Origin of the sequence: Gluconobacter sp. R75690, assembly GCF_015244525.1 — a bacterium.
GTDB classification, from domain to species: Bacteria; Pseudomonadota; Alphaproteobacteria; order Acetobacterales; family Acetobacteraceae; genus Gluconobacter; species Gluconobacter potus.
This window is the reverse complement of the sequence record NZ_JABCQB010000013.1, coordinates 57,672-111,796: the sequence shown is the minus strand read 5'-3', so window position 1 is coordinate 111,796 and position 54,125 is coordinate 57,672. Positions and strand designations below refer to the sequence as shown.

38 protein-coding genes and 2 pseudogenes (1 of these 40 only partly in view) are annotated in these 54,125 nt (G+C 59.7%); 23 read left to right on the top strand and 17 right to left on the bottom strand.

Features of this window, described 5'->3' with window-relative positions:
• Nucleotides 1-146, top strand: a pseudogene (locus HKD27_RS16525) (IS5/IS1182 family transposase); the annotation flags it as partial.
• A gap of 293 nt (nucleotides 147-439) precedes the next feature.
• Here HKD27_RS16525 and HKD27_RS14080 read toward each other — a convergent pair.
• Complete coding sequence (locus HKD27_RS14080; RefSeq protein WP_194689873.1) at nucleotides 440-574, bottom strand: type II toxin-antitoxin system prevent-host-death family antitoxin; 135 nt, start codon at nucleotides 572-574, stop codon at nucleotides 440-442.
• Between the two features lie 90 nt (nucleotides 575-664).
• On the opposite strand from HKD27_RS14080, the gene HKD27_RS14075 reads away from it, so the two are divergent.
• Nucleotides 665-904, top strand: a complete 240-nt coding sequence (locus HKD27_RS14075; protein WP_194689872.1) for a hypothetical protein — start codon at nucleotides 665-667, stop codon at nucleotides 902-904.
• A gap of 354 nt (nucleotides 905-1,258) precedes the next feature.
• Here HKD27_RS14075 and HKD27_RS14070 read toward each other — a convergent pair whose 3' ends face one another.
• Entirely contained in the window at nucleotides 1,259-3,553 is a 2,295-nt protein-coding gene (locus tag HKD27_RS14070) for a TonB-dependent siderophore receptor (protein WP_194689871.1), read from the bottom strand.
• A gap of 340 nt (nucleotides 3,554-3,893) precedes the next feature.
• Here HKD27_RS14070 and HKD27_RS14065 point away from each other — a divergent pair, with 340 nt between their 5' ends.
• The 5 genes from HKD27_RS14065 to HKD27_RS14045 all read left to right on the top strand — a co-directional run bounded on the left by HKD27_RS14065 (nucleotide 3,894) and on the right by HKD27_RS14045 (nucleotide 11,792).
• Entirely contained in the window at nucleotides 3,894-4,982 is a 1,089-nt protein-coding gene (locus HKD27_RS14065) for a DUF3500 domain-containing protein (RefSeq protein ID WP_228518536.1), read from the top strand.
• Nucleotides 4,979-5,524 (top strand): hypothetical protein, encoded by a 546-nt coding sequence (locus tag HKD27_RS14060; protein ID WP_194689870.1) that lies wholly within the window; start codon nucleotides 4,979-4,981, stop codon nucleotides 5,522-5,524. The genes HKD27_RS14065 and HKD27_RS14060 overlap by 4 nt, the downstream gene beginning before the upstream one ends.
• Before the next feature lie 276 nt (nucleotides 5,525-5,800).
• The gene (locus HKD27_RS14055; protein ID WP_194689869.1) at nucleotides 5,801-8,998 is read left to right on the top strand and encodes an efflux RND transporter permease subunit; all 3,198 of its coding nucleotides are present in this window, start codon (nucleotides 5,801-5,803) and stop codon (nucleotides 8,996-8,998) included.
• Nucleotides 8,998-10,209 carry an efflux RND transporter periplasmic adaptor subunit gene (locus HKD27_RS14050; protein ID WP_194263716.1) on the top strand — a complete coding sequence of 404 codons (1,212 nt, stop codon included), beginning with the start codon at nucleotides 8,998-9,000 and terminating at the stop codon, nucleotides 10,207-10,209. The genes HKD27_RS14055 and HKD27_RS14050 overlap by 1 nt, the downstream gene beginning before the upstream one ends.
• Complete coding sequence (locus tag HKD27_RS14045; RefSeq protein WP_194689882.1) at nucleotides 10,209-11,792, top strand: efflux transporter outer membrane subunit; 1,584 nt, start codon at nucleotides 10,209-10,211, stop codon at nucleotides 11,790-11,792. The genes HKD27_RS14050 and HKD27_RS14045 overlap by 1 nt, the downstream gene beginning before the upstream one ends.
• A 174-nt stretch (nucleotides 11,793-11,966) precedes the next feature.
• Here the strand turns inward: HKD27_RS14045 and HKD27_RS14040 are convergent, their stop codons facing one another.
• The 5 genes from HKD27_RS14040 to HKD27_RS14020 all read right to left on the bottom strand — a co-directional run bounded on the left by HKD27_RS14040 (nucleotide 11,967) and on the right by HKD27_RS14020 (nucleotide 19,778).
• Nucleotides 11,967-13,640, bottom strand: coding sequence for an amidohydrolase (locus HKD27_RS14040; RefSeq protein WP_194689868.1), 1,674 nt, complete (start codon nucleotides 13,638-13,640; stop codon nucleotides 11,967-11,969).
• A gap of 76 nt (nucleotides 13,641-13,716) precedes the next feature.
• A complete protein-coding gene (locus HKD27_RS14035) occupies nucleotides 13,717-16,026 on the bottom strand; it encodes a TonB-dependent receptor (protein WP_194689867.1) in 2,310 nt (769 codons plus the stop codon).
• A 92-nt stretch (nucleotides 16,027-16,118) separates the two neighbouring features.
• Entirely contained in the window at nucleotides 16,119-18,044 is a 1,926-nt protein-coding gene (locus HKD27_RS14030; RefSeq protein ID WP_194689866.1) for a S9 family peptidase, read from the bottom strand.
• A gap of 252 nt (nucleotides 18,045-18,296) precedes the next feature.
• Nucleotides 18,297-19,205: a PLP-dependent aminotransferase family protein gene (locus HKD27_RS14025; RefSeq protein WP_197436622.1), complete on the bottom strand. Its 909-nt coding sequence runs from the start codon at nucleotides 19,203-19,205 to the stop codon at nucleotides 18,297-18,299.
• A gap of 12 nt (nucleotides 19,206-19,217) precedes the next feature.
• A complete protein-coding gene (locus HKD27_RS14020) occupies nucleotides 19,218-19,778 on the bottom strand; it encodes a GntR family transcriptional regulator (RefSeq protein ID WP_197436621.1) in 561 nt (186 codons plus the stop codon).
• 222 nt (nucleotides 19,779-20,000) lie between these two features.
• Here HKD27_RS14020 and HKD27_RS14015 point away from each other — a divergent pair, with 222 nt between their 5' ends.
• Nucleotides 20,001-20,612, top strand: a complete 612-nt coding sequence (locus HKD27_RS14015) for an FMN-binding negative transcriptional regulator (RefSeq protein ID WP_194689865.1) — start codon at nucleotides 20,001-20,003, stop codon at nucleotides 20,610-20,612.
• Nucleotides 20,613-20,783: 171 nt separating this feature from the next.
• Nucleotides 20,784-26,804, top strand: a complete 6,021-nt coding sequence (locus HKD27_RS14010) for a DUF4011 domain-containing protein (protein ID WP_194689864.1) — start codon at nucleotides 20,784-20,786, stop codon at nucleotides 26,802-26,804.
• Nucleotides 26,805-26,837: 33 nt separating this feature from the next.
• On the opposite strand, the gene HKD27_RS14005 is transcribed toward HKD27_RS14010, so the two are convergent.
• The 7 genes from HKD27_RS14005 to HKD27_RS13975 all read right to left on the bottom strand — a co-directional run bounded on the left by HKD27_RS14005 (nucleotide 26,838) and on the right by HKD27_RS13975 (nucleotide 37,651).
• The gene (locus HKD27_RS14005; RefSeq protein WP_194689863.1) at nucleotides 26,838-29,006 is read right to left on the bottom strand and encodes a TonB-dependent siderophore receptor; all 2,169 of its coding nucleotides are present in this window, start codon (nucleotides 29,004-29,006) and stop codon (nucleotides 26,838-26,840) included.
• 326 nt (nucleotides 29,007-29,332) lie between these two features.
• Nucleotides 29,333-31,540 (bottom strand): TonB-dependent siderophore receptor, encoded by a 2,208-nt coding sequence (locus HKD27_RS14000; RefSeq protein WP_194689862.1) that lies wholly within the window; start codon nucleotides 31,538-31,540, stop codon nucleotides 29,333-29,335.
• A gap of 538 nt (nucleotides 31,541-32,078) precedes the next feature.
• Complete coding sequence (locus HKD27_RS13995; protein WP_194263725.1) at nucleotides 32,079-32,621, bottom strand: cytochrome b; 543 nt, start codon at nucleotides 32,619-32,621, stop codon at nucleotides 32,079-32,081.
• An 86-nt stretch (nucleotides 32,622-32,707) separates the two neighbouring features.
• Entirely contained in the window at nucleotides 32,708-34,315 is a 1,608-nt protein-coding gene (locus tag HKD27_RS13990; protein WP_194689861.1) for an ABC transporter ATP-binding protein, read from the bottom strand.
• The gene (locus tag HKD27_RS13985) at nucleotides 34,312-35,124 is read right to left on the bottom strand and encodes an ABC transporter permease (protein ID WP_194689860.1); all 813 of its coding nucleotides are present in this window, start codon (nucleotides 35,122-35,124) and stop codon (nucleotides 34,312-34,314) included. Before HKD27_RS13985 ends, HKD27_RS13990 begins: the two co-directional genes overlap by 4 nt.
• Entirely contained in the window at nucleotides 35,121-36,062 is a 942-nt protein-coding gene (locus HKD27_RS13980) for an ABC transporter permease (protein ID WP_194689859.1), read from the bottom strand. The genes HKD27_RS13985 and HKD27_RS13980 overlap by 4 nt, the downstream gene beginning before the upstream one ends.
• Nucleotides 36,062-37,651 carry an ABC transporter substrate-binding protein gene (locus HKD27_RS13975; protein WP_197436620.1) on the bottom strand — a complete coding sequence of 530 codons (1,590 nt, stop codon included), beginning with the start codon at nucleotides 37,649-37,651 and terminating at the stop codon, nucleotides 36,062-36,064. Before HKD27_RS13975 ends, HKD27_RS13980 begins: the two co-directional genes overlap by 1 nt.
• Before the next feature lie 182 nt (nucleotides 37,652-37,833).
• Here HKD27_RS13975 and HKD27_RS13970 point away from each other — a divergent pair, with 182 nt between their 5' ends.
• The 4 genes from HKD27_RS13970 to HKD27_RS13955 all read left to right on the top strand — a co-directional run bounded on the left by HKD27_RS13970 (nucleotide 37,834) and on the right by HKD27_RS13955 (nucleotide 42,825).
• Nucleotides 37,834-38,769 carry a GntR family transcriptional regulator gene (locus HKD27_RS13970; RefSeq protein WP_194689858.1) on the top strand — a complete coding sequence of 312 codons (936 nt, stop codon included), beginning with the start codon at nucleotides 37,834-37,836 and terminating at the stop codon, nucleotides 38,767-38,769.
• 131 nt (nucleotides 38,770-38,900) lie between these two features.
• Entirely contained in the window at nucleotides 38,901-40,337 is a 1,437-nt protein-coding gene (locus HKD27_RS13965; protein WP_194689857.1) for a M20/M25/M40 family metallo-hydrolase, read from the top strand.
• 71 nt (nucleotides 40,338-40,408) lie between these two features.
• A complete protein-coding gene (locus HKD27_RS13960) occupies nucleotides 40,409-41,191 on the top strand; it encodes a GDSL-type esterase/lipase family protein (RefSeq protein WP_194689856.1) in 783 nt (260 codons plus the stop codon).
• Between the two features lie 155 nt (nucleotides 41,192-41,346).
• The gene (locus HKD27_RS13955; RefSeq protein WP_197436619.1) at nucleotides 41,347-42,825 is read left to right on the top strand and encodes a serine hydrolase; all 1,479 of its coding nucleotides are present in this window, start codon (nucleotides 41,347-41,349) and stop codon (nucleotides 42,823-42,825) included.
• 11 nt (nucleotides 42,826-42,836) lie between these two features.
• On the opposite strand, the gene ctlX is transcribed toward HKD27_RS13955, so the two are convergent.
• Nucleotides 42,837-43,778, bottom strand: a complete 942-nt coding sequence (ctlX, locus tag HKD27_RS13950) for a citrulline utilization hydrolase CtlX (RefSeq protein WP_194689855.1) — start codon at nucleotides 43,776-43,778, stop codon at nucleotides 42,837-42,839.
• Complete coding sequence (locus HKD27_RS13945; protein ID WP_194689854.1) at nucleotides 43,775-44,824, bottom strand: ornithine cyclodeaminase; 1,050 nt, start codon at nucleotides 44,822-44,824, stop codon at nucleotides 43,775-43,777. The genes ctlX and HKD27_RS13945 overlap by 4 nt, the downstream gene beginning before the upstream one ends.
• 110 nt (nucleotides 44,825-44,934) lie before the next feature.
• Here HKD27_RS13945 and HKD27_RS13940 point away from each other — a divergent pair, with 110 nt between their 5' ends.
• Nucleotides 44,935-45,369, top strand: coding sequence for an Lrp/AsnC family transcriptional regulator (locus tag HKD27_RS13940; RefSeq protein WP_228518534.1), 435 nt, complete (start codon nucleotides 44,935-44,937; stop codon nucleotides 45,367-45,369).
• A 311-nt stretch (nucleotides 45,370-45,680) separates the two neighbouring features.
• On the opposite strand, the gene HKD27_RS13935 is transcribed toward HKD27_RS13940, so the two are convergent.
• Nucleotides 45,681-46,550 carry a LysR family transcriptional regulator gene (locus tag HKD27_RS13935; protein WP_194263735.1) on the bottom strand — a complete coding sequence of 290 codons (870 nt, stop codon included), beginning with the start codon at nucleotides 46,548-46,550 and terminating at the stop codon, nucleotides 45,681-45,683.
• Nucleotides 46,551-46,670: 120 nt separating this feature from the next.
• Here HKD27_RS13935 and HKD27_RS13930 point away from each other — a divergent pair, with 120 nt between their 5' ends.
• The 9 genes and pseudogenes from HKD27_RS13930 to HKD27_RS13890 form a co-directional block, all read left to right on the top strand.
• Nucleotides 46,671-47,537 carry a transporter substrate-binding domain-containing protein gene (locus tag HKD27_RS13930; protein ID WP_194689853.1) on the top strand — a complete coding sequence of 289 codons (867 nt, stop codon included), beginning with the start codon at nucleotides 46,671-46,673 and terminating at the stop codon, nucleotides 47,535-47,537.
• Nucleotides 47,530-47,910 (top strand): (2Fe-2S)-binding protein, encoded by a 381-nt coding sequence (locus HKD27_RS13925; protein ID WP_370544279.1) that lies wholly within the window; start codon nucleotides 47,530-47,532, stop codon nucleotides 47,908-47,910. Before HKD27_RS13930 ends, HKD27_RS13925 begins: the two co-directional genes overlap by 8 nt.
• Nucleotides 47,907-49,304 (top strand): annotated as a pseudogene (locus tag HKD27_RS13920) (FAD-dependent oxidoreductase); the annotation flags it as partial. The gene HKD27_RS13925 and the pseudogene HKD27_RS13920, both read left to right, overlap by 4 nt.
• A 94-nt stretch (nucleotides 49,305-49,398) precedes the next feature.
• Nucleotides 49,399-50,544, top strand: a complete 1,146-nt coding sequence (locus tag HKD27_RS13915; RefSeq protein ID WP_194689851.1) for an FAD-binding oxidoreductase — start codon at nucleotides 49,399-49,401, stop codon at nucleotides 50,542-50,544.
• Nucleotides 50,541-51,254 carry an ABC transporter permease subunit gene (locus tag HKD27_RS13910; RefSeq protein ID WP_194689850.1) on the top strand — a complete coding sequence of 238 codons (714 nt, stop codon included), beginning with the start codon at nucleotides 50,541-50,543 and terminating at the stop codon, nucleotides 51,252-51,254. Before HKD27_RS13915 ends, HKD27_RS13910 begins: the two co-directional genes overlap by 4 nt.
• A gap of 1 nt (nucleotide 51,255) precedes the next feature.
• Nucleotides 51,256-51,939 carry an ABC transporter permease gene (locus tag HKD27_RS13905; protein ID WP_194689849.1) on the top strand — a complete coding sequence of 228 codons (684 nt, stop codon included), beginning with the start codon at nucleotides 51,256-51,258 and terminating at the stop codon, nucleotides 51,937-51,939.
• 31 nt (nucleotides 51,940-51,970) lie between these two features.
• Complete coding sequence (locus HKD27_RS13900) at nucleotides 51,971-52,777, top strand: amino acid ABC transporter ATP-binding protein (protein WP_194689848.1); 807 nt, start codon at nucleotides 51,971-51,973, stop codon at nucleotides 52,775-52,777.
• Between the two features lie 33 nt (nucleotides 52,778-52,810).
• Nucleotides 52,811-53,734, top strand: coding sequence for an arginase (gene rocF, locus HKD27_RS13895; protein ID WP_062457333.1), 924 nt, complete (start codon nucleotides 52,811-52,813; stop codon nucleotides 53,732-53,734).
• A 1-nt stretch (nucleotide 53,735) separates the two neighbouring features.
• A protein-coding gene (locus tag HKD27_RS13890) for an ornithine cyclodeaminase (protein WP_194689847.1) crosses the window boundary here: on the top strand, nucleotides 53,736-54,125 show its 5' portion. Its footprint extends 681 nt past the window's final position; the window shows 390 of its 1,071 coding nt (coding positions 1-390); its start codon is at nucleotides 53,736-53,738; its stop codon lies off the right edge, out of view.

The window sequence follows — 54,125 nt, the reverse complement described above, 5'->3', positions numbered from 1 at the left end:
ATGTCTTTGCCGATCAGAAAGCACAGACGGGACTGTTTGTCCGGACAGTGGGTATCACCCATGCCACCATGAGGATCGGGCTGGCAAATATCGTCTACAACATGCGCCGCTTTCTGTTCCTGGAGTGGATCAGTACGACCGCATAGCAATCCAGAACTCATCCCTCGTTCTACCCCAGTCGCAGAGTGAAAGTGACCATCCAGGATCATCAATTCCTGCTCGTTGAGCCCAAAATCAGCACACAAGAACTTCAATTGACGGTTCTTCGCCTCCCCCCCATTTTTTGTCAACGCGACCTAAGCAGATGCGCCGCATTGCAACCCGCTATGACAAGACCGCCTTGTCCTTCATGAGTTTCCTCAACCTCGCCGCGGCAAGGCTCTGGATCAGGTCTTTTGTCAACGTGACCTAAGGGAGCACTCATCAGCAAACGGCCAAATTAGGGCACGCGGGAAAGTCTCTCCCACTCCGCATAATTCAGGATAACAGCCGTTGGTTTACCGTGCCGCGTAATGATGGCCGGCTTCGGCAAAGCGACGGCCCAGAGTACATAATGTCGCGCCCTGATCCGCACAGACCGTCAGATGAAAGGCATCTCCGGCATGGGGCCAGCCACACGCGGGTTCGGCAGTTGGAAGAGCAATCCAGGGAAAGCTGCCTGAAGATGACTGACCTGCGGCGGGTACTGCTACATGGTATTCTTGAAGCCGGAAAAGGCACAACGGCTGACGAAATCTGGAAAATTCTGAATAGGATGCTGGGCGGTCATACACCCAGTCATGGTTCAATCCAGCGTAATCTCAACCTGCTGGTCAAACATGGCGTATTGCGTCGCGATGTCGGGTCAAACCGGGTGTGGCGTTACGACATTGCCTCGGCATACAAGGAAACGTCTCCAGCATGATGTTTGTCAATGCCGAGACAGGCGCCACATTCCTCTCCGCTCCCTCAAGATCACCGCCCTGTTATATCGCGTTGCAGCCGAATACGGCCTGGTCCTCAAAAGCGGAGCCATCACAGTTGCACCCAGCAACGACGAGCGGGACTGTCAGGCTCCTTCCCCATCGATTTGAGTAGAAAAAAAACCACTTCAGGCTCTGTGAGAGGCAATGAAAAAAAAGTCTTTCAGGACACGATACACTTCGTCGAAGAGCTGGCGTCACGTAAACATCGTCGTCCCCTTCAGTGTCCGTTTTCATGGCCGAAGCGGTAGCGGGCTCTGCGCGGTCAGTTCCCTGAGCGATACTCACCAAAGATTTCAGAACGTGCTGCGCAGTGTGGCCATGAAATTCCGGGGTTCTCCATAATAATTGTAGTAATAGATATTTCCGAGGCGCTGATAGTATCGTGTGTTGGAAATGTTGTTGATATTGACGGCGACATCCAGTCTGGGATTGAACTGGTAGCCGATCTGGGCATTGGCGACCACGTAGGTGCCCTGTCTGACGGTGCGTGTCGTGCCGAAGGTACTGCTCTGTGCGGTCAGGCCGCCGCCCACGCTCCAGACGTTTCTGGTCTGCTCGGGGGCTGCGAAGCGGTAGTGGCTCCAGAGTTTGAAGAGATGTCGGGGGGAGTTGGAGGCATAGGGCTGGCCTTCTAGGGAAGCCGTGCTGTCTTTCAGGATGACATTGTCATTATAGGTATAGCTGGCGTTGATATCCCAGCCCGGCAGGATACGGCCGATCATCTCCGCTTCCGCGCCCTGGCTGCGCACCTTGCCGGCTGCACGGTAGCAGTCGCCGGTTCCGCTGCGGCCGCAGGTGGGGGCGAGATCGCCATCGATCATGGCCTTGTTGCGTTCGATCACGCGGTAGCCGGCCAGCGTGACGTTCAGGTTATGATGGAAGAAGTCGCCTTTCAGCCCTCCCTCGATCTGCTGGCCGAGATCCGGTTTCAGGCGGCCGGTCGGGGTGTAGCCGGACTGGGGGGTAAAGGTGTCGGTGAAGCTGACATAGGCGGAGATCCCGGATGTCACGTTCCAGACCAATCCCAGATATGGTGTCGGGACGGCGTTGTTCTTCAGGCTGGTGACATAGGGGCTATTGGTGGAGATGTTTCTGTATTTGTATTCGTAAAAGCTGATCCGGCCGCCCATGAGCAGATGCAGTGATCTGAGCAGTTCGATCCGCAGGGACCCGTAGACGCCTTCCTGACGGGTAGGTTCGCGGTACATCGTGGTGATGTCGGGCTGGATTGTGCTTGAAATGACGGGCGAGAAGATGTCGAGGCCTGCGAGGCCCGTATTGACGCGCGAACTCTGCGTGGCGCCGCCGTCTGTCATCACGTCGGAATCATAATTCCCGCCGATCACCAGGTCATGCTTGCGGTTGAAGGCATGGATGGGGCCTGTGACATACAGGTCCACGCCATCGTACTGGTCATGGATCAGGGAGTTCGCGACGACGAAATTGGCGGTTTTCTGAGCTGTGGCGGCACTGTTGAGGTAGGTGTAGTGCAGGCTTGTATCGGTCACGCGGTGCCGGCCGGTCAGACGCGCGCGCCATCCGCCACCGAAACGGTGCTCCAGTTCGCCGCCGAGTTCATACATGGGGGACGTCGTATGGCCCCAGTCGGCGCCGACGAAGCTGTTGCGGCTCAAGTGCAGGTCGCTGCCGTCGGCCGCGCGGGGGAGGCCCATGAAGCGGGTGGTGTCATTTTTCTGTCCGGTTGCGCTCATGGACAGGGTCGTATGGTCGGTGATGTGCACATCGACATCGGCATAGGCCGTCCAGCGGCGGTCATGCGCGTGCTGATAGAAGTAGCCGCGGTCGGTTCCGGCGATCACGAAACGGCCTGTCACCCGTTTGGACGGGCTTAAGGGCCCGGTGAGATCGGCATCGGCATGGTAATTGCCCCAGGAGCCGCCGCTGAACGATCCCTGAGCCCTGAACTGGTCCAGGGGGCGTTTGCGGACGAAGTTCACGCTCCCGCCCGGGGGAGCGGAGCCCTGAAACGTGCCGTTGGGGCCACGGAGCACTTCGAGCCGGTCGTAAATGGCGAGATCGAACTGCTGCGCCATCTGCAGGCCGCCCGTTGAGGGCACGCCGTCGAACTGGGGCGTGAGCGCATAGCCGCGGGCTGTCATGCCGGCGGTGCCGTCCCCGTAGAGATTGACGTTCACGCCGGACACCTGTTTGAGCGCATCGTCGACGCTGTTGAGGTTCTGGTCGTGCATCTGCTGGCTGCTGAGCACGGAGACGGATTGCGGGATTTCGTTCAGTCGCAGGAGCATCTTGCCCATGGACACCGCCTTGACGACGTAGCTCCCCGTCCCGTCGGTGGTCGCGTTTTTCCGTCCCTCCCCCCAGACAACCAGACTTTCCACGCTGGAGGGCATCTCGTTTGTTGCGGAGGACTGCTGGGCCTGCGGAGGTTTTGCCGGGCCTTTCTTCTGGGCGTTGCCCGTGGCGTAGGGAGAGGTGGCTTTTTTGTCCTCCCTGTCCGGGATATCGGCGGCGTTGGCCATTGTGACCGGAAATCCGGCGCTGACCGTCCACAGGAGAACGCCGTAGCGGTACAGGTTCTGTATCGTGCTGCTGGTTTTCCCGTGCATGTCCACCTGACCGCTCCGCCGTGATTTCTGCAAATGAAATTCGCAAATGAGAATTAGTTTCATATAACGGAGATGTGATGTTTGTAAATTTTCTTACTTTTGCTGGCGCGTGGCTGGACGGTCTGCGGCCCGGACGGGCGGGTCTTGATCGCTTCATCGGGGGCATGCAGTCTTGCGCGTCCGCCTGATGGAACAGGATGCGGGCGGCAGGAAAAACCAGCGGGGTCAGGGCAGCGTGAAGAACAGATTCTGGGTGTTGGGCGGACTGTTTCTGGCGGTTTCTCCAGTTGTGGGAGCCGGATTTTCCCAAGCCCGGGCAGCCTCGCCGTCAGGAGAGACCATGCCTGCGAACCAGACCCATGATGCCGTCATTGCGGCCCGTGCATTTCTCGCCAGCTTCGATTCACAGGGGCGGACGAAGGTGCAGTTTCCATTTGTTGCACAAAAATCCGGCACGCTTGTCCGCTTCCGCAGGAGTGCTCCGGGGCAGCCCGTTGTGCCCGTGACGGGCGATCAGACGGCGGCTCCGGCCGCGCGCGGCCCGGGCATGGGACCACCGGGGGGATTTGTCGGGGAGCGTTACGGCACGGCCGTGTGGTCCAATTTTCCGGTCAGTGACGTGCTGCGGCCCGGACTTCAGATGGGGCAGCTGACGCCGACCCAGCGGGCAGCGGCATTTCACCTTCTGCAGACGCTTCTGAGCGCACGGGGCTATCAGAAGGTTCAGGACATCATGGACGGGGATCAGGCACTGGCGGATGCCGGGACCGATTTTGCGTCCGGCAGGGCCGTCTACACCATTGGCATTGTCGGGGAGCCTTCGGAAACGGCGCCCTGGATGGTGCAGTTTGGCGGGCATCATCTGGGACTGAACCTTGTGATCGATGGTCCGCATGGCGTGATGACCCCGACCCTGACCGGGGCCCAGCCTGCGATCTACAAGCGGGGCGGCAGGACGGTGCGTGTTCTGGCCGGGGAGAACGACAGGGCCTTTGCGCTGCTGGATGCGCTGGATGCGCAGCAGCGCAAGCAGGCGATCCTGCCCTATGCCGTGGATGATCTCGTGGCAGGGCCCGGGCATGATGGCGAAACCATTGTGCCCGAAGGCATCAAGGGGTCTGCGCTGAATGCGGCGCAGAAAGAGATGCTGATGGACATCATTGGCGAATGGGCCGGGATCATCAACGACACCTATGCCGCGCCGCGCCTGAAAGAAATCCGCGAGGGGCTGGACGAGACATGGTTTGCCTGGAGCGGTCCGACCACTCATGAGCCTGACCGCAACGGCTCGTCCTATTATCGTATCCAGGGTCCGCATCTGCTGATCGAGTTTTCCCCGCAGGGCGTCGGCGGCGATCCGACGCTGCATGTCCATACGGTTTACCGGGACCCGACCAACAGTTACGGTAGCCGGTTTACAGCGCCATGAGCAGGATACGGAGCATGGTGGTGGCGGGTGTGGCCCTGCTGCTGCCCGTGACGGCATCGGCGCATCGGCTGGACGAGTATCTTCAGGCCACGACGATCGCTCCGGCGCGTGATCACATCGCCCTGCATCTGCGGCTTGTGCCGGGTGTGGACGTGGCCGGGGCTGTGATCGGGCAGATCGATACCGATCATGACGGTCGGCTGTCTCCCGCGGAACAGCAGGCCTATGTTGCGCGGGTTGCGCACGGCCTGTCCGTCTCCCTGAACGGGGAGCCTCTGGCACTGGTGCCGGAGGAGGCGACCTTTCCGTCACTGGAGGCCATGCGCGGGGGGACAGGGGTTCTGGATTTCCGCTTCCGGGTGCGTGCCGTGCTGAAGACCGGGGCCAATCATCTGGCGTATCGCAATACCGGGGCCGGCCCCGAGACGGTGTGGCTCGTGAACTGTCTGGTCCCGCAGGATCCGGGGCTGCATGTGTTGCAGCAGACGAGATCTCAGGACCAGTCGGATTATCAGCTGGATCTCATGGCCGATCCGGCCTGATCGGCGGACGGTCCTGCGGGGTAAGGTTTCAGCGGGGCTGGCGCGCGGTCAGGATGGCGCGCCGCCTGTGCTATTTTATGAAATTAATGGTTTTTTATTTAAACAGATCCATCAGAAATTTTACATAAAGCTCATACCAAAAGTAAAAAATAATTTTTACTTTGATGGAATAGTAAAAAAAATTCCATAAATCACGATTTAAAAGACGTAGTATTTCAGGCCCCCTATCGTCCCGGTTTCCCTTCCTTGCTGTAACCCTGTCGGGAACCGAGCTGAATGAATGCCATTGTCATCACCGCGCTGAGGCGACCGCTCACCTTTGTCGTCCTGTCGATCATGATCGTGATGCTTGGCGTCATGTCCATTTTCAAGACACCAACGGACGTCTTTCCAAACATCAACATCCCCGTCGTCTCGGTCGTCTGGACCTATGGCGGGATGCTGCCCGAGCAGTTCGCCGGGCGTATCATCTACAATTACGAACTCAATGTGACCTCGACCGTCGAAGGCATCGAGCACATGGAATCCAACTCCTATTACGGACGTGGGATCGTCAACATCTACTTCCAGCCGGGGACCGATATCGGCCCGGCGGAGGCGGATGTCGTCGCCATTTCGCAGACCGTGATCCAGCAGTTGCCGACGCATATTCCCGCGCCCATGGTCATGCGGCTTGAGGCGTCGTCCGTACCTGTCATTTCGCTTCAGATCACATCCGACAAGCAGACGCCGTCGGACCTGTTCAAGCTGGGCGTTATTTCCGTGCGGCCGCTTCTGGTCACGGTTCCCGGGTCTGTGGTCGCCCATCCCTATGGCGGGATGGACAGCTTCGTGATGATTGCGCTCAACCAGGCGCAGCTCCGGGCGCATCATCTGTCCGCCATGGATGTTCAGGCCGCCATGCGGGACCAGAACATCGTTCTGCCGGCCGGTGACCAGAAGATCGATGCGACCGACTGGATGGTGCAGACCAACGCCACCCCCACCAGCATGAAAGCCATCGGCGACATTCCGGTGAAGCGGGTGGGCAATGCGGTCATCTACATCCATGACGTGGCGGACGTGTATCGCGGCGGCCATCCGCAGACGAACGTGGTTCTCGTCAAGGGGCGTCAGGGTGTGGAAATCGTCGTCATGAAGGGCGGCGGGGCCTCGACGCTGGATGTCGTCAACGGCGTGAAGAACCTTCTGCCGCGCCTGCGCCGCATCCTGCCGCCAGACGTGCATGTCTCGGTCCTGACGGATGCGTCGACCTTCGTGAAGGATTCCATCAAGGACGTGGTGCGTGAAATGGTCACGGCCGCGTTCCTGACGGGGCTCGTGGTGCTGCTGTTCCTGGGGTCGTGGCGCTCGACGATCATTATTGCGACGTCGATCCCGCTGGCCATCCTGTGCTCCATCATCGGGCTGGGCTGGGCCGGGCAGTCCATCAATGTCATGACGCTTGGCGGTCTGGCGCTTGCGGTTGGTATTCTCGTGGATGACGCGACCGTCATGATCGAGAACATCGACACCCATCTTGAAATGGGCAAGGGCCTTGAGGACGCCATTATCGATGCAGCCAACCAGATCGTGGTGGCGACCTTCGTTTCCACGACCTGCATCTGCATCGTATGGCTGCCGCTGTTCGAGCTGGACGGCGTAGCGGGCTTCCTGTTCCGGCCGATGGCCATGGCCATCATGTTCGCCATGATCGCCTCCTTCATCCTGTCGCGGACGCTGGTTCCGACGATGGCGAAATATCTGCTGACGGATCATGTTCACAGCGGTCTGCATGGTCAGGAGCATGAGGCCCTTCACATGGACCAGACGGTTGCCGGTGGGCCGCGCAAGGGGTTCCTTGGCCGCTTTCAGCAGGGTTTCGAGCGGGGTTTCACCCGCTTTCGCGAGGGCTATAACCGCGTCCTGACCCGTTGCGTCGAGCGTCGTATCGCCTTCGTGGGCGTGTTCCTCGGCGTTTCAGTGCTTTCGCTTGGGCTTTATGCCACGGCGGGGCGGGACTTCTTCCCCGAGACGAAATCCGGCCTTCTGCAGATGCACATGCGTGCGCCTCTGGGCATGCGGATTGAGGTTGCGGGGCGGATTGCGGCACTCGTGGATGACCGTATCCACAAGATCCTGCCCGGCAAGGTCGAGGACATCATCAGCAATTGCGGCCTGCCGGAAGGTCCGCACAACCAGGCTTTCATTCCGACGCCCAGCATTGGAACGCAGGACTGCGACCTGACGATTACGCTCAAGAACGAGGCCTCGCCGGTCTGGGATTATCGCCGCCTGCTGCGCAAGGATCTCTCGGCACAGTTCCCTGGCACGGTCTTTACGTTCCAGCCGGCTGATCTGACGGCCAAGATCCTGAATTTCGGGGCACCGTCTCCGATCGACATTCAGGTTTCGGGTCCGGATATCCGCCAGAACTACGCCTATGCACGCTCCATCCTCGGGCCGCTGCGGCATATTCCGGGGGCGGCGGATGTCGTGATCCAGCAGACCATGAAGACGCCGACCCTTATGGTTCAGGGCAACCGGACTTTCAGCCAGGCGACCGGCCTGACCGAGGCGGATCTTGCGAACAACGAACTGATGGCGCTGTCGGGAAGCTCCACGGTTGATCCGCAATACTGGCTGGATCCGAACGACAACGTGACCTTCCCGCTCAATGTCTATGTCTCGCAGGACCAGTTGACCCACCTGACGGATCTGATGACGATCCCCGTGGACAAGGGCGACGGCGACCCGAGCGGAACCCAGACCCAGCTCCTTGGCGCCATCAGTGCGATCAAGGCGACGGGGACGCCAGGTGAGGTCTCGCACTACAACTCCATGCCGGACATCGACATCTATGTCTCGGCGGAAGGCACTGATCTGGGCTCCGTTCTTGATGGAGTGCACAAGGTCCTGAACGACACGGCAAAGACTGTTCCGGTGTCTGCACAGGTGGATGTCCGCGGTCAGGCCACGACCATGCACGGGGCTTACAACCAGCTCGTGCTTGGCCTCGCCGTCTCGGTGGTGCTGATCTATCTGCTGATCGTGGTGAACTTCCAGTCCTGGCTGGATCCGTTCATCATCATCACGGCCCTGCCCGGCGCGCTGGCCGGGATCGCCTGGGCGCTGTTCCTCACCCATACGCGCCTCTCCGTCCCTGCGCTGACGGGGGCTATCATGTGCATGGGCACCGCGACCGCGAACTCGATCCTTGTCGTGTCCTTCGCCCGCGAGCGGATCGAGGAGCATGGCGATGCCCTGCGCGCCGCCGTGGAAGCCGGTTACGGGCGTATCCGTCCCGTCATCATGACTGCTCTGGCCATGGTGGTCGGCATGGTGCCGATGGCGATTTCCAACTCCACCAATGCTCCGCTCGGCAAGGCCGTGATTGGTGGGCTGATCGTCGCCACCATCTCGACCCTGCTGTTCGTCCCCTGCGTCTACGCAATCCTCCATAACCGTCCCGCGCGCCACAAGGAGACAGTCTGATGGCCTCCCTTTCCCGTAAGTTCATTCTTGGCGCGGGAGCCTGCGCCGTGGGCCTCTACGTCGCATTTCTCGTCGTCGACCGCGTCCATGCCGTCAGCACTTTGCGTGCCGAAACCAATGCCGGCGCCATTCCTGATGTGTCGGTCGTCTCGCCGCACCGGACCAGCCCGAAAGTGTCCCTGACGCTGCCTGGCAATATTGATGCCTGGTATCAGGCGCCGATCTATCCGCAGGTCTCTGGTTATGTGAAAATGTGGTACAAGGACTATGGCGCGCATGTGAAACAGGGCGACGTTCTGGCGGAAATCAACGCGCCGGCGCTTGATGCCGAATATGCGCAGGCCAAGGCCAGTCTTGCGTCCGTCATGGCGAAATACAATCTGGCGTCCGTCACGGCGAGCCGCTGGCGTGCGATGGGCAAGTCCCAGTCGGTTTCCGGCCAGTCGGTTTCGGTCGCCAATGCGAACGAACAGTCCGCCAATGCCGAAGTGCAGGCCGCACAGCGCAATGTGGATCATTTCGAGGCGCTCGAACGCTTCAAGCAGCTCGTGGCCCCATTTGACGGGATCGTCACGGCCCGTTCGGTCAATGTTGGCGACTACGTCAATAATGGCGGCGGCGGTCTGAATGCGACGGGGAGTGCCTCCGAGCTCTTTACCGTGGCCGATACGGACAAGCTGCGTCTCTTCGTTTCCGTGCCGGAAGTCTTTTCCTACGTCCTGCAGGACGGCATGACCGCGCAGGTTACGGTGCCGCAATATGCGGGCAAGACCTTTACGGCGAAGTACCTGACGACGTCCAAGGGCTATGACCCCAACACGCGTACGGCCATTGCGGAATTCGTGCTCGACAATCCGGGCAATCTGCTCTGGCCCGGCACGTTCGCCTCGGTTGCCCTGACGGCGAAGAACACGGATGCCAATCTGTATGAAATCCCGAGCGGCAGTCTCGTTTTTGAGGAAAAGGGCATGCAGGTCGCGGTCGTGGATGCCACCAGCCACGTCCATTACGTCAATGTTCAGGTGGGGCGCATGGCGGACAGCTCCACGGAGATCCTGAGCGGCCTCAAGCCGACGGATCGCATCATCAACAATCCGCCTGCCGATCTGCTGGAAGGCGATGTGGTGCATGTCGTGACCCCGGCGCGGGGCTATAATGAAAGCGGCTTCGAGACTGACAATGACTCCTCCGACAATGACGGGGACGAATGATGATCCTAGCCACCTTCCGACGCCTCGCACTCACCGGTGGATCAGCCCTCGCGCTGATCAGCCTGTCGGCCTGCGATCTGGCCCCGACTTACAGAACCCCGAACTTTGTCGTTCCCTCAAGCTGGCAGGGGCAGGCGCCCTTTGCCGTGGCAACCCCCGCGGATATGGTGCTGCCCGCCAACTGGTGGACCATGTTTCAGGACCCGCTGCTGAACGATCTTGAAGCGCGGGCCACGGCCGATAACGGCGATATCCAGGCGGCGGCCGAGCGCTTCATTCAGGCACGCTCGCTGGTTGTGGCGGCACGGTCCGAACTGCTGCCCCATGCCAGTCTGGATGCGGGGGCTTCGGACAACAAGCAGTCCGCCGACCGGCTGTTCCGCAATGGCGCCACCCTGACGCAGACCAGTGAGGATTATGGGGGGCTGGTGTCGTGGGAGCCTGATTTCTGGTCGTCCATCCGCAACCGCGTGCGGGCACAGAAGCAGTTCGCCCAGCAGCGGGCCGCCGATTTCGCCATGGCGCGCCTGAGCACGCAGGCCGAACTGGCACGCGACTACATCCAGTTACGCGGATATGACGCGCAGGATGCGATTTATGAGCAGTCCATCGGATACTATGAGCGGGCCGTTCGCATTACGGAAAACCAGGTCCAGAACCAGGCGGCCCCGCGCCTCGATCTGGCGCGGGCACAGGCTCAGCTCTACACCACGCAGGCGGCCCGGCTGGACATTCAGGCAGCGCGGCAGGTCATGGAACATGCGATCGCGGTGCTGACCAATACGTCGCCGTCGAGCTTCCATATTCCGGCCAGCCCGGAGTTCCATTTCATCCAGCCGACGATCCCGACGGATGTTCCTTCGACCCTGCTTCAGCGCCGCCCGGACATTGCGGCGTCCGAGCGTGAAATGGCGCAGGCCAACCGGGAGATCGGCATTGCGCGTGCGGCGTTCTATCCGCATATCGCGTTGAATCTGAATGGCGGGTTTGAGGCCAACGGCTTTGATCTGGCCAATCTTGCCAACTCGCTGTGGACCTATGGGGCGAGCCTGCACATGCCGCTGTTCGATGGCGGGCTGCGCCGGGCGGAGCTTCAGAGAACATGGTCGGCCTATCGCGAGACCCGTGATACGTATCGGATGAAGGTCCTGTCAGCGTTCCGCGAAGTGGAGGACGGTCTGTCCCTCACCGAGCGTCTGACGAAGGAAAACGCGGCGCTGGAACAGGCGGTGAAGGCCAATCTCGCGACGCAGAACATGACCATGACGCTCTATCAGGGCGGTGTTGGCACCTATCTTGAAGCCATCGTCAGCCAGGAAAACACGCTGGAAAGCCGCATCCATCAGGTTGAGGTTGCGACCCGGCTGTATCATGCGGATGTGGATCTGATCCGCAGCCTCGGGGGTGGCTGGACCGTGAAGGATCTGCCGACCATGGACCAGACCCTCTCGATCGCTCCGCTGCAATACGACAACCTGCACCACCCGAAACCGGTTGGAGACGTCAATGCGTCCCAGCATCCGGAACAGTTCGAAGACCTGACTGCACCGGATGCGGCATCCCGTATTCCGACCCACAAATAGCTTTTCATAAATGTTCGACCGGTTCGAGGAGAGCTACCCTTGTGATGCCCCAGGAAAATACGTTTACTGAGCATTACACCGGAAAGTTCATCATCCACGACTACGTCACGGCGAAGCCGTGACGTAGTCGTGGACCTCATAAGCTCAGCTCCCGGGCAAGAGCAGAGCGGGGTATTACGCCGTATAACGCGCTTTCCCGCCCACAATCGTGGACAGTGTGGACATGCTGTTAATCTGCTCGAATGGAATGGTAAAAATATTTTTGTCCAGAACAACAAAATCAGCCAGAAATCCTGGCAGGATCCGCCCCATCCTGTTCTCGGAAAAACCCGCATAAGCGGCTCCGATCGTATATCCGCTCAGCGCCTGAAGCAAAGTCAGCTTCTGCTCTGGCATCCACCCACCGGGATTTTTTCCGTCCAGCGTCTGACGCAGGACAGCAGCCTGAATCCCTGTGAAAGGATCAAGAGGCGCCACAGGCCAGTCAGACCCGCAACAGAACCGCGCGCCCTGATCAACAATCGAACGATAGGCGAAAGTTCCCTTCAGACGCTCGGGACCAACACGCCGAACAGCCCAGCGACCGTCATCAATCGCATGATAGGGCTGGATCGAGGCGATGACATTTTCCTTTTTGAAGCGCCCGATATCCGCAAGCTGAAGGCTCTGGGCATGCTCCATGCGAAAGCGCCGGTCCCGTGGACCATTCCGGTCACTGACGGTCTGGAAAATATCGAGTACGTCATGCGTGGCCTGATCACCAATCGCATGAATCGCCACCTGAAAATTGTGCCGATCAGCAATCAAGGTCCATTCCAGCAGATCCCTGACCGGATGGACGCGCACACCGCGCGTGGAACGGTCATCATTGTAAGGCTGCTGGAACAGAGCACTCCGTGATCCCAAAGACCCGTCGGCCAGCGCCTTCAGACCACCCCATCTGACCCAGTCGTCCCCCCAGCCCTGTTCCTGCACCTGACGCAACAGGCGTTCCCAGTCCGGCAGGGGCACCATGGAATAGAAGCGCAGATTGGTCTCACCCTGCGCCCGCAGACGCATCAGGCTCTCATGGGTCCGCCAGTCAATTTCGGGACAATGGACCCTGGTGACGCCCTTGCTCAGCCCCAGCGCGATACCCCGTCGCATGGCATCGTCAATTTCGAGAGGCGAATAGGCCGGGATCACGGCTTCAACCAGTGTCTTGGCCGTGTCTTTCAACAGCCCGGTCGGTTCACCATTCCTGTCGCGAACAATGACACCCCCGGCAATATCCGGCGTATCCCGGTTGATCCCCGCAAGCCGCAGGGCAGCGGAATTCAGCAACAGCATGTGCAAATCATAGCGGGACACTGAAACCGGAACATCGCCCGTCACCTTGTCGAGCCAGCTCCTGTCCGGAAGCGCCCCACCCCACTGGTCCGCATCCCACCCGGTTCCCAGAACCCAGTGCCCTTTCGCAACAGTCCGCGCCCTGGCGGCGATCTGATCGACCATCATCTGCGGAGTTTTCGCCCCCCGCAGATCAACCTCCGTCAACGCCAGTGACGCCAGGGAAAAATGCGTATGGCAATCCATCAGACCGGGCATGACAAACGCACCCTGCAGATCCACCACCCGTGTGCGCTTCGAAATCCGGGCTTTGACTGCCTCCGCGCCCACACACGAAACATGCTCTCCCGTGACACCAATCGCACTCATCGAGGGGGCAGCAGAATAGCCATCCCAGAGCATTGCGTTGATATAGGCCGTCTCGACACCTTCGCGCGAAGATGCCGCGATCGCAGGGAAACCCAGCACCGGAAGCGCACAGCCAACACCGGCACTCAGAAAGTCACGTCTCTTGAGCATGCGCCCTTTTCCTCCCGGGAGGGCCGCACCGTGCCCTCGAAGTCTGATATTTCAGGTTTTGTGAGTGTTTCAGATCTTAGAGATGCCAGTTCAGAGTAAAACCGACCAAACGTGGCGGAAGCAGGTAATACTGGTTCACAAGAGCGCTCCCGTTATCGTACCCCATGGTAATCCCATGGGAATTCCCCACGTTATTGACGTACAGACTGACACCGAACTGCCCCTGCTGGGTGTGGAAAGTTCCGGAAACGCGCAGATCAACCGTATTGTAATTTCCGGTCATCAGACTGTTCCCCAGCAACCCGGGCGCAGAGCCACGGTAGTGATGAATGACCGCAAATGTAGGCTCCATTGCAACATTCGGCACAGTATAACTCATGATCTCGCTGAACTGCCATTTCGGGCTGGACGCCAGTTGCGAACCTCCTGCAATGACACCACTGGATGTCGTAATCGACTGGTTTGTGTGGGCATCGTCATAAGTACCGTTGACCTTCAGGGTCAGACCGTCGATCGGGGTAATCCATGTAGCACTGAGTTCCGCCCCCCTGCTGACGGCCGATCCCACATTCGCACCATAAGTCAGACCATCCCCACGCAGAAGCCGGGCCTGCATGTTGCTCCAGTCGATCCAATAGAGGGTGGGCTCCAGCAGCAGGTGATGATGAAACAGATTCAGACGTGCCCCGACTTCATAGTTCATGAGACTGTCGGATTTTGTTCCCATCGGCGTCGGATAGGCCGCATTGTAAATAACGGAGTTGGGGGTTCCGAACCGGTATCCTTCCGAGAACAGGAAATAGAACATCATGGCCTTGTTGGGCTCATATCGGAGTGCGACTTTTGGCAATGCACTGGTCTGGGACGTCGAGGACGCGGCACGATGAAGCGATGTGCCGTAATCGGCATAGGCAATATAGCCTGGTGTTTCGGTCGAAGCCGTTTCAGCCGCATTGAACACGCGTGCCCCGCCCGTCAGCGTCAGACCTTTCAGCAGTGTGTAGGAAAACTCCCCGAAAATCGATTTTTCGGTTCCATCATAATTGGCCGTTCCCCAATACCAGCTATCAGATCCCTGCGTCAGGGAAGAAGCAACCGATGATCCGTACAGACCACTGAGATAGGAACTGACTCCCGCAGTCGAAACATTGTCTTCAATCCGCTTCCATGTCTCGTAATAGGCCGCGCCCAGCAACCAGCTGAAACGACTGTGTCCCCGCGATGCAAGCCGTACTTCGTAATACATGGATTTACTATCGCCCGTTTCATTGAGCGTCGTGTTGCCTCCCCCCATGGAGGTTCCGTAATAGGGTGTATAATCCGTCGTCGCATTCTTGCCTTTGCGCAGGAAGGCGCCCATCGCGCTCAACGTGGCAAAAGAGAAATCATGATCGTATCTCAACTCGTGCATCTGGACCTGGGTCCGCAGTGGCTCCTCGATCTGACGAGACTTCTGATAGTCAGGCATGGCTATCAGTGAATACGGATCATCCGAAATATCGGAACTCTGGGCCAGATATGTATAGGCCAGCTTGTCCACATCCGTAGGTGTCCACACCACGCTGACACGGGCATTGCGCGTATAGCTGGTGTTCGTATTCGTGCCGATACCCCGATTGGTAATGTATCCCGGGTCCTGCCGGTAATCCAGCACACCACGCACGGCCAGTTTCCCCTTGATGATGGGAATATTGAACATGCCTTTTTCAGCATAGCCCACTTCATGCCCCGGCATCCCGACGATCGATGATTGCGCCGCCGCATCGATCTTGCTGGAATCAGCCTGATTGGGAATATAATCGATGGCCCCACCCAGGGTCGCCGAACCGAACAGCGTACTCTGTGGTCCCCGAAGCGCCTCGACACGGGCAACGTCGAACGTATCGATATCGGGCACAGCAATCGCAAAACCCGGCTCGGCAAGAGGAATATCATTCAGGAAATAGCCGGTTGTCCCCTGCCCCTGATCCAGACCGGCCGTCGTTGCAATACCGCGGAAGGTAATGGTCGAAAGACCGGGAAGGGACTGGTTGAAAGTCGCGCCCGGAACCTGTGAAATATAATCCGCGTAAGACTGCGCACCGATCTTCTGCAGGAACTGCCCCGAAAGAACCGTCACGGAGTTCGCAACGTCATGGGTGGACTGACGCCGGCGTTCCGCCGATACCGTAATCGTTTCAAGACCTCCCTGTACATCCGCGGGATCGGTTGCAGGCCGGTGAGGCACCAGAACCGTTGCTGGATGGCCGGACGCTTTGGACGGCGTTTTCGAACCATGCGCTACGGGCGGAAGATCCTGCGCCAGCACAGAGACCGGAGGCGCGAACACCGCCGTCATAAGAGCCAGACGCAGGGCGCTCATGCGCCCGGAACAGAGACTGGTCACCCGAACATTTCTAAGCTCATGTACACGCATTTCTGGGAACCCTGAACCTGAGTTGAAGATGTTTGACGATTTTTATTTCGAGCAACGAACAATCAGAGATAACGCTGCAGCCAGGAAAGAACCTGTTGCTGGACATCAATCTCGGTATCCATCCCGACACTGCCCCCGAACCAGTGAGGCGCAGCAGGATAGTGAACAAGGCGCACCGGCTTCCCCTGTTCATGCAGTGCGGCATAGAACAGGCGGCTCTGGACAGGAGGAACACGGGCATCTGCATTGCCGTGCAGCAGAAGAACGGGAACATTGACCGCACTGGCAAAGGACAGGGGCGAATGAGCCGCATAATCCACCCGGTGCGTCAGCGGATCACCAAAATAAGGAGAAATGAAACTGAAACCGACATCCGTTGCCACGGCCATCGTTTCAAGATCCGAAATTCCGGCACCTGCAATAATAGCCCTGAAACGATCATTATGACCGGCCGCCCACATTCCCATGAAGCCGCCATAGCTCCATCCTCCCAGAGCCAGATGCCCGGGATCGGCGACCCCCTCATGCTCAAGCATGTCTACGCCTGCAAGGATGTCCTGATAATCCTGCCCACCCCAGTCTCCGCGGTTCGCCACGGTAAAGGCTGTATCCCCGCCTTCGGACCCACGGGGGTTCGGCATGAAGACCGCAATGCCATGAGACGCCAGCATCCGGGCCCAGTTATGCCACGATCCCAGCCAGCCATCATACCAGGCTTCCAGCGGGCCGCCGTGAACCTGAACGAACAACGGAAGAGGCTTGCGAGGCGACACATGAGGCGGCAGGACAAGGATCCCCTGAAGATCCAAGCCGTCCCGTCCTTTCCAGCGAACCACCCGCTCTTCACCCAGATCCCAGTGAGCCACCTCCGGATTGGTATCCGTCAGAACATGCCCGTCAGCCCCATGATAGAGCCAGACCTCCCCCGGCTTCTGCCGGGTTGACGCCACGACCGCAATATTGCCGGCCCGGTCCTGTGAAAAGCTGAAGATTTCACCCTGCAGGGTCGCAAACGGCTCAACGCGGTCATCTGCCGTCGCGACATGCGCCAGAGACGTGTCCAGCCCCCGGAACCCCAGCACCGTCAGTCCCCTGCCATCCTGATCCCAGACTGCCCGCAGGATGGCGCCGCCCCAGTCGGCTCCTACAGGATGCCGTACACCACTCGCGAGATCATAACGCGCGACATGGCCGCCGATCCCGTTATCCGCGAAATAACCATACAGGAGTTGCTGGCCATCCGGAGAAAAGGACGGATGCACAGCCGTGGCCCGCCCCGGCAATGTCTGAAGATGCTCGCCATCCACGGCCATGACCGAGACGACGGAACGGTACCAGAAATAATCGAGCCCACCTTCCTGTCCCGTCCGAAGAACCAGACGCCGGTCATCAGGCGCCCAGTCCACATCGAAGATGAATGGCGCAGACACCGGAACTTCCCGCGCCGTCATATGCGCCAGATCCACGATGAACAGATGGGACGCACCACTGGCACCTTCCACCTGACTTCCATTCTCCTGCGGAACAGGCTTTTCCCTGGTAATAACCGCAATGAACCGCCCGTCAGGCGCCCAGCGATATGTAACCGGACTGCCCTTCATGCCTCCCACAGGGATTGCAGTCGCATTCCAGGGCCTTGCGAGAACCAGCTCCGCTTCTCCGGATGCCTTTGCCTTTCGCAACAGGGCCAGGCTCTTCCCGTCCGGAGACCAGCGGGCTTCATGATCGCCAGCCAGGCTTCCGGGCAGCTTCATGGCAGGACGATGCCCGTCGGTCGCCACCTCCCACAGAACCGGAGGGGTTGGCCCCTCTTTCCTTGCGGGATCGACACGCATGTAAACAACCATGCTGCCATCCGGCGAAATCTCGGCATCCGTTACACTACGCAGCGACGCGATGTCCCGGGGCGTGATTTCTTGGGGTGTAATCCCTCCGGACGTCACCTCCCCGCCCGTTCCGGCCTTGCCAAAGGCGGAAGGAAGCGTCATGGCAGTCACCAGCAATCCGCAGACACCGGCTCGGCTCAGAACGCGCTGCAGATTTCTCCGTGCAGAGACGGATGTCCTGTTCGACAGGCCGTTGGCAGTCGTCATAAGCAAGGCAAACCAGCTCCCGGGTTAATGCACCGACCCTGTCAGAATGACCCCGGTCATTGGTTTACCAGAACATCCAGTTTTTACTTTTCAAAGGGTCCATTGCGACATCGTGATGTTCTGCACGGGACCAGCCGGTATTATTTTTCAGGAAATACCGCTGGCTTTGCCCATCCGGAGAAGAGCCTGCCGCGCCTCGGCCTCCGTCATGCTCGCAAAACCCACACGCAGCCCCGTTACGGCCTTCCCCGCAGCAGCATAAGACTCCGAAGGCGCGAAGCGCAGGTTCATGGATGCCGCGTTCTCTTCCATCCGCTTGAGACAGGCCGGATCCACAAACCGTATCCAGAACGCCAGTCCCCCCTGAGGCTTTGCAAACGTGACATGATGACCGAATATCTCATGCAGCATCACAGCAAAGGTATCCCGCCGACGGGCATAGATCCGGCCGGCCTTGCGCGCGTGGCGACGCAGCTCGCCCTCCTGGATCAGTGTGGAAACCGCTGTCTCGGTAATGACATTCCCCATCCCGTCCAGCAACGAGACATGATGAGCCAGCGCCTCGATCATCGGCGCAGGCGCCACAACATAACCCAGCCGGAGAACAGGAAGAGCGAGCTTCGAGAGCGATCCCACATAAACGACATTTTCCGGCGCGTAACTCGCCATCGGAAGCAGCGGCTGGGAATGGAAATGGAATTCGTGGTCGTAATCATCTTCAAGGATGGCAAACCGGTGATGCCGAGCCAGCTCAATCAGGCGCAGCCTGCGTTCCGGACGCAAAGACACCGTCGTCGGAAACTGATGATGAGGCGTCAGGAAAACGAGAGACACGCGTTCGCGTTCACAGAGCCGGGCCAGTGCGTCCACATCCGCGCCATCCTCATCCAGCCCGATACTGACCACCCGCGCGCCAATGGCGCGGAAAACCATGACGGCCGGCTCATAGGTCAGATCCTCGACCACAACCGTATCGCCTGGCCGCAGAATGGTCAGCGCTGCCAGAAAGATCCCATGCTGGCTGCCGCGGGTCAGACAGACATTCTCAACACCGATCGAAAGCCCCCGCTACGTCTTGAGCATTGCCGCGATGACTTCCCGCAGTTCCAGTGAACCACGCGGATCTCCATAAGACAGGGTATTACTCCGCGACAGGCGTGTCATCGCGGTGCGGTAAGCACGCGCCAGAACATCCGGCGGAAACAGCCGTCCGTCCGGAGACCCCTCATCAATCTTGTACGCATTCCTTTCCTTCGGAACGGCCAGTGGCCGCCCGGGAGGAGCCTTGAAGTCATAGAGCGGCGTATTGGCATCCGGAACCGGCCCCTCACCGGAGCCGACGTCCGGAACCGGCGGACGCAGCCCCAGAGCATCAGAGACTTTCGTGCCGCTCGTCCCGGCACTCTCGATCCAGCCCTGGGCGATCAGTTCGTCATAGGCAAGTACGATCGTCTTGCGATTGACCGAAAGCAGTTGTGCCATTGCACGCGTACTCGGAAGAAACTCTCCGGAAACCAGCCGCCCGCGCTCAATATCATGCACGATCGCGTTGGCGATCTGGATATAGATCGGCAGCGGTGACTCATGATCGAGCCGAACATCCAGATGCATCCGCCATGGACGAAGCATATCCGGTCTCCTCCCTGATGGAACAACATCCGGAACAGTCCTATCATCGGCCAGTTTTCTTCCCAAGAGGGATTGAATGGTCCCGTATTAATATGAAAACTGGCTCTTGCATGACATTGTCGAAGCGACAAACCTGATATCGCGCCTGTCACCTCATGGTTTTCATGACCTGAGCCCGTGGCACAAGCCAGACAATTACAATGAATCAGACGGCTAGTATTGATGATCAATCCCGCTCTACAGCTTGTGCATGACTATCCACTGGCCGCGATCACAGGAGTTTCCGTTCATCCGGGCCAGCCGATCCACGTGCCGCTGGTTGCGCAGACGGAAGGATGTCCGGAACGGATGGTTTCGCTCATTGGCCACATGGCAAAACGCAACATCTCTCCCCGGGCACTTCAGGAACCACAGGACGTCGGTGTCCTGTTCTGCGGACCCGACAGTTACATCACTCCCAACCTCCTGACGGATCGTTCCTGGATTCCGACCTGGAACTACGCCCGTCTCTTCGTTTCAGGCCGGATCACCTTCTCTCCTGAACTGACACAGCAAAGCCTGGAAATCCTCATCGCGGAAATGGAGCGCAACCAGCCCGCGCCCTGGAGCATGAAAGAAGCCGGTAGCCGGACCGAATGCATGAAAGAACACATCATCGGCTTCTCCATCGAAAACCTGACCCTTCACCCCACCTTCAAACTTGGACAGGACGAACAGGACCCCGTCTTCGCGCAGATCGTTCAGAAGCATGAGGACAGGGTCCTCGTGGAATGGATGAAAAGGATGCGGACAGGCGGCAGTGAACCGCGCCAGGATCAGGACAGACCTGCCTGATCGCCTCACGGCAATGAATATCTGCCTGTTTTCCCGCCCTACCGGCACGGAACACACCAAGGCCCTTGAATTTTCACTCCCAATCCATGAGGATTCTTTGTAACGAAACATGGATGGTTTCTTCATGACCCGATTGACAGCAATGTCATCAAGCTCGTGAACATACCGGGCATGGAGGAATTTTCGGTGGACGCAGCACAGGACCCTATCGTTGACGACGCTGACACCGCGCCGCCTGTGAAAATGCCGCTCCTGCAGGTCGCCATGCAGGAAGCCGTCAACGCAAGCCTGTGGGAAAACAGCGTTCCCATCCTTGAGGAACTCGCTTTCGACAACCAGACCGATCACGATTATCCGGTCGTTGAAATTGCCATCAGCAGCGAACCCCCATTTCTCATGCCCCGGTCCTGGATGTTGCAGCAGGTCGGCGCCGGGGAGTTGCGTGTCCTGAGCGATCGCGATCTCACGCTCGACGGCCCCCTGCTCTCTGCCCAGACCGAAGCCTCGAAAGCCGTCGTCACCCTGGTCGCCCGCGCCGGGGAGCAGGAACTGGCGAGAACGACCCGCGATATCCGGATACTCGCCCGCAACGAATGGGGTGGCCTGTCCGGCATTCCCGATATTCTTGCCGCCTTCGTCCTGCCGAATGACCCGGCCATCGCCCGCATCCTGCGCAATGCCTCCGACATCATGCGCCAGGCCGGGCAGTCCCCCTCCCTTGAAGGCTACCAGGGAGACAAGACACGGGTTTGGGCGCAGGCACAGGCCATCTGGTGTGCGATCTGCAGCCTTGACATCACCTATATCAACCCGCCCGCGTCGTTCATCGAACACGGTCAGCGCATCCGCCTCCCAACGCAGGTTCTCGATGAACGTCTGGCCACCTGTCTCGACACCACCGTCCTGTTTGCCGCCTGTCTTGAAGCCATCGGTCTGAGACCATTGATCGTCCTGACACGAGGACACGCATTCGCCGGCCTGTGGCTTTCCCAGCAGGATGCAGGATCATCGGTCGTCCAGGATCTGCCGGGCATCCGCAATCGCCTGAAACTCGATGACCTGCGTGTCTTCGAGACAACGCTGGCAACCGCGGCCCGCAAGCCCGGCTTCACTGCCGCCTGCGAACACGGAGAGGCCAGACTTCGGGATATCAGCGACGATGACGAGGAAGAATTCCGTGAAGTCATCGATATCCACCGGGCGCGCCTGCGCCGCATCTTCCCCCTTTCCACGCCCCCAACGCCTTCGGACAGCAGTGAAGAGACCGCTACGCCGGAGACCTCCGAACTGCCGTTGTTCGAGGCTCCTCCCGTCCTGCGGGAAGATCGGGAAGAAGAACGCCTCCCGGATCGCCCGGCCGACCGCGTACAGCGCTGGTGCAACCGCCTGCTCGACATGTCGGCACGCAACCGCCTGCTGAATCTGCCCAGATCGGACCGCCAGCTGATCGAACTCGACTGCCCGGACCCGGCGGCCCTTGAAGACATGGTTGCCGAGATGCGGGCTGGCGGCACCGCCAGGCCGCTCCGTTTCGTCTCCGCACCCGGTCTCATGGACGACGACGATCCCCGCAACAGGGCGCTCCATCAGGGCCGCCACCATGAAGACGCTTCCCGCGCCTATGCGCGGGAAGCCCTCGCACGCCGCGAAATCGTCGTCCAGCGCAAGGAAGACAAACTCCAGACCGCACTGACCGAAATTTACCGTCACGCCCGAAGCGCCGAGCAGGAAGGCGGCACGAACGTCCTCTTCCTGACCATCGGCGCCGTGGCATGGACGCCCGAAAACAAGGCCAGACCCTATCTCGCGCCCCTGATCCTCGTTCCCGTCATCCTTCAGCGAGCCAGCATCAGATCGCCGTTTACCCTTCGCGCGCACGGCGATGAAACCCGGATCAACACGACGCTGCTCGAAATGCTGCGTGCGGAATACGATATCCGCATCCCCTTGCTCGAAGGAGACGCCCTCCCGGAAGACGATTCCGGGCTGGACGTCCCGAAAATCATCGAAGCGTTCCGTCTGCATCTCCGTCACATCCCGGGCTGGGAAATCCGCGAACATGTCAGTCTGACCACACTCAGCTTCGCGAAGTTCCTGATGTGGAAAGACCTGCTCGAACGACGGAACCAGCTTGCCACCAATGATGTCGCAAGCCGCCTCCTGAATGGCGTCAGGGACGCTGAAGAGAACGGTGTGTCCCGGTCCCCGGGTTTCGACGCGTCCAAGGACCTCGACGATGCCCTGGCAAAAGCCGATCTCGTATGCCCGATGGAGGCAGACTCCTCGCAGCTCAAGGCGGTGGCCCGCGCAGCCGCAGGTGAGAACTTCGTCCTGATCGGCCCTCCCGGTACCGGCAAGAGCCAGACCATCGGCAACATCATCGCCAACACCCTGGCACAGGGCCGCACCGTCCTGTTCGTAGCCGAAAAACGGACAGCTCTCGAAGTCGTCCGGGCCCGTCTGGCAAAACTGGGCATCGCGGAATTCTGTCTGGACCTGTTTTCACCCAAGGCCAGCAAGATGGCGGTCCTGCAACAGTTCCAGACCGCCCAGGCTGCTCTCGAAGACTTTCAGCCCGACGAATATACCCGCACGAAACAGATCCTCGACAGCCTTCGCACCGAACTCAACGCCTATGTCCGTGACCTTCATACGGTGCGACGCAACGGCTGGACACCCTATCGCGGGATCGGTGTTACCCTCCGTGCCCAGGAGGCTTCCATCGTCCGCATCCCCCTCGAATGGGCCAATGCGGACACCCATTCGAAAACCGATTACGACAGCCTCGTCCAGGCTGCTGAAGACCTCGCCACACTTTACGCCCGGATCGGTGACGTGGTGGTCTCTCCCCGTCTGGCAGGCCTCGAACAGACGGACTGGTCCCCCCTCTGGGAAGCCAGACTGCTCGACGCGGTCAATGCGACACGCGCCGCCCTTGCGGCCCTGCGGGATGCCACTCAGGAGGTCATGAAAGCTCTCGCCCTCAGACCGGACGACCAGTCGTTCCTGCGGCTCACGCAGATCGACGCCCTCTGCGCCCATCTGTTACAGCCCCATGCCACAGCCTGGGCCTTCGGCGAAACCGCACAGGACATTCGGGACGCCGTGCTGGAAGAACAGAGTCCGATTGCCCGCCACCGCGCGCTGAGCGAGGATCTGTCCGCCCGGTGGAAGGACAGCATCCGGACGCTCCCGCTTCCCGACATCCTGTCTGAATGGCGCACGACGAAGGAAAAATGGCTGCTCACGCGCTCCATGGGCCACAAGGCGATCCGCAAACGGCTCGCCCCCCATGCCATCACCCTGCCCGAAGACTGCGAAAACGATCTCGCCGCGCTGGCCGAGCGTGAGGCCATCGTCGGGAAGCTGGAAAATGCGCCCCACAAGGCCAGCATTGGCCCGATGTGGTATGGTCTGGAAACCGATTTCGATCAGATCAACGCGGCCTTCGAATGGGGACAGCAGGCCAGAAGCCGCCTTGCCGGCTGTACGGCTGATACGGCCGAGCTTCTCTCGGCGAGGGCCCATCTCAGGACATTGCTGGCGGAAGGCCAGGATCTTCTGGCGCCCGGCGGAACCGTTCATGCTGCCGTAACCCGCTACAGAACCACATTCGCAGCGCTCGAAGCCGCCATGGCAACGCTGGGCACATGTAGCGCCAGCGACATCGGCACGCTGGCTGATCCCAGGGCCCCGAACTGGCCGGAACAGACAGATGAAAGACTGCACGGCTGGAAGGACGCCACGCGCGAACTGCGGGACTGGTGCTCCTGGCGACGTGCCTGCCATCACGCCGCACAACTCGGTCTGACCCCCTTGGTCAATGCGATCGAACACGGCATGGTCGCGCGCGACGACGTGCTGCCCGTTTTCGAAGCAAATTACGCACGCTGGTGGACCATGCACGCCGTCAGCGATTCTACCTTGCTGAGCGGTTTCGTGGCTGCAACCCACGAAGGACGCATTATCCGGTTCCGGGAACTCGACGAAAAACTCAAAACCCTCGCCACACGCCTGATCCGTGCCCGCCTCGCAGGACGCATCCCCGGAGAAGCCGCCCGTCAGCATGATCCTGAATACAAGGTCCTGACCCGCGAAATCGCCAAAAAATCCCGACACCTGCCCGTGCGCCAGCTGGCCGAAAAGATGCCCGGCGCATTGCGGACACTGACGCCATGCCTCATGATGAGCCCACTGTCGGTTGCGCAATACCTGCCAGCCGATGCCGCTCCTTTCGACCTCGTCATTTTTGACGAGGCTTCCCAGATCGCGACATGGGACGCGATCGGTGCGATCGGCCGGGGCAGACAGGTTATCGTCGTCGGTGACCCGAAACAGCTGCCACCCACGGATTTCTTCGCCTCCGGCAAGGCGTCCGACGACGCTGCCCCATCCGACGACATGACGGATCTTGATTCGATCCTCGACGAATGTCTCGGGGCTGGCGTTCCGGCCATCAGTCTGGAATGGCATTACCGCAGCCGTCATGAAAGCCTGATTGCCTTCTCCAATCAGGCCTATTACGGCGGCGATCTCGTCACCTTCCCCTCTCCCGTCACATCCGATCAGGCCGTTTCGTTCCGCTTCGTGCCGAAAGGCATTTACGAACCCGGCCGGAATGGATCACACACCAACCCCATGGAAGCCCGCATGGTGGTCGCCGAGGCCCTGCGGATCATGCGCGACGGACGTGACCGCTCGGTCGGCGTGGTCACTTTCAACGGTGAACAGCAGAAACTGATCATTGATCTTCTTGACGCGGAAGTCCGGAAAGACCCGTCCCTCGAAAGATTCACCGGCGAACAGGCCCCCGAACCCCTTCTCGTCAAGAACCTGGAAAACGTACAGGGTGAAGAGCGCGACGTGATGCTGTTCTCCCTCACCTACGGGCCAGACATCACGGGCAGGATTTCCATGAATTTCGGCCCTCTGAACCGCGATGGCGGCGAACGTCGCCTCAACGTGGCCATCACCCGCGCCCGTGAGCAGTTGATCGTGTTCGGCTCCCTCCGTGGAGACCAGATCGCGATCGAGCGGACACGCGCCACTGGTGTCCGCGACCTCCGCCGCTTCCTCCTGTTCGCAGAACGCGGCGCCACGGCGCTGGCTGGTGCCCATGAAGGATCCGTCGGCGGTTACGACAGCATCTTCGAAATCGAGGTCGCAGCCATGCTTCGGGCAAAGGGCTGGGACGTGACAACCCAGGTCGGCGTCTCCGGTTTCCGCGTGGATCTCGGTATCGTCGACCCCGATCTGACCAGTACCTTCCTCGCCGGCGTCGAATGTGACGGTGCAACCTATCACCGCAGTGCCACAGCCCGCGATCGCGACCGCCTGAGACAGGCCGTGCTCGAAAATCTCGGCTGGAACATCCTGCGCATCTGGTCCACGGACTGGTGGACCAACGCCCCCCGCGAAGTCGAGCGGATCGATCGTGCGCTGAACGTCTTTCTCGAAGACGCCCGTCAAAAACGCGCTGAACAGGCTGAACGCGACCTGGCTGTCGCCGAAGCCGCCCTGCCTCCCGAAACCCCTCTGGAAACAGACCAGCAGGACCGTCCCCCCGCCGGGGAGCCCTCTTCCCCCGAGGCCGCGGCATCAGAACTCTCGCCTGCCCCTGTGAGAACGGCCGAACCCCTGTATGCCAGAGCACCAGACGCAGTCACCGCTCCCACAGACCATGATCCGGCCCTGACAGCCGACCCATCACGCTTCACCCAGGAAGATTATCTCCCGACCCTGACGCAGCTGATCGCCCGTGCGGTCGATAGGGCGGGGGTCCTGCGTGAAGATCTTCTCATCCAGACCATTTCACGGGAGCACGGTTTTGCCCGTGCAGGCCGTGAAATCCGCGAACGCATCCAGCGCGCCATCCCGACCGCACTGGGGCGCACCGAAGAAAATGTTGGCACATTCCTGTGGTCAATGCGGCTTCCGGTCGCCGCACGTCTTCCCCTCACGGCACTGACTTCCGAGAGGACCATTGATCCAGCCCTGGTCCCTCTCCCGGCCCTCGTGGACCTCGCCTGTCGCGCCATCGCCATCGACTGTCCCGACGAAGACGCGATCACCCGCATGCGTGATGCCTGCGGCATGAGCCGCATGGGCCAGACAACCCGCACCCGCTTCGCCGAAGCCCTGAGGGAAGCACGTCTCGTGAACGGCGGAAGCCCCGACAGACCTTCCGCATGACCACAGGCGATCCCATGCCGTACTGAAAATCGTTCAGAAAGAAAAACTGGCCGAGAAATTGGCCGTCGCACCAGACCCGACAAACAGCACCGTATCGGCATTGGACCAATACCGGGTATTGGTAACGTTATTGCCATTTGCCCGGAAAGTTACAGTCTGCCCCGATGGAAGCTGCAAACGGTAATTGGCACCAAGGCTGAGCGTTACATAATCCGGCACATAGGCACGCCCCAGACTGTCCGCGGAACGTCTGCCCACATAATAGACACCTGCATTCAGGCCCAGATCAGGCAGAAAATCCGGTCTGTATTCCGCAAAAGCAGACAGGGCATAATCCGGCACACCGATCACCGATTTCCCGTTCTGCGCGGCATTCCCGGTCTGCGCCTGCACGGCATGCGTCCATGTTCCTGAAACGGAAATGGAGAGTTCATGCGTGACACTCCCCTGTACGGACAATTCCACGCCCTTATGAATGGCCCAGCCGTTGACAACATAGACATTGTCCTGATTGGCATAGGCAAGCCCACGATCAATATGGAAATAGGCCAGGGAAATCAGGGCCTCCTTGATCTTGTACCGCGCACCGAACTCATACTGGCTGCTCGTCACCGGCGACAGGATGGTCCCTGCGTTGACTGCGCTGTCAGGTGCGGTTCCGGCACTTTCCAGCCCCTGGATATAACTTCCATAAAGGCTGCTCTGCTTTGTGGGCCGAATAACCAGACTCCCGATCGGCGTCACTTTCTTGACGGTATAATCACTGTTGGTGTGCGGCGTATACGTCTCATAAGTTTCGTAACGCACGCCTCCGATCAGAGTAAAATATTTCAGGAATTCGGCCCGGTCCATCATGTAATAGCCGGTATCCGTATTGGTGCTTCCATAGGTTTCGGTAGACCCCGTCGCAGACAATGCGTCAAAATCCATATCGATGGGATTATAGATATTCTGCCTGAACGATTTATAATTTGTACGGTTCTGATCATCCTGAACCTGTGCATTCCGGTTATAGCCAAAAAGCAGTTCATGCCGGATGAAACCGGTTTTGACAGACCCGGACAGTTCGGTACGAACATTCAGATTGTAATAATCCTGGTCGCCCGCATAGGTCGTCGTGTTTGTGCCCCATCCTGTCGCCAGATCAACATTGGAAACATTGGAAATGGCACGCTGACGCCGCGTCCGCGCTATTCCGCCCTCGACCCGAAACGCCCAGTCTTTCCAGATCGCGTAATCCATGCGTCCGAGAACATTCGTCGCCCAGGCATTGTACGGCGCGTCCTTGGCAGCATACCGGTTATGAATGGACGGGATCCGGGGAAGCGTAATCTGCCCGTCAACAGCAGCGGGTACCGTAATACCGCCAGGTTCATAAGTTTCTTCCTTGGAATGCTCAATATCCAGCTTGAAAGACAGTCGGTCGGTCGGGCGCCAGTCAAAAGCACCGCTCACAAGCCATCGATTGCCGGCAACACCATTAACAGTTGTGCCGACATTGCTGGCATAACCGTTGATCCGTGCGCCAAACTGCTTCCGTGTGCCAAACTCCCGCCCGAGATCAACGCCACCACCATAACTTCCCTGGCTGTCCCCCGTCAGGCTAACCACCGTAACCGGTCGGGAGCCGGCCCGTTTCGTCACGAAATTCGCAATGGCCGACGGCGTGGTAAAACCATAATACAGAGCGGAAACACCCTTGAGGACTTCAGCACGCTCCTTGTTTTCCAGCATGATCGGCGAAAGCGCGATAATCGGAAGCGTTCCATTGAGCCTGTAATTCGTGCGCGCCTGGATCTGGACACCTCTGGCCATGAAATTCGGGGCGGTAATCGGGCTCGTACTGGATGAAATAACCCCCGCAACATCACGCATCGCATCGGTAATGGTCTGGGCGCCCTGAGCATCCAGCAACGCACGGGTCAGGACCGTCACCGTCATGGGCGTGTCCATGATCGACTGGTTCCGGAAAGTACCGATCTGCACGACATCGGCATTGAATTTTCTGCTCGATCCTTTGACCTCAATGGATTCATCAAGCTGCCGTTCGGAAGCACCGGACACCGAAGGCTCACTCTTCGCCTGCACCTTGTCCTTCTTTTTATGCGCCTGATGTGAGTCGATCCTGTTTCTCTCCGAAACAGGGAGTTCTGCCGCCCGCACCTGCGAAACAGCAAATGCGCCGAAGACAATGCAACGCATAGTCCTCTGAAATTTCAGAAAAAAATCCTGGCGCACGGATGGGTGTGTCCCTTGAAGCTGATACAGTCGGGCACACATATTGATAATAATAGTGATTCGCAATAAAGCATTTTAACACAATGTCACGCTCCGCATCCCTGGGAACTGACAATTGTGCCAATAGCGGCATCAACCCCTGAACACCACGGAAGCACGGCATCCGTGGTGCCGTGATCCTGACTGCAAACTCCACTGAAAAAATTCCGGACAGGAAACAGATTCCGGTTATGGTCCAGCAGACATATCCGGGGGAAAGCCCCAATCCTTCCCCAGACAAACCGATCCCCTCAGTATTTCATGGCCACCGAGAATTTTACAACCTGAGGCGCTCCTTCAGCCAGAAGATCTGCACCCGTCGATGCCCAGTAACGTTTTCCGGTAATATTGTCGGCATTCACCCGAAACGTCATTTCATGACCGCTCACCATACGGTGGTATGACGTTCCCATGTTGAACAGGACATATCCCGGGATCCATGCCTGATTCAGGGCATCGATCGCACGGCGGCCAATATAGACGAACCCACCATTGAAGCTCAGACCCGGAATGACACGATCCATCTTGTAGTTCAGCGAAACGGATGCCGTATATTTCGGCGTATTTTCAACCCACCGCCCAACGACAGTAGGCGTATAGACACCGCTGGCCGATATGCTGCTTGGCGCTCCCGATATCTGCTTCGCATTCAGCGCCTGCCCACTGGCATAAATGGACAGGTCATCCGTCAGGTCGCCGGTAAGGCTGAATTCAAAACCCCGATAGCGCAGGCGCCCGTCCTCGACATACATATTCGCGCCGTTGACATAGGTTGACGCGCGATTGATGACAAAATACGCAACCTGAAAAAGAAGATTTTTAGTCGGCTGTATCTTGATACCTCCTTCTTCCTGCTGCGATTTCGCAGCAGGAAGCTGCTGCCCATAATTGACAGCCGTCGTCGGTGCACCCGGCGTTGATTCCAGCCCTTCGATATAAGTCCCATAGAGGCTCATCCATTTTATGGGCTTGATGATACCACCATAGGAATAGGTGATCGGCGTGGCATGGAACGTTCTGGCGCCATTGATCATTTCTTCCGTATAATCCGATTTACGGATCCCTCCCAGCAATTGCAGCCATTCACGGAACTTTATCCGGTCAAACGCATACAGGCCCTTGTCATTGATTCTGGTATTCGTGAACACGGAAGACTTGTAGGTGACTTCATCGATCGGATGAGGGTCCAGATAATCCTGGGTAAATGTCTGATTGACTGTCGAAGGGTTATACTGGTCACGCACATTGACCGACGCGCCGACCAGCAGTTCATGCACCAGAGGCCCCGTCCTGAACGTCCCGGCCACCTCAGCACGGGCGTTCCGGTTGACAGCCTCGTAATTCTGCTGATTTCCCACCGTCAGCACATTTTCTCCCACAACACCGGCCGCAGGATTTGTATTGATATTATTCGGGTCGAGATAATTGAAATGCCGGTCACGCCACAGCCAGGACTGCCCCCCACTCAGGGAGAAATTCCAGGCTTTCGTTATCTTCCAGTCCACCGTCCCCAGAAGATTGGTTTCCTGCGCCCTGTTCAGAGCCCAGTCCGGACCAAAATTGGTCCGCGGATCGATTAGAGGCGGCAGAGTAACCGACGGATAAGGGTCCGCCACCGTCGAGGTCGGCTTTTTCACGAAGCGGAAAATGCCCGGTTCATTTACCTCCTTGTAGATGTGCTCGATATCCAGCCGCATGGTCAAATTTTTGGTTGGCTTCAGATCAAATGCACCGGAAGTCAGGTAACGGCTTCCGAACGTATTATCGATACCAGAATCAACATCTGCATATAATCCATTGATCCGCGCGCCAAACATACCCCATGTCTGCCCGTAATCAATATGACCGCCACGGCCACCATTACTGTCGCCAACCCCATCAACTTCGAGATAGCGCTTCTGGGTCGGCCGTTTCATCGTCAGATTGATAATACCAGCCGGCGTCGTAAAACCATAATACAGTGCCGACGCGCCCTTTAATGCTTCAACACGATCCTTATCCTCAATGGGAATATCAATCAGGTTGATGATCGGCAGTATCCCGTCGAGACGGTAATTGCTCCTGTTGTCGACCGCAATTCCGCGAATGGCGAGGTTGCTGTAAACCGTTGGCGTGGTCTGCGACACGGTCACGCCTGCTGTATTCTGCAACACTTCCTGAAGGTTGCGGGCCTGCTGCGTTTCGATGACAGCACGCGAAATCACATTCACGGTCAGAGGCGTATCCAGCGCCTTGGCCCCCCGGAAGCTTCCTGCCTGAACGACATCGGTCCCGAAACGGTTTGCTCTCGTACCGGTAACCACAATGTTTTCCAAAACTGGCTCGGCACTGGCGGCGGTTCTGGCAGGCGGAGGCTTGACCTTGCTTGTCGGGGCGGTTGCCTGGGTAACCACCTGACCGTCATGGGCAGGCGGAATACTGGTCTGGCTCCATGCCATATCAACATAGAAGAGAGACATGCCTCCCAGGCTGGTGCTGGCAAAAGTCCTGTAAGCCCTGCTTCTAAACAGCATCGTAGATGCCCTCTCCTTCAGACCACCGGTTCATGACCCAACCGCCCGTCGGTTACGCCCTACGTCAGTGCGATTCCGATATGATATGAATGAAATGTTTTTTGTAAAGCGAAAGTGCAATTTTAGCTTTGCATCAGGGGCGATTCTTCACCAGGCAGGCCGACACTTCCTCATTCCAAAACGAAATCCCTTTTTGAGGGCATTCCCTTCGACCCACATATATTCAGTGAATTAAGTATTTATCTTGAAATAAGCTAAAAATTATTATTAAACCATAATAATTAAGGAGTTTATTTTACATACAAACGTGTATTGTTTATATATTTAATGAAATTAATTGGATATATGGAGATCAATATACTATACTTACATTACTCCAGAATCAGGAATAATCGTTTTTTCTGAAATATGATGCCCTCACAGGGAAGCAAGACCTGGGAGGGCCATCCGGAATAACGAACAGCAGATTTCACAAATATGAAGACTATCGTGGGAAACGACGAGAACCCGGCATCATTCGTCGCAGGATATGATCCTTGAGGATCAGAGAATGAAACGCCACGGCTGCCACATGTATCAGAACGATGATCATGATGACATTGGCTACCGTACCGTGCCAGCCAGCAATAAAATGCTGTACCGGCCTGTCCCACAGACGCGGAAACCGCCAGATACCAAATAAAGGAAAGCCATGTCCGAAAACATTCGCAATCCCCAACCCCACCACGGCAATCAGCAATACATACAGCAGACCATGAACGAACACTGCCGCCATATGCGACACGCCCCGTTCCGCAGGGGGCAGACGGCGGCCGCCCGTCACACGCCACGCGATTCGCACCAGAAGAAGCAAAGCCAGCAGAAAGCCAGTCAGAACATGGACCGACCAGATGGACAATCGCAGTGGCCCTTTGGGCAGGAGTTCCGCCCCTTCTGCCATCACCCACAAAAGCACGACACAGAAGCCCACGGCCCAGTGCAGGACAATTGTGTATCGGTCATAACGAAGTATGTCAGTCTCGTTCATATACACCCTGAAAAATGCATTTCTTTGCCTGTCATTTCACAAAATCGAAAAGAAATACGATAAAATATTCGCAAAGAACGAATTTATCAGCGCTCCGGATCACGGATCAGCTTCGGCGTCGCACAGAGTAACTGGCGTGTATAGGAATGCTGTGGGTTCGCAAAAACCCCGGCCACAGATCCCTCCTCAACGATCACCCCGTTTTCCATCACGACCACCCGGTCAGCAATCTGTTCCACAACCGACAGATCATGCGTGATGAAAAGACAGGCAAACCCCTGCTCACGCTGCAATGTCTGAAGCAGGGTAAGAATCTGCTGCTGGACGCTCAGATCAAGAGCCGAAACAGGTTCATCCGCCACAATAATCCTCGGATTTGAAATAATAGCGCGCGCGATCGCCACACGCTGACGCTGCCCACCGGACATCTCATGTGGCAGACGCCGTGCGAAGCCTTCCAGTCCCACTGACGTCAGAACGGCCTCTACACGCGCCCGGCGCGCAGCCTCATCCAGTCCGGGAACATGGCGCAACGGAGCCGCGACAATTTCAGCAACGCACAGCCTGGGATCAAGCGAGGAAAACGGATCCTGAAACACAAGCTGAACCTGACGGCGGAAATCGCGCTGCGCTGCTCCGCCAAGCGTTGCGATGTCGGAACCGTCAAAAAGAACCGATCCCGATACAAAGGACGTCAGCCCCATGACTGTCCGGCCCAGCGTGGTTTTTCCTGATCCACTCCCCCCGACAAGGGCAACGATTTCCCCCGCCCTAACCTGCAGCGACACGGCATCGAGCACCCGGCGGGGCGGCCCGGCACGCAGCAGACCACGCTTCGTAGCGTATTCCACACAGACCTGGTCGATCGACAGCAGGACGGGCGCTTTTTCTTTCACTCCCTCCACAGACACCGCTTTCCGCCGTGGCAGGGCCCCGATCAGCTTTCTGGTATAGGGATGGGTCGGATGAGCCATCATCGCCCCGGTCGGGCCTGCCTCCACCATAACGCCCTTTTCCATGACGATCGCCCGCTCGGTATAGCGTTCGACCAGAGGCAGATCATGCGAGATCAGCAGAAGCGCTGTCCCCTGTTCCTGCGTCAGTTCAACCATGATGTCCATGACTTCACGCTGGCTGAGAACATCGAGCGCCGTGGTCGGTTCATCGGCAATCAGAAGGCGAGGCTTCAGCAGCAGTACGGAAGCCAGCATGATCCTTTGCCGCATCCCGCCCGAAAATTCATGCGGATAGGCCGCAAGACAGCGCTGGGGCTCACGGATCCGGACACGACGCAGCATATCAATGATCCGGCCACGAATAGCCGCCTGCGACAGCCCGCAATGACGTTTCAGCCCTTCAGAAAGCTGGCGGCCAATCGTCAGGGCCGGATTCAGCGACGTCATCGGCTCCTGAAAGACCATGCCGATCCCGGGGCCGCGCAGACGCTGCAGACCCGGGGAACCCAATCGGGTGATCTCCTGTCCCTGGAAGCGGATCGTCCCTCCCACGACCTGCACGGGAGGAGGCAGAAGACTGACGAGAGCCCGCGTGGCCATGGTCTTTCCCGAACCACTTTCGCCAATGATGGCCAGACGTTCTCCGGCGGCAAGGTCCAGATTGAAATCCTGAACGAGTGTAGCCCCCGCACGCGTGGCAATCCGCAGATTCCTGACCTGAAGCAGAAGATCGGTCACGTCCGTTCCCTTGGGTCGAGGCGGTCGCGAATGGCGTCACCCAGCATGTTGACGCCAAGCAGGGTCAGCATGAGGCAGATCCCCGGCGCAAGGCTCAGCCACGGAGCCGTGCTGATATAAGGCCGCGCCTCGGCCAGCATGTTCCCCCAGGTCGGTGTGGGAGGCGGCACACCAACCCCCAGAAAGCTTAGGGCACTTTCATAAAGGATCACCCATCCGAACAGGCTGGTCGCAATAATCAGGATCGGCGGCAGGGCATTCGGCAGGATATGACGGCACATCGTATAGAGCGCGCCGTCTCCGGCAACTTTCGACGCCTCGACATACTCCCGCTCGCGGATCGACAGCACACTGGACCGCACGACCCGCACGACAGCCGGGAGGTAGGATACCGCCAGCGCAATGACGATGGCACTCCGGTTGCCGCCCATCACCGCAACCAGCGTCAACGCCAGCAGCATCGCCGGAAAGGCAAGGATCGCATCCGCGACGATCATGATCAGCCTGTCCGTCCATCCCCGCAGGTAGCCCGCCAGCACCCCGACCGGCACCCCCGCGACAAGCGTCGCACAGACGGTCTGAAGCGCGATCAGCAGACTGGTCCGCGCGCCCAGCATGGCACGCGACGCAACATCCCGCCCGAAGGCATCGGTCCCAAGCCAGTGCGCCACCGTAGGCGCCTGAAGCACATGGTCCAGATCAATGGCGCGCGGATCGTAAGGCAGCCAGACAAAGCCGAGCACGACAACTCCGAGCAGCAGCCCCACAAGCACGCCCCCCACCAGACTGCCGAGATGGGATGGCTTCATGATTTCACCCGCGGATCAAAAACAGGATAGATCAGATCCACGACCAGATTGACCAGGACAAACACCAGCGCCGTCAGCAGCAGACATCCCTGGATCACGGGATAGTCGCGCGCCAGAATGGAATCCACCATCAGCCGTCCAAGCCCGGGAAGCGTAAAAACCGTTTCCACGACCGCAACGCCACCCAGCAGATGGCCCAGCGTCAGCCCGATCAGGGTCAGCGTCGGCGCAAAGGCATTGGGAAAGACATGCCGGGCCAGAACCAGACGTTCAGGAAGCCCCTTGGCACGGGCATGCGTAATGTAATCGAGCGCGAAAACATCAATCGCACTGGCCCGCATCATGCGGGTAAGGGTGCCTGTTTCAGTCAGCGTCAGCGTCGCGATCGGCAGCACCAGAAACAGCAGGGCTGCCCCCACGCTCTCTGAAAACGGAATATAGCCGACAATGGGCAGCCAGTGCAGCTTCACGCCAAACACGATCAGCAGCACCAGCCCCAGCCAGAAACCGGGCACGGCCAGCAACAGCCCGGTCGTAGCCGAAACGGCAAGATCGATGGGCTGGCCATGTTTCCAGGCGGCCATCATCCCGAAGACAACCGCAAGCACCGTGGCAAACGCGACCGCAGGCAGAACCACCGCAACCGTCAGGGCGAAATGCGACAGCACAAGCCCCCCGACCGGCTCGCCACTGACGATCGAAATGCCCAGATCCCCCCGCAGGGCATGACCCAGCCACAGGAGATACTGTGTCACCAGCGGACGATCGAGCCCCAGTTCCCGGTGCATGGCCGCCAGCGTCGCCGGATCAGCACCTTCCCCCAGCATCACCAGCGCCGGATCTCCGGGCACGAGACGGATCAGGAAGAAAACAGCGAGAGAAACCAGAAACAGTGTAGGAACAGCCAGCGACAGCCGCCCGATGATATAGCCAGACATTATGGATCGGTTCTCCGGCCGGGATCGACATCCCACAGACGCTGCAGACCGCCCGCCCATCCCTGATAGCCGGAAACGCGCGCGCGCATCGCCGCGATGCGGGATGTATTGAACAGCACCACCGCAGGCACGTCCTCACGAAACTGACTGTCCAGCGCGTCAAAAATATGCTGCCGGGCCTCACGGTCGTCCACGGACATGGACTGCTCCAGCAGGGAGATAGCCTCCGGATCGTCCCAGACCCTCCGTGGATCAGCCTTCTTGTCCCCCAGCAGGGAATCCAGGATGAGCGCCGGATCAAGGCGCGAGGAATACAGGAACACCATCGCCTGATAGTCACCATGCGCATATCGCGCGAGCTGGGTGGCCCAGTCGAGCGTCACGATCTCCATTCTGAGGCCGATCTCGCGCGCCATCGCCTGAATGATGATGGCGGAATCGAACGCCTGCGGATATCTGCGATTCGTCAGAAGTTCGACCGGCGCCCCCCGATAACCGCTTTCACGGACCAGCGCCCGGGCACGCGCCAGATCCTGCCGGATCACGGGCTGAACGGCCGCACTGAAATAGGGACTGGCGGCGGGAATGAACGAACTGTTCGGTGTTGCCGTCCCATGGGTCGCAACACGGGTCAACGCCCTGACATCCAGGCTCAGCGCAATGGCCTGCCGGATACGCGGATCGGACAGAACGGGGTCCCGGGTCTGGAACAGCAGGGCATACAGATCCATCGTGGGCGCGATGCTGAACCGGATATCCGTCCGTCCCGTCAGCCCACCCAGTTCGTTCGGCGCCAGATTGTCCAGAATATCGAGACTGTCCCGCAGAAGGGCGGCCGTGGCCGAAGACCCATCGGGAATGACTTCGAAATGCAGACGATCGACCAGCGCATGTTTGCCACCGCCATTGCCATCACGCGCACCGGGCAGGCTGCGGTAACCGGGAAAACGCAGCAGATCGATGAACTGGTTCCGCCGCCATTGTGAAAAGCGGAACGGCCCGGTACCGACGGGTGCAATCCAGTGCCCCCCGGCGTCAACCGAAGACGGATGGAGAATGCCGGTTCCCCCGCAGTCAGACCGCGCCAGTATCCTGAGGAACATGGGAGCAGGCCGGTCCAGCGTGACCGTCACACCATCCGCACCGGCAGCCTGCACCGCAAGCACACGCGCAATCCCGTGCGGACCGAATTCGGACTTGCAGCGCCAGTGACTGTCCGGCGCCAGATAACGCTGCAGCGACCAGACAACATCAGCCGGCGTCAGCGGCGCCCCGTTATGGAAACGCACCCCCTGGCGAAGCGTGAAACGATAGGTGAGCCCATCCGGCGTAACCGTCCAGCCGGACGCGAGCATCGGCGCGACGGTGCCATCCTCGCGGCTGGCCACGAGCCCCTCCACCACATGCAGCAGAACGGCATCCGTATTCTCGTCACGTTTCATACCCGGATCGGTCGAGGCGATATCCGAATTCAGGCGGCTGCGCAGCACCGTTTCAGCAGAAGCGGTCGTTACGATCGACAGCAGGGCCAGAAGCACCACCAGAATCCTGACAGTCCTCCGACGCACATTTGCCTCCCGTTCGACCATCAGCCATCCTGCCTTTCGTTGCGACCCGACATCAATAACACTGTTTTTTTGATATCGGAAAGACAAAATCAGACACTCCCGCCAAAGCCCGATTGGGATTGACGAAAAGGGTTTCTTCGTAACCATTAAAGGCATGTGTCGCTGTCCCGATCCCATCCCGTCCATGAGACATGGAGCCTAGAGTGTCCCGATCCGCTGGAGCCATCGACCCATCCGATGTCAGCGCCACCAGCCGTCTTCGCGCTGACCTCGCCAGCCGCATCCTCAACCTGCTCAAGGACCAGAAGGCCGAACCGGGGCATCGCCTCGTCGAGTGCGAACTCTGCCGCCATTTCGGCGTTTCCCGCACTCCGATTCGCGGCGCCCTGCAACTGCTGGCCAATGCTGGCACCGTCGAAGCACGCGCCAATCGCGGCTATGTCCTTCTTCACCCCGTCCGCGAAGCGCCAGAACCTCCTGCGCTGACCGAGCAGGGCGAGGAAGACCGGGAACTGCTCGTCAGAATCGCACGCGCCCGCAATAGCGGCCTGCTGCCCGACGAATGCAGCCAGCAGGAAATGGTCCGCCATCTGGACGTAACCATGGCGACACTGCTGCGGGTCCTGCGCCAGCTTGCGGATCTGGGACTGGTCGAGCGCAAACCGGGAAAAGGATGGATCTTCCTGCCGGCGATCGATTCAACACGGGCACAGGAAGAGAGCTATGCCTTCCGGCGGATTGTTGAACCGGCGGGGCTGCTTGCGCCCACTTTCGAGCTGGACTGGCATTGGCTGGAACGATCACGCGCCCAGCATCAATCCTTCAGAAAGCGCCGGTGGCGCGATACGCTCGCCGTCGAATTTTTCCAGATGAATGCCGATTTCCACGAGCAGCTCGCCCGCTGCTCCGGAAACCGTTACCTTCTGGGCGCCGTGCAGGGCCAGAACCGCCTGCGTTCGTTCCTGAATTACCACTGGGTCCACGGCGTACCGCGCGTCATCGCCTCAATCGAGGAACATCTGGCCATCATGGACGCCTTGGCGGATGGCCGGAACGATCGGGCCAGCCAGCTGATGCTCGATCATCTGGCCAGTTCCTCGCGGACATTCTCCCCGATGGCGCCCTCCCCGCAGATATAGGCCTGAGGCCCGACTGGACAGCGCCTCTGGCAACTCTCGTCCTCCTGCCATCCATCTTGTATTATCGATTTTTATGATACAATATTCCCTGCCGTAGTCTGAAGGATCTCACCGGCAGGAGCAGTCCAGACATGAAACACCCCAACAAACAGCGAACGGTCACCCGATCTCTGGTCCTCGCCCTCGGAACGTTTCTGACAGCATGGAGCACAGCCCACGCCGCGCCAGAAGACCACGACCGGGAACAGTTTCACGATCTCTACAAACAGATCCTCGAAACGGATTCCAGCGCCGCCACAGGCAGTTGCACCGCCGTCGCGGAAGAGGCCCGTGCACATCTGCTCGCAGCCGGATATCCCGCAAACAGCACGGAGATCATTCTCGCGCCCGATCTGCCCCGGGATGGAAATCTTGTCGCGAGCTTCCCCGGCACGGACGCGACGGCCCCTGCAATCCTGCTGCTCGCCCATATCGATGTCGTCAACGCGAAAGCATCGGACTGGAAACGCGATCCCTTCCGGCTGGTTGAGGAAAACGGCTATTTCTATGCCCGTGGTGCCGTTGACGATAAAGCGATGGCCGCCATTTTCGTCGACACCCTGGCCCGCTTCCGGCAGGACGGCTTTCGACCGAAACGGACGATCAAACTCGCCCTGACCTGTGGAGAGGAATCCGGGGGCCGGCTGCGCGGCATCCGCTATCTGATTGAACACCGTCCCGAAACGGTCAAAGCGGCCTTTGCGATCAATGAAGGTGGGTCGGGCTATCTCGACGCCGGGGGCAAACCCCGCCTGTTCAGCGTCGAGGCCGGACAGAAAGTCTATCAGGACTATCACCTGGCAGCGAGCGGCCCCGGAGCCCATAGTTCCCGCCCCGGCAAGGACAATGTGATCACCCGCATGTCCGCCGCCCTGGTCCGGCTGGGCGCCTATCGTTTCCCGGCCGATATCAGCCCGGTAACGCGGCGTTTCTTCGCGCGTTCGGCAACCCTGCAGACCGGAACGATCGCCACCGACATGCGCGCCCTCGGCGCAGGATCGAACGACCCCGCCATCATCAACCGGGTCGCCGACGCAGATCCCGTCTGGAACGCGATGATCCGCACAACCTGCGTCGCCACCATGATGACTGCCGGGCACGCCCGGAATGCCCTGGCCCAGTCAGCGGATGTCAACGTCAACTGCCGCATCCTGCCGGGCGAAGATCCACAGGCCATACAGGCACGCCTGACAGCGGAAATCGCCGACCCGTCGATCGTCATCACGCTCGGCTCATCCCCGGCGCCCCGCTCCATCGCGCCGCCTCTCACACCAGACATCATGACACCGATCGAACAGATCGCCGGACAACTCTGGCCGGGCGTTCCCGTCATTCCCTCGATCGCCCCCGGCGCGACGGACGGGCGGTTCCTGACTGCGGCCGGAACGCCAACCTACGGGGTCAGTGGCATTTTTCTCGATCCGGACGGGAATGGCATCCATGGGCTCGACGAACGGGTCCGCACACAGTCGCTCTATAACGGCCGGACCTTTCTCTATCGGCTGGTGAAGGATTACGCTTCCGAATAACCGGCCCCAGCGACCGGTTCCATCCGGACAAACAGGCTTCAACTTTCTCCCTGATGACAAGGAACAGCCCCATGCGTCCTGTGAACACGATTGCAGCAGGCCTCCTTGTCCTGCTCATGGCACAGCACCCCGCGACGGCCGCGCCCGTTGCAGAAGACCGCCACGGCCTGCCACAGCTTTCCGTGCATGATTTCGCCGCCAAATATCTGATGCAACAGGCCGACCTCGCCGACCTGCACGTCTACGAACAGGCAAACGCCGCCCTGAAATCCGGCACCGACCGGCGCCCGCGCATCGTCATGATCGGTGATTCCATCACGTTCCACTGGAAACCGGATGAACGTCCTTTCCCCCAGACGGTCAATGTCCTCAACCGGGGTGTCCCCGGCCAGAACACCGATCAGATGCTGCTCCGGTTCGAAGATGACGTCGTCGCGCTTGATCCCGTTGCGGTTGTCATCGCTGGTGGCGCAAACGATGCCCGCGTCTATGCCGGGCCGCCAGAAGCCGCACGCAGCGCCGTGCTCGCACGGATCGCACGCAACGTGACCGCCATGGCAGATATTGCGCAATCGCATCATATCCGGGTCATCATCGCTGCGATTACCCCCTGCAAGAGCTGCGCTGCCCTCGACCGGGACCCAGAAACCATCAAAGCCGCCAATGCCTGGTTGCGCAGTTTCGCCGCAAGCCGTCATGACGCATATGCGGATTATTTTTCCGCTCTGGCCAATGCCGAAGGAACCCTGCCCGCGGATCTGACCCTCGACGGACTGCATCTGACGCCATCCGGCTATGCCCGGATGTGGCCACAGCTGCGACAGGCCGTCAAACCAGAAACACTTCCCCGATAGAAACAGGAAGGCCGGGAGGGCATTGCTCACCACACAGGATAATTTGTATTATCTTGCTCAGTAATACAACACATTGACTTGTCGCACTTTCGCGCGTAACAGGCAAACATGTCCAGGCGGCAGACGGTTTTCCAGATTTTGTGGGTTGTAGGCTGTTGAATAAGAGTTCTCACATACCCCACCCGTATGCCGTATCGGCCTCTGCGCTTCCCCGGGCGACGCCTTCTGAAAGACATGTCGATGCCGGCGCGATTTCCGCCTGGCTCGACAGCATCGAAGCAGCCGGCCTCGAACTCCATGCCATGATGCTATGGCGAAAGGACGCCGTTGTCGCGGAAGGCTGGCGATGGCCCTACCAGCCACAGTCCCGACGCATGACCCATTCCGTCACCAAAAGCGTGACGGCCTGCGCGATCGGCCTACTTGTAAACGAAGGCCGCCTGTCGCTGGACGACCGGATCACCAGCTTCTTCCCCGAAGCAAAGGCGACCTCAGGTGAACGAACGGCAAAAATCACCGTCAAACATCTTCTGGAAATGCGGACAGGACACGCTTCGGAAGTGTCCGGCTCCATCTGGCGTGGCATCAGAACCAGTTGGACCGACGAATTCTTTCGTATCCCCGTTGTGAACGATCCCGGAACGACTTACGTGTATTCCAGCGCCGCGAGCTATATGCTTTCAGCCATTGTCACGAGAGTAACCGGCGAGACACTCCACGCTTATCTGCGGCCCCGCCTTTTCCTTCCGCTCGGAATTCATGGAGAACACTGGGATATCGGCCCTGATGGCATCAATCCCGGGGGCAACGGCCTGAGCCTGACGACCGAAGACATGCTCCGCCTCGGTATCCTGCATCTCCAGAACGGACGATGGAACGGCCGCACACTCCTGCCGGCCTCATGGGTCACGGCAGCCACACAGCCACAGGGCACGCAAACCTACGGTTATCACTGGGTTGTCGGAGACGGCTACTACGCCGCCCTTGGCGTCTTCGTTCAGGCAGTCCTTGTTTTCCCCGAGCAGGAAAGCGTACTGGTCCTCCAGGGCGCCATGGAAAACAGCGCCGCGATCCTGCCGCATATCAGGCAATATTTCCCGCATGCTCTCATCGCAGGCGGCAAGGCGTCCGAAGACGTCGCATTGCGGAACCGGCTTCTTTCCTGGAAAAAACCACCCCCGATCGCGCCGTGCGAAAACTTCCCTTCCCAGAAGGGCGAAACACGGTGGCACATGCACGACAACCCCCTGGATATCAGCGGGATCGTGCTCGACACCACGCCGGAAATGATCCGTTTCACCCTTGTGGACTCCACTGGCGCACACAGCATCCAATGTGGTCTCACAGACTGGATCCGCGGTATTTCCACGATGCCGGGTGCCTCCCTGCATCACGGCTATCTCCTGCGCGACACCCCGGTCGTCGCCGGAGCACGCTGGCTCTCCACAGATTGCCTTGAACTTGTCTGGCATTTTCCGGAAACGGCATTCCGCGACACGATAACCCTTCGGTTCTCCGGCACACGCCTGACGCTCGACCGTGAAGTGAACATCAATTCAGGCGACCGTCACTGGCCCACATTGCACGCCGACCTGTTGTCCTTTCAGGAAAAAACAGCCGGTACCCCGGCCTGATACGCCCGGTTTCAGCCCCTGCGGGCAAGGCGAGGCGTCAGATGAATGCCCGCCATCATGCAGCGAACGGAGCCGCCAGCCAGCTCAATCGTTGGCACATCCAGCGGCAAAAGCGTCGCAGAACGCTCGATCACCCGGACCTGATCCGGCCGCAGGGCCCTGAGCGCGCGGCCTGACAGCGCCAGAACACGCCCCTGCGCCCCGGACAGCTCCAGCGCATTCCCGGCAAAATCATTGATCTGCCCAAAGGTCAGCTCAACAATGTCACGACCATTCTCCGCCAGACGATCCCGCACTTCCTGCCGACGCCGCATATTGCCGATCGTTTCCAGCCCGATCATCGCAAAACTGGTCCCGACACACATCAGGACATTCGTATGATAGATAAGCCGCCCCGCCTCATCCGCCGCATCGAACACAATCGGTTCAAAATTGAAATGTGTGCAGAAACGCTCCATCGCAACTTCATTGGTCCGGTTGGACTTGGCCGCATAGGCAATCCGGCTGATATGGTCGAGCACCATCGCCCCCGTCCCTTCCAGCGACAGCCCATCCTGCTCCAGCCCTGAATAATCAATGACATCCTGCACGCGATACCGGTGCTTGAGCATCTCGATGACATCCCCCCGACGCTCCCTGCGCCGGTTGGGAGAAAACATCGGATAAATCGCGACATGCCCCCCTGCATGCGTGGAAAACCAGTTGTTGGGAAACACGGAATCCGGCGTCTCCCTGGTCTTGTCCTCGAACAGATGCACTTTCACGCCCACCTGTTCGAGCGTTTCAGCCGCCCGCGTCACTTCGGCATGGGCCTGCGCCGCGATCTCGACAGTTGTCCGCGTCCCGTCCCGGGTCTGAAAGACATTATCCCTTTCCGTCTCCGGATTGGGATGGAAATGATGCGGACGGATCATGACCACGGCTCCCGGAGCCTGAACCGAGAAAGACATCATGGAAGCGCTCCCGTAAAAACTGAATGCACTCGGTTCTGGTTGAGAAGACCAAAAAGATTCCGCGGATCTTCCGGCTCGGCCACCAGATCAATATCCGTATAGAAAGCGGTCCCATGGACCCTGTCTCTGAGGTAGCGCAGAGCAGAAAAATCTTCCGTCGCAAACCCTACGGAATCAAAGATCGTGATCTCCACTTCGGAACGACGGCCCTGGGCTTCACCGGCAATAACCTGCCACAGCTCCGTCACCGGAAAATCGTCCGGCATCTGCTGGATCTCCCCTTCAATACGGGTCTGTTCCGGATATTCCACGAAAACCCGGCCCCGGTTCAGGATCGTCGCCTGCAACTCCGTCTTGCCCGGACAGTCCCCGCCTACGGCATTGATATGCACACCCGCCCCGATCATGTTGTCGGACAGGATCGTGGCTTTCAGCTTGTCAGCCGTAATTGTCGTGATGATGTCTGCCCCCGTCACGGCATCCTGGCTGCTGCGTGCCACTGCGATCTCCAGACCACGCCCCCGCATGTTCTCACAGAATTTTTCGGTTGCGACAGGATCAACATCATAGACCTGCACCCGCGTGATCCCCAGCAGCGCCCCAAAAGCCGTTGCCTGGAATTCCGACTGCGCCCCAAGCCCAATGATCGCCAGAACCCGACTGTCCCGACGCGCCAGATATCGCGCTGCAACTGCGGAGGTGGCAGCCGTCCGAAGAGCCGTCAGAAGCGTCATTTCGGACAGCATGAGCGGATAGCCGGACTTCACATCCGCGAGAACTCCGAATGCCGTCACGGTCTGAAGTCCTTCACGGGTATTGCAGGGATGACCATTGACATATTTGAAGCTGTAAAGCGCATCATCCGCCGTTGGCATCAGTTCAATCACACCATTGGAAGAATGACTGGCCACACGGGGCGTCTTGTCGAATTCCGGCCAGCGGCGGAAGTCTTCCTCAACATATCCAGCCAATTCCGTCAGAAATGTTTCCAGCCCGACCGCGCGCACCAGCCGGACAAGATTTTCAACGCCAACATACTGAACCATAATGCCTCCTGCTCTCTGCCACAGGAGGATCGTGCCCCGACGATCTGTCAGGATGAATATGCGCTCTGTCCATAATATATGGTAATATTATCCATATTGCTGATCCATTCATGGCAGAACGCATCATGCACATTTTTGACGACATCGATCGCAGCCTGATTGCCATCCTGCGTGAAGACGGCCGCGCACCCGTTGCGAAACTGGCCTCCATCATCGGCATATCGCGCGCCACCGTGCAGGCACGGCTGGACCGGCTGCTGCAAAGCGGCGCCATCCTCGGCTTCACCGTCCGGGCACGGGAACATCACGACGATATCCGAGCCATCATGCTGATCGAAGTCGCCGGGAAATCAACGACATCCGTAATCCGCTCCCTGCGCGCCATCCCTGAACTCTACAGACTGCACACCACAAACGGCGCCTGGGATCTCATCGCAGAAATCCGCACCGATACCCTTCAGAACTTTGACCGTGTCCTTCGGGAAGTCCGCATGACCGACGGCGTCCTCAATTCAGAAACCAGCCTGATGCTGAGTTCGGTCTGACGCATGACGATGGAGGCGGCCCCCTACGCATTCCAAGCCCGCGTAAAGAAACGGGATACTTTTCCTTCGCATCCGCACCACCGGCAACAGCAGGGCTCCAGAACGACTCTCATCATCGCATCTCAAAACGGGTCGTGAGACGAGACGGCGAACGGTATGGTCTTCGACCACTTTTCCCGAAGAATGGACACCTTTCCATCAAGAAAACGACGTGTCGCCAGACGCTGCGACAGGTGTCCAATCGTCTTCTTGCGCATGTGGGTCCCATACCAGGCAAAATAGCATGCTATCTGCGAACAGAATTAAAACACCTAATTCCTGCGCAGTTCGTTGAACAATGTCCGGATGACAGGGCGAATACCGTGACCTGAAAACTGTTCGATATAATAGTTTCCAAGACCTGGAATAGCGGGAAGAGTGTTACAGACAGCAAGCCCCAATGCTTCAACGAGATTCTGGGCCGCTGGCCACGGAACAAGAGCCAGAGCCGCGCTTTCCTTGACCATCATGAGAGCCAGGGGCGTCGTATCTACAGACTCAACCATCAGCGCGGAGTCACCAGAAATACCGGAATAGCGCGACAGTAGCGTATTCCAGCCCACGGCATGCGAGCGGACGTCAAGCAGCTTGTAGTCCATGACAGCCTCTGCCGTGGTGATGCGTTCCACATCCTGCGGCTGTCCGACCACGACATGGCTGATCCCCATCAGCCAGCCCGGATGCTCCCGCGTTGTCATGACGTAATCAAAGCGGATTGCGAGGTCCGGCTCTCCGTTGCGCTGGGAGTCTTCCGTAATGAGATCCACACGCACCGAGGGATGCTTTTTTTCAAAAGCCGACAGGCGGCGGGGCAGCCAGCTCATGGCCATCAGCTGGCTGGCGACGAGGGAGACACGTTCCACGTCCCGTCTGGGAAACAGGGAGGCGGATTTGGCCTCGATGGCGCGGAGGGAGACCTGAATGGTCGGCAGGAACTCGTTGCCTTCCAGCGTGAGGCGGACCTTGTTGGCGCTTCGGAGGAACAGGGGTTTTTTGAGATAGGTTTCCAGCGCCAGTATCTGCTGACTGACAGCGGCGGCGGACATGTTCAGCTCGCGTCCGGCGGAGGCAAAGCTCTGGTGCCTTGCGGCGGCATCGAAGACACGAAGCCAGTTCAGGGACGGAATACGGTGGGGCTGCATCCCTAAAGCGTAAGCTCAGCTTACGCTTTCTGCCAAGAAGAAATATATTCCGATATCGAACTCAAGGCCATAAAGCAGGTGAGTGATCCTTTCCCTCACACCCTGGCGGGAACTTCATGAATGGCTGTTCGTGCGACATGTCTGCTTCTTCCGGTCCTGTCTGGGGCGTGCCTGTTCGGGACGTTTAAGGCGTCTGCCGTTGCAGAAGACTTTCCCCACCACATTACCATCGGTGCGGAAGGCACGTATCCGCCCTGGGCCTTTGCCAAACCGGACGGGTCCTATGCCGGGTATGAAATGGACCTCGTAAAAGTGCTCTGCGAGCGGATGCATGCAACCTGCAAGGTCGTCACACAAGACTGGAACGGGCTTATCCCCGGGCTTCGCGTGGGGCAGTACGACGCCATAATTGCGTCCATGGGCGTTACGGACGAGCGGCGCAAAGTTGTCTCGTTCTCGCATCCCTATACCCGGGCGCCGAACGGTTTTCTGACCTCGGGCACAGGGTCCCTGACCCGTCTGGCCCATACGGGTGTGCCTTTTGATCTGACGCGCGGGCCGCAGGAGGCGCAGGCAGCCCTTGCCGAACTGAAGACTGCCCTGGCCGGGAAGGTCATCGGAGTGCAGACGGGCTCGACGGCCGCGGGGTTTGCCGATGCCTATCTTCAGGGCCTGAAGATCATGGAATACCCTTCCCTCGACCAGCTTGGACTGGAGCTGATTGCCGGGCGCATCGATATTGCCATCGCCAATGTCACCACCTTCGGGACGATGATGGAGGCGGCCCCCAAAGGAGCGCTCGTCATGACCGGGCCAACATTCTCGGGCGGGGTGCTGGGGTCGAACACGACCAATATCGCCTTCCGCCCGGATGATGATGCGCTGCGCAATGCCTTTGACGCGGCCCTGACATCCGTCAATCGCGACGGCACCAATCAGAAGCTGTCAGAAAAATGGTTCGGCACGGATATCTCGATCCATGAATGAGTCCGTAACGCGCCCCGCCTTTGCCTATTCCCCTGGCCATTCCTCTGGCCTTCAACCGGGACCGAAGATGTTTTCAGACCTCGCCCCCCTCACCGATGCGGTCACCCTGTCTGTTGACGGGCAGCCGGTCCGAGCCCGTGCGGGTGAGACCGTTGCGGCCTGTCTGCTGCGGGCCGGGGTGCCGTATAACCGCCTGACACCGGTTTCCGGCGCGCCACGCCTGCCCTACTGCATGATCGGGCACTGCTTTGAATGTCTCGTCGAAATCGACGGCATCGGGAACCGGCAGGCCTGCCTGACGCTGGTGCGCGACGGCATGAAGGTACGCCGGCAGGCCGGGGCGCCACCGGCGCTGGAGCCGTCCGTCCCATGAGCATCAACGCGCCACTCCCTGATGCGGATGTCATCATCGTCGGTTGCGGGCCGTCCGGAATGGCGGCTGCGGTCGAACTGGCGGAGGCGGGTCGCTCCGTCATCGTGCTGGACATGCAGCCTGCGCCCGGCGGCCAGATTTTCCGGAGCCTTGAAGCCAATCTGTGCGACACGAGCCCCGCAGGCCAGAGCCTTCTGGCCGCGCTGGGGCCTGCCTATCGGGCGGGGGCGGATCTGATCCGGCGTTTCCGGGCATTTTCCGGAATTGATTACCGGCCGCAGACCACCGTGTGGGAAGTGCGGCCCGATGGAACCGTGGGCTGGCTGCAGGGCATGAACGCCGGCTATGTGCGTGGGCGACAGGTTCTGCTCGCGCATGGAGCGATGGAGCGGCCTGTGCCGTTCCCGGGCTGGACACTGCCCGGCGTCATGACGGCTGGTGCGGTGCAGACGCTGCTCAAGGCCGGGCATCTGAAGCCTTCGGGCAGGATTGTTCTGGCGGGGACGGGTCCGCTGCTGCTGCTTCTGGCCAACCAGTTGCACCAGCTTGGCGTCAAACCGGCGCTGGTGGGCCGGACCGACCGGCTTTCCGATAGTGTGCGAGCTATGCGGCATCTGCGTCCGGGCGGGCTTGTGCCGCTTGTGAAGGGGCTGGGCTGGCTGGGGCGTCTGAAGCTGGCGGGGGTGGAATCCGTGACGGGGCTTGAGAACCTGGCCGCGCATGGGACGCAGAGCGTCGAGAGCGTCAGCTTTACGGTCGGTGGCAAGCGGCGGACGCTGCCCTGTGATCTGCTGATCGTCCATGACGGGATCGTGCCTGCGATCGATATCCCCAATGCGGCGGGGCTGCGTCTGCAATGGGACGGGTCCAATGCGAGCTGGCGTCCGGCGACGACGCCGGACGGGCTGGGCGCCTCTACCCTTCCGCCGGAAATGTCCGCAGGGCCCTGTGTGCTGCGCGTTACGGGCGATGCCCGGAAGATCGGGGGCGCGGATGCCGCCATGGCGCATGGCAGAGTGGCCGCGCAGGCCATTCTGGCGGCGCTGGATCACGGTGCGGGACCGTCCGCAGAGGCTCTGCGGGCGGTTGGCAAGGCGCTTTCCGTGCGCCCGTTTCTGGATGCGGCGTTTCCGCCCGGCTTAGCGCAGAAGCTGCCCGATGATGACACGATCGTCTGCCGCTGCGAGGAGCTGACGGCCGGGGAACTGCGGGAGAAAATCCGCTCGGGCTTTCGGAACATGGATGCACTGCGCGGCGAAACACGCTGCGGTATGGGGCCGTGTCAGGGCCGAAGCTGCATGGTGACGGCGGCACGGCTGCTTCAGGATGAGACGCGTGCTGCGGGTTGTCCGCCAACATTCCGGGGACGGCCGCCGATCCGGCCGATCCCGCTTGGGGCGGTGGCGACGCTGTCGGGTCTTGACCCCCGGGCCACCATCCGGCTGACACTGGAAGACAAGCCCGAAAATGCATCAGAGGATACGGTCAATGCCCCGGCAGAATGAAACCGCCCTGATCATCGGTGCCGGACTTCAGGGCTGTTCGATCGCCCTGTTCCTGGCGCGTGCGGGCTGGCGTGTCACGCTGCTCGACAAGAACGTCGCGGGGCGTCATGCCTCCAGCGTCAATGCCGGGGGCCTGCGGACGCTGATGCGGGACTGGCGGGAATATCCGCTGTCCGAACTGGCCATGGAGCACTGGCGCCATCTCGACCGGCTTGTTGGTGCAGGGGCTGCGGAAAGCTGTGAGGTTCGGCTCGGCGTCGGGCAGATCGCGGTGGCGCTTGATGAGGCGGAGATGTCCTGGACGCTGGGCCGCGCGCAGGAGATGGAACAGCGGGGACTGGGGGCGGAAGAGCTTCTCTCCGCCACGGAAGTCCGGAAAATGCTGCCCGGTCTGACGCAGCAGGCTCTGGGCGGGCTTGTTTCGCGCGGGGACGGACATGCCAATCCGGCCGCGTCAACCCGGGCTTTCAGACAGGCAGCCATGGCGGCGGGCGCAAAGATCGTCGAGAACTGCCGTGTTCTGGGACTGGAGCGTCTGCCGGGCGGCGGATGGTTCGTTGAGACGTCGTCGGGGCGGTATGAAGCGGGGGTTCTGCTCAACTGTGCCGGCGCCTGGGGGGCTCAGGTGGCGGCCATGGCGGGGCAGACGCTGCCGCTGAAGGTGGTCGCCCCCTCCATGATGGTCACGGCACGGGCGCAGCCGTTCCTTGAGCCCGTTGTCATCGGGATCGACCGTCCGCTGTCCTTCAAGCAGAGCGCTGTTGGATCGCTGGTGATCGGCGGGGGCATTCTTGGAAAGCCCTGCGCGGATCATGACACGTCCTTTACCGTCATGGACCGGATGCCCGAGGGCGCGGCCGCCACGCTTGAGGCGTTCCCTGCTCTGGCGCATGTGCCGGTCCTGCGGACATGGACCGGGCTTGAAGGCGCGACGCCGGACGGGATTCCCGTGATCGGGCCGGGCGAAGGCACGCCGGATCTGTGGCATGTTTTCGGGTTCTGCGGGCATGGGTTCCAGCTTTCGCCGGCGGTGGGCGATGTTGTGGGACGCTCTCTGGTCAGCGGGACGGTTGATCCGCTGCTGGCGCCGTTCAGCGGCAGGCGCTTTGACGCGGGAGACGCCGCGTGAGCACACCGGCCTTCACGCTCATCGGGTTTGGCCCGGAAGGCTGGGGGAAGCTCCTGCTGCTGGCGGCCGGGCTGACGCTCGTGGCGGCGGTGTGCAGCTTTGCGCTGGGCAGTCTGCTTGGTGCGGCAGGGGCGGCGCTCAAGCTGGCATCGTCCCGGAGCCTGCGCTGGCTCGGAACATTTTATACGACAGTCTTCCGCGGAATTCCGGAGATCCTCGTCGTCTATCTTTTCTATTTCGGGGGCTCGCTCGCACTGACGCGGCTGATGCATCTGGCGGGGTTTCCGGGGTTCTTCTCCCTGTCCTCTTTCATCATCGGTGTCGTGGCCATCGGGCTGGTTTCGGGGGCCTATCAGACCGAGGTCTATCGCAGCGCCTATCTACGGCTGGAGCGTGGGCAGATCGAAGCGGGCAAGGCCTGCGGCATGTCCAGCTTTATCCTGCTGTGGCGTGTCATAGCGCCGCAGACCCTGCGGTTTGCGCTGCCTGCGCTGGGCAATATCTGGCAGTCCGTTCTCAAGGAAACGGCGCTTTTGTCCATCATCGGGCTCGTCGAACTTCTCCGGCAGTCCACGATTGCGTCCGGCGCCACACGGCAGCCGCTGCTGTTCTACGGTGTGGCTGCGCTGCTCTATCTTGTCATGGGGCAGGTTACGGCGCTGGGCATCCGGACTGTCGAGAGACGTCTTGCACGCTGCTGGGGGCGATAGGATGGACTGGCCTTTTCTTTCCGCAACAGCAAAGACACTCCTCACAGGTGTGCCGCTGACCCTCCGGCTGGCAGCAACGTCGCTCTGCGCGGGGTTTGTGCTGGCGGTCGGGATCGCTGCCCTGGCCGGGAGCCGGTTTGCTCCGGCGCGCTGGCTGGCTGCGCTGTATGTGATGCTCTTTCAGGGCACGCCGCTGCTGGTGCAGATTTTCATCGTCTATTACGGCTTCGGGCAGATCGATTTTCTGCGCGCCTCCTTTGCGTGGCCGTTCCTGCAGCAGGCGTACTGGTGCGCCATACTCGCGCTCTCGCTCAACACCTCGGCCTATGGTGCGGAAATCATCCGTGGCGCCATCGCGGCCGTTCCCGCGCGGGAGATCGAGGCGGCGCGCGCGATGGGCATGTCCGGGCTGCTGCTGCGCCGGCGGATCATCTGGCCGCAGGCTCTGCAATACGGGCTGGCCAATTACGGCAACGAGGCCATCCTGCTGCTCAAAGCAACGTCGCTCGCGAGTGTGATTACGCTGATGGATGTTACGGGTCTGGCTTACAGGCTGGTCTCGAAGACCTATCGTTCGGAAGAAATCTTCACGGTTGCGGGTCTGATCTATCTTGTCCTGACTTTCGTGATTGCCACGGGGGTCCATCTCCTTGAACGCCGCCTCACGCCCTGTCGCCGGGTCTGACCCGGGCGCGCCCGTCTTTTCCGGAGTTTCCATGGAACCGATCCAGTCCGCCACAGGAGCCCTGTCCGCCTCCCTCGTCATCAGCGCTACTGGCCTGACGAAACGCTATGGCGCCCTGGACGTCCTGCGGGGCGTTGATCTGGACGCGCATGAAGGTGAGGTGATTTCGATCCTGGGGGCTTCCGGTTCAGGAAAATCCACGTTCCTGCGTTGTCTGAACCTTCTGGAAGTCCCTTCGGGCGGCACGCTCAACGTGCTGGGCGAGGATGTCCGTTTCCGCATGAAGGGCGCAGAGCGGCAGATTGCGGATGCGCGGCAGGTCAACCGCCTGCGGTCGCAGGTCGGCATGGTGTTCCAGAACTTCTGCCTGTGGAGCCACCGGACGGTGTTGCAGAACGTCATGGAAGGGCCGGTCCATGTTCAGGGGCGCAACCGCCACGAGGTGCGTGAGGAAGCCGAAAAGGCGCTGGACCGTGTCGGTCTGCTGAACCGGGCGGATTACTATCCGTCCCAGCTCTCCGGCGGGCAGCAGCAGCGGGTCGCGATTGCCCGCGCCATCGTCATGCGCCCGCGCGTCCTGCTGTTTGACGAGCCGACGTCCGCGCTGGACCCGGAACTGGTCGGGGAAGTGCTCAAAGTCATGCAGGGTCTGGCCGCCGAGGGCAGGACCATGCTGATTGTCACGCATGAAATGGCGTTTGCGCGGGATGTCTCAAGCCGGGTCGTGTTTCTGGAAAAAGGAACCGTCCGCGTCCAGGGGACCCCGCAGGATCTGTTCAAAGGCGGTATGGATGAGCGCTTCGACAGGTTTGTCAGCCATTTTTCGCGTCAGGGCTGAAGCCCCGGCGCAGAGTATCGGAAAGGAGTTGAGATGAAGACGTGCCAGATTCTGGGAGTCCCCACCCAGAGCGGAACCTCCGAAAGAGGCTGCATCATGGGCCCGACGGCTTTTCGCATCGCGGGACTGCCCGAAATCCTGCAGGAACTCGGATGGCAGGTTGAGGATGTGGGAGACGCCGTGCCCGCCGCGATGCCGGATGTGAGCCATTCCAACCCTGCCGTGCGCAATCTGGACGCGATCATCGCCTGGACGAAAAGCGTCGGTGAGCGGGCCTATGAGATGGCGAAGGCCTGCGACTTCCCGATTTTCCTAGGGGGCGATCATTCCATGTCCGCCGGGACGGTGTCGGGTGTGGCGCGTCATGCGCAGGATCTGGGGCAGCCCCAGTTCGTCCTGTGGCTGGACGCCCATACTGACCTGCATACGCTGCATACGACGACGAGCGGCAATCTGCACGGCACGCCGGTCGCCTATTTCACGGGACAGTCGGGGTTCGAGGGCTTTCCGCCGCCTGTCGCGCCCGTCGATCCGCGCAATATGTGCATGATGGGCATCCGATCCGTCGATCAGGCCGAGAAGCGCCACGTTGCGGAAATCGGCATCACCGTTTTTGACATGCGCGCCATTGACGAGCAGGGCATTGTCGGTCCGCTGAACAGCTTTCTGGACCGCGTTCGCGCTGCCAATGGCCGGCTGCATGTCAGCCTGGACGTGGATTTTCTTGATCCGGATATCGCACCAGCCGTCGGCACCACCGTCAATGGTGGCGCGACCTTCCGTGAGGCGCATCTCATCATGGAGATGCTGCATGACAGCGGGCTCGTGACGTCGCTGGATCTGGCGGAACTCAATCCGTTCCTCGATGTCCGCGCCAAGACCGCCCTGCTCATGACCGATCTGGCCGCCAGCCTCTTTGGCCGCCGTGTTCTCGAACGCAAGACCAGGACCTACTGAGATGACTTTCTCCGCCCCTGCCCCTTCCCATCTCGCCTTCGTGCCGTTCGTCTCGGTCGAGAACATGATGGCGCTGGTCCACACCATCGGAATCGAGACCTTCCTGCGCGAGCTTGCGGAGTATCTTGAAGCCGACTTCAAGCGCTGGCCGGAATTCGACAAGACGCCGCGTGTGGCCGCGCATTCGGCTGAAGGCGTCATCGAACTGATGCCGACGAGCGACAGCAGCCTGTACGGGTTCAAATACGTCAACGGCCATCCCAAGAACACGAAGGAAGGCCTTCAGACAGTCACGGCATTCGGCATGCTGGCGGATGTGGCTTCGGGTTATCCGACGCTCCTGTCCGAAATGACGCTGCTGACGGCCCTTCGGACGGCCGCGACCTCGGCC

Excerpts from the sequence above, each read along its gene's own strand:
- HKD27_RS14075 (WP_194689872.1), top strand. The coding sequence starts at position 665 with ATGACTGACCTGCGGCGGGTACTGCTACATGGTATTCTTGAAGCCGGA.
- HKD27_RS14070 (WP_194689871.1), bottom strand. The coding sequence starts at position 3,553 with ATGCACGGGAAAACCAGCAGCACGATACAGAACCTGTACCGCTACGGC.
- HKD27_RS14065 (WP_228518536.1), top strand. The coding sequence starts at position 3,894 with ATGCCTGCGAACCAGACCCATGATGCCGTCATTGCGGCCCGTGCATTT.
- HKD27_RS14060 (WP_194689870.1), top strand. The coding sequence starts at position 4,979 with ATGAGCAGGATACGGAGCATGGTGGTGGCGGGTGTGGCCCTGCTGCTG.
- HKD27_RS14055 (WP_194689869.1), top strand. The coding sequence starts at position 5,801 with ATGAATGCCATTGTCATCACCGCGCTGAGGCGACCGCTCACCTTTGTC.
- HKD27_RS14050 (WP_194263716.1), top strand. The coding sequence starts at position 8,998 with ATGGCCTCCCTTTCCCGTAAGTTCATTCTTGGCGCGGGAGCCTGCGCC.
- HKD27_RS14045 (WP_194689882.1), top strand. The coding sequence starts at position 10,209 with ATGATCCTAGCCACCTTCCGACGCCTCGCACTCACCGGTGGATCAGCC.
- HKD27_RS14040 (WP_194689868.1), bottom strand. The coding sequence starts at position 13,640 with ATGCTCAAGAGACGTGACTTTCTGAGTGCCGGTGTTGGCTGTGCGCTT.
- HKD27_RS14030 (WP_194689866.1), bottom strand. The coding sequence starts at position 18,044 with ATGACGCTTCCTTCCGCCTTTGGCAAGGCCGGAACGGGCGGGGAGGTG.
- HKD27_RS14020 (WP_197436621.1), bottom strand. The coding sequence starts at position 19,778 with ATGCTTCGTCCATGGCGGATGCATCTGGATGTTCGGCTCGATCATGAG.
- HKD27_RS14015 (WP_194689865.1), top strand. The coding sequence starts at position 20,001 with ATGATCAATCCCGCTCTACAGCTTGTGCATGACTATCCACTGGCCGCG.
- HKD27_RS14010 (WP_194689864.1), top strand. The coding sequence starts at position 20,784 with ATGGAGGAATTTTCGGTGGACGCAGCACAGGACCCTATCGTTGACGAC.
- HKD27_RS14005 (WP_194689863.1), bottom strand. The coding sequence starts at position 29,006 with ATGCGTTGCATTGTCTTCGGCGCATTTGCTGTTTCGCAGGTGCGGGCG.
- HKD27_RS14000 (WP_194689862.1), bottom strand. The coding sequence starts at position 31,540 with ATGTCTCTCTTCTATGTTGATATGGCATGGAGCCAGACCAGTATTCCG.
- HKD27_RS13995 (WP_194263725.1), bottom strand. The coding sequence starts at position 32,621 with ATGAACGAGACTGACATACTTCGTTATGACCGATACACAATTGTCCTG.
- HKD27_RS13985 (WP_194689860.1), bottom strand. The coding sequence starts at position 35,124 with ATGAAGCCATCCCATCTCGGCAGTCTGGTGGGGGGCGTGCTTGTGGGG.
- HKD27_RS13980 (WP_194689859.1), bottom strand. The coding sequence starts at position 36,062 with ATGTCTGGCTATATCATCGGGCGGCTGTCGCTGGCTGTTCCTACACTG.
- HKD27_RS13975 (WP_197436620.1), bottom strand. The coding sequence starts at position 37,651 with ATGGTCGAACGGGAGGCAAATGTGCGTCGGAGGACTGTCAGGATTCTG.
- HKD27_RS13965 (WP_194689857.1), top strand. The coding sequence starts at position 38,901 with ATGAAACACCCCAACAAACAGCGAACGGTCACCCGATCTCTGGTCCTC.
- HKD27_RS13960 (WP_194689856.1), top strand. The coding sequence starts at position 40,409 with ATGCGTCCTGTGAACACGATTGCAGCAGGCCTCCTTGTCCTGCTCATG.
- ctlX (WP_194689855.1), bottom strand. The coding sequence starts at position 43,778 with ATGATGTCTTTCTCGGTTCAGGCTCCGGGAGCCGTGGTCATGATCCGT.
- HKD27_RS13945 (WP_194689854.1), bottom strand. The coding sequence starts at position 44,824 with ATGGTTCAGTATGTTGGCGTTGAAAATCTTGTCCGGCTGGTGCGCGCG.
- HKD27_RS13940 (WP_228518534.1), top strand. The coding sequence starts at position 44,935 with ATGGCAGAACGCATCATGCACATTTTTGACGACATCGATCGCAGCCTG.
- HKD27_RS13935 (WP_194263735.1), bottom strand. The coding sequence starts at position 46,550 with ATGCAGCCCCACCGTATTCCGTCCCTGAACTGGCTTCGTGTCTTCGAT.
- HKD27_RS13930 (WP_194689853.1), top strand. The coding sequence starts at position 46,671 with ATGGCTGTTCGTGCGACATGTCTGCTTCTTCCGGTCCTGTCTGGGGCG.
- HKD27_RS13925 (WP_370544279.1), top strand. The coding sequence starts at position 47,530 with ATGAATGAGTCCGTAACGCGCCCCGCCTTTGCCTATTCCCCTGGCCAT.
- HKD27_RS13915 (WP_194689851.1), top strand. The coding sequence starts at position 49,399 with ATGCCCCGGCAGAATGAAACCGCCCTGATCATCGGTGCCGGACTTCAG.
- HKD27_RS13905 (WP_194689849.1), top strand. The coding sequence starts at position 51,256 with ATGGACTGGCCTTTTCTTTCCGCAACAGCAAAGACACTCCTCACAGGT.
- HKD27_RS13900 (WP_194689848.1), top strand. The coding sequence starts at position 51,971 with ATGGAACCGATCCAGTCCGCCACAGGAGCCCTGTCCGCCTCCCTCGTC.
- rocF (WP_062457333.1), top strand. The coding sequence starts at position 52,811 with ATGAAGACGTGCCAGATTCTGGGAGTCCCCACCCAGAGCGGAACCTCC.